This window comes from uncultured Streptococcus sp. (assembly GCF_963456385.1).
GTDB lineage: Bacteria > Bacillota > Bacilli > Lactobacillales > Streptococcaceae > Streptococcus.
Genome location: NZ_CAUOLF010000024.1, coordinates 1 through 40,915, shown reverse-complemented (window position 1 = coordinate 40,915; position 40,915 = coordinate 1). Strand labels below are relative to the sequence as shown.

The following is a 40,915-nucleotide window of genomic DNA, read 5'->3' as shown; positions in this document are numbered from 1 at the left end:
TCTTTTAAGAGCAAAGCAGTTACTGATGAATCAACACCTCCGCTCATACCAACAACGACACGAATCTTAGAGTTATCACTCATTGTGTTCTCCCATCTTTTCGTTATTTCACGATTGAAGGTCGTGCTATGCTTTCAACGATTGAAGGTCGCTTGAGCAAGCCCTATTATAGCACGAAAGGACTAGGAAAACAAATCAGAAATTTAACTAAATTTATTAACTGTAAATTATGTTTACAACTTTGTAAACTTATTGATTTTCTCACTTACTTTCCTATCTAAGGAAATTTTATAATATCCACTTTTAATTCATTTAAAAAATCAGCAGAAAGCCCTTAACTTTGTTATAATGAAAATAATAAATTAGCTGCAAGGAGAAATCATGACTTCACTAAGATTTCAATCTGTTTTTGATATTATCGGACCCGTGATGATAGGCCCATCAAGCAGTCATACAGCAGGCGCCGTCCGTATCGGAAAAATTGTCTCCTCTATTTTTAACGATGATCCTACTGAAGTAGAATTCCAGCTCTTTAACTCTTTTGCCAAAACTTACCGAGGTCACGGAACGGACTTGGCTCTTGTAGCAGGGATTTTAGGTATGGAGACAGATGACCCTGAGATTCCTAACAGCCTTGAAATTGCCCATAAACGAGGCATCAAGATTGTCTGGACGATTCAAAAGGATAGCAATGCTCCCCACCCCAATACGACAAAGATTACAGTCAAAAATGACCATAAAACAATCAGTGTGATTGGAGTCTCTATTGGTGGCGGCAACATTCAAGTAACGGAGTTGAATGGCTTTTCAGTATCTCTGAGCATGAATACTCCGACCATCATTATTGTCCACCAGGATGTCCCAGGTATGATTGCCCATGTCACCGAAGCTCTGTCACGCTACAATATTAATATAGCTCAGATGAATGTTACCCGTGAGAAGGCTGGAGAAAAAGCGATTATGATTATTGAAGTTGACAGCCGCAGCTGTGAGGAAGCCATTGATGAAATTCGCAATATTCCTCATCTGCATAATGTGAATTTCTTTAAATAGGAGAAAATATGTTTTATTCCATCAAAGAATTGGTAGAGCAAGCTGACTTGGATTACCAAGGAAATGTTGCTGAATTGATGATTGCTACCGAGTATGAATTAACTGGTCGTGAAAGAGATGAAGTCCTGCGACTGATGGGTCGCAATCTGGAAGTCATGAAAGCCTCTGTCCTTCTTGGACTGGATGAGAGCAAGTCTCGCAGCGGATTGACTGGCGGAGACGCAGCAAAACTTGACCACTATATCCAGTCAGGAAAGACTTTATCAGATTACACTGTACTGACTGCTGCACAAAATGCTATTGCTGTCAATGAACACAATGCTAAAATGGGCTTGGTTTGTGCTACACCAACCGCTGGCAGCGCTGGCTGTCTGCCTGCTGTCCTTACATCAGCCATTGAAAAATTAGGCCTCTCAGAAGAAGAACAGCTAAACTTTCTATTAGCTGCAGGTGCTTTCGGCCTCGTCATTGCCAATAACGCCTCAATTTCGGGTGCTGAAGGTGGCTGTCAAGCTGAGGTCGGCTCCGCTTCTGCTATGAGTGCAGCTGCTTTAGTTCTAGCTGCTGGAGGTTCACCTTTTCAAGCCAGTCAAGCTATTTGTTTTGTCATTAAAAACATGCTGGGCTTGATTTGTGATCCAGTAGCTGGTCTAGTGGAGGTGCCTTGTGTCAAGCGAAATGCCATGGGAGCCAGCTACGCCTTTATTGCAGCTGATATGGCTCTTGCAGGAATCGAGTCTAGAATTCCTGTTGACGAAGTCATTGACGCCATGTATCAAGTTGGGTCAAGTCTGCCTACTGCTTTCAGAGAAACAGCTGAAGGCGGTCTAGCTACAACACCTACAGGACGCAGACTTTCAAAAGAAATCTTTGGAGAATAACCTTGACAAATTTGTCAAGTAGATTTACTAGATAGTAAAAAAGGAGACAAGATGAATCATTTGAAATATATCTTCTTTGATTTGGATGGAACTTTAGTTGACAGTTCAAAGGGCATCCAAGAATCCTTTGAATACAGCTTCAAACAACTTGGAAAAGAGTGCCCTGAAGAAAGTATTATCAAAAGTTTTATGGGGCCGCCTCTTGAAGTAAGCTTCGCCTCTGTTCTTGAAGAAAGCCAAGTTCCAGAAGCAATTAACTATTATCGCAGCTTCTATAAGGAAAAAGGCATCTGGGGCGTCCGCCTCTATGAGGGGATACCAGAATTGCTGAAACAGCTAAAAGAAGCCGGCTATCAGATTTATGTAACAACAAGTAAAAATCAACCCACAGCACAAGATTTATTAGCAAATCTAGCTATCTCTGAGCAATTTGATGATATTTTTGGCTCACTGCCAGATTCATTTCACAAAGCAGATGTTCTGCGCCGAGCTCTGCGAACACTGGATGCAAATCCGGAAGAAACCATAATTATAGGCGATACAAAGTTTGATATAATTGGCGGTAAAGAAGTAGGAATCTCAACTCTAGGAGTCCTTTGGGGCTTTGGCAGCCAAAAAGAGTTACTAGAAAACGGAGCAGATTTGCTGGCTAATTCTCCCAAGCACATTTTAAAAATATTGAAAGAACACTTTTTATAACTTTACACAGCTGTCAATTTAGATAAGATTGTTACCTTTAAATCTTTATTTACACTATCATTTTCTGCTTATAAATTGTCAATTTTATGTAAACTAAAAAACCACAGAAATCTGTGGTTTTTTTAGTTCTATATTAGTAACCCCAAGCTGAAAGTCCTTGAGCGCTATAGGCACTATATGCTGATTGGATTTGATCATCAACAGTAGCCGTTGATCCCCAACCTGGCATCGTTTGGAAAAGACCACTAGCACCAGATGCGTTGTAAGCATCTACTTGACCATTTGATTCACGAGCAATGATAGCTTCCCAAGTTGATGCAGGAACACCTGTCATCTCTGCCATACGTGATGCTGCATAAGAACCAGTTGCACCAGCGGTATTACCATTGCTAAGTACAAGGCCTCCTGAAGTTGCTGCTGAATTAGCTGTTGCTGCAGGTGCTGCATAATTATTTACGGGAGTTGCAGTTGCTGCTACGCTTGTTTCAGACGTTTTGGCACTATTTCCAAGTTCCAAGATTTGACCAACACGGATGTGATTTGGATCTGCAATCTTGTTTAACTCTACTAATTTCTCAAGAGTTGTATTTTTTTCGTTAGCAATAGCTGATAAAGTATCACCGGCTTCAACTGTATAGGTCTCGGCATTTGCAATACCTGAAACCAAGAAAGCCGCTGCAGCGACTGCACCTGTTAAAGTCCATTTTGCTGTTTTTTTGTTCATTAAAAAGTAATTCTCCTTTCGGTGATAATACTATCTTACACATAAAATATTACCAAAAAGTTACATTACCAAGTCAAACGTTACAAGAACATTTAGTTTAGACTTTAAAAACAGACTTTTAGAGCTTTTTTGCCAAATATTTTCTTTGATCAAGTAAAAAATAGACAAGTTTAACTTATACTATTCTCTAAAAACACTTTAAACAGCAGGTCAGTTTTTCAATATATAAAGCAGAATACCTAATATAAGTAAGCTAATAATAGCCAAGCTGTCATTTCTTTTCCATGCCAAACGGCGAAAACGTGTCCGCCCTTCACCTCCATTATAGCCGCGCGCTTCCATGGCAATTGCTAGAGCATCTGCCCTTTTAAAACTGGAAGCAAACAAAGGGATTAGAATAGGAATAATAGATTTAACCTTTTGAATAAGCTTTCCCTCGCCAAAGTCAACACCACGCGCCCTCTGGGCGTTCATAATCCGAGTAGTATCATCCATTAAAGTTGGAACGAAGCGCAGGCTCATAGAGAGCATCAGGCCAATCTCATGTGCTGGCACCTTGAAAACCTTCAGAGGTTTCAGCAAAGACTCAACCGCATCGGACAAGCTTAAAGGTGTCGTTGTCAGAGTCAGAAGAGTAGAAAAGAAAATAATCAGAATAAAGCGGCTAAAAATAATACCAGCCTGTGACAGTCCTGCTTCTGTAATTCTGATAAAAGCGAACTGAAAAATTGTAGCGCCTCCCGAGGTCAAAAACAGCTGGAACAAGGTGGTAAAAGCTATAATAAAAACCATGGACTGTATACCATTTAAAAAGAACTTCAAAGGAACCTTGGACAGCAAGACCAAACTAAAAACAAAAACAAACAACAGCAGATTGGTCACAAGATTATTGGCCCAGAAAATTAATAGAATAAAAAGAAACATCGCTAGCAACTTGCTCCGCGGATCCAAACGATGAATAATTGAATTTCCGGGAATATAGCGGCCTAAAATCAACTTATCCATGCAAGATCTCCTTGAATTCTTCAATTGTAATAGGATAGTGCGAGAAGGTCATCCCTTTCTCCGCCAATTCGTGTGCAAATTTTGTAATCTTAGGAACACCCAATTGAATACTCTCCATAAAATCCAAATCCTGAAAGACCTGAGCAGGCTGACCGCTCTTGACAACTCTGCCCTTATCTAAAACATAGACTGTATCAGCAAAGTTGGCTACATCATCCATTAGGTGAGTTACCAAAACAATGGTCATACCGGCTTGATGCAGCTCTTCAAAGAGCCTCATCAGTTCTTTTCGACCGGATGGATCAAGTCCTGCTGTCGGCTCATCCAAAACCAAGATATCAGGCTCCATGGCCAGTATACCAGCGATGGCCACCCTGCGCATCTGGCCGCCAGAAAGTTCGAAAGGACTGCGATTGAACAAATCCTCAGAAATTCCGACTAAGTGCAGCTTTTCACGTGCCAAAGCTTCCGCTTCTTCTTTAGAAACACCAAAATTCTGAGGACCAAAAGCCACATCTTTCAAAACTGTTTCATCAAAAACCTGACTTTCCGGAAATTGAAAGACCAGACCGACTTTCTTGCGCACCTGTTTAATGTCTTTATTGACAGAATCAGCCGTGATGACTGTACTGCCTACTTCAACACTACCTTGATTAGGAACCAGCAAGCCATTTAAAAGCTGGAGAATGGTTGACTTACCGCTGCCTGTATGACCGATAAGAGCGGTATAGCTGCCGGATTTTATCTCCAAATCCACTCCAAAAAGCGCTGGTCCCTCAAAAGGAGTGCCAGCTTGATAAGTATAACTTACATTTTTGAGAGTAATGCCCATAGTTGATCCTGCAATTCTTTTTCTGTTAAGTAAGAGCCTGGCAGAGAAAAGCCTGACTGACGCAAAGCCGCCTTTACCTGATTAACAAACGGCTGATCCAATCCTAGCTCTTCCAAATCTTCTCGAGAAAAAAGTTCTCTCGGGGTAGCGGTAGACTCAACCTGACCCTCTTTCATGACCAAAACACGGTCGCTTAAGGCTATTTCATCCAAATCATGGGTGATAGAAATGACGGTCAGCTGATTACTATCTTTAATTTTTTTCACGGTCTGGATAAGATCCAAACGCCCCTCCGGATCCAGCATGCTAGTTGCTTCATCCAAAATAATAATATCCGGTCTCAGAGCTACTACACCTGCAACAGCTACCCGCTGTTTCTGACCTCCGGAAAGACGAGCTGGTTCACGTTCCTTAAAATCCTGCATGCCAACAAGCTCTAATGCCTGCTGGACTCGCTCTACCATCAGATCATAGTCCAGCCCTTGATTTTCCAAACCAAAGGCTACATCGTCTTCTACAGTTGCCCCGACAAACTGATTATCTGGATTTTGGAATACCATGCCAATCTGTCTGCGTTTTTCCCAGACGTTTTCAGCTGTCAGTTTATCACCTGAGATAATAATATCTCCGCTTTCCGCTTCTAAAAGACCGTCAATCAAACGAACTGTAGTTGATTTTCCACTGCCATTATGACCGACAATGGATAGCCATTCCCCTTTTTTTACTTGAAAGGAGACATCATTTAAAGTGTAATTCTCAGACTCACTATCGTATTTGTACTTAAGATTTCTTACTTCGATGATATTTTCCATATTATTTAAAGGTATCTTTAAAGAGATAGGCACTTCCCTTGAAGTAGTCATATCCAGAATAAATCGTAAAGATTAAAGCGATATACAGAAGGATTTGTCCTAAGAGAGTCCAATGAATCAGTAGAAAAATAATAGCAAACATCTGCGTGAAGGTCTTGATTTTACCTGGCATAGCAGCCGCTAAGACTGTACCGCCCGTTTCCACTAAAAGCAAGCGCAGACCTGTTACTGCCAATTCCCGGCAAATAATAATAGCCACAACCCAGGCAGGAGCCATTTTCATCTCGATCAACATGATAAAAGCAGACATCACTAAAAGCTTATCAGCCATGGGATCAGCAAATTTACCAAAGTTTGTTACCACTTCCCACTTTCGAGCCAAATAACCATCTAGATAATCAGTTATACTAGCAAAAGCAAAGATAAAAGCTGCCAAAATATGCATGATGGAAGAATGACCGAATGTTAAAATCACAACAAATACAGGGATTAAAGCAATTCTAACAAGAGTTAAGGCGTTTGGAATATTTTCTTTTTTCATGGGATTCCCTTCGTTTTTATCCTTTCGTAATGTTCAAACTAATGGTTCCACTATCACTAGTCAAAGCCGAAGTATCCAGTTTTTGTCCCTCTATCGTCACAGTTGCTCCTTTAACAGGTGCTAACGTAATAAGATACTTATTGCCTGGCTCAAGAGAAACCGTCTGGCTTGATTTTTCAGGAGATAAGGTGATGCCTTCGGCTAGTTCTGAATCGCTTATGCTTACCAAATTGGTCGTTTGCTCCACAGAAACGGTCACTTTAACAGGCTGACTTGCTCCACTATACTCAGCAATCAAATTCTCTCCGCTTCCACTAACTGTCAATTTGCTAGCTGAGGAAGAAACTGACTTAGAATCAGCCGAAGAAAAGGAAGCCTTCTGATTATTAGTGCTTGTAGAGGAAACCAGACTATAATTGCTGTTAGATGCTTTAAAACTTACCGAATTAGTCTGAGCATAGCTCCAAATATAATAAGCTACGAAAGCAGCAATAGCCGAAGCCAACAAGAGAAAATAGAACAAGGGCAGAAAAGAGCTTTTATTTTTATTTTTTCTACTCCTGAATTCCTCATCTGCTGCCAGTGCCACTTCATCAAAGACAATCATCTCACCAGCTTCGTAAGCCTCCAAAATAATGGATTCATCCAAATCTACAGCCCAGGCGTACTTCCGCAAGAAACTACGGGCATAGAAAGGACTAGGAAGCAAATCATAGTCATTTCGTTCCAGCGCTTCCAGCAAATCCTGCTGGATATCTGTCTTTTTTGACAATTCCTCTAAACTCAGACCTTGATTAGTCCGGGCAAGCTTCAACACTTCTCCTATCGTTTTTTTTCTCATACGTACTTTTCCCTTATTTCTATTCTTCACTATTTTAACAAAATTTTAAAAACGATTCTGGAATTATTTTGGAAAAATAGTAAAATCTGTCATATCACACTGATCGATAAATCGATGACCTAGTTTTATCACATCATTCAGACTGATGTCCTGTAAAATTTTCGGCAAATCAAACAGATTCTCACCCATCAACTGAGGTTCATATTGGGTTGCAATATACTCAAGCGAGTTTAAACCATGCAGAAAATCACCAAACATCTCACTTTTAATCGTATCCAAATGCTCTTCTGTCACATCCGGATCCTTGTCAAAATTCTTGATGGCTGAGCGAAATTGATGAGAAAGTCCCACCGGTTCCTGAGTATCCATCGTCAGCATGACAAAGTGAAAATCTTTTTCTACTTCCACTTCCAGCGTTAAAGAATTATCCATTTTCCCACTTTCATAGAGGGACTGGAAACGCTTGGAAGTCCAGCCAAACATCATGGCAAATAAGAGTTTCAAAGTGATTTTATAGCGATACAACTCCGATTCATCAACAAAGTCTGTCCCTCGAATCCCAACTGCCAGTTTTGGACTAGCCACCTCCATTCGGTAGGTATCCGTTGATACCACTGGGTGAAGGCTAACAGGAATTTTTTCAATAGGTTCCGAACTCCCAGCAAAAACTAGTTTTTCCTGCTGTTCTGCAATCTCTGCAGCTATCTGTTCCAAATCAAAATTTCCAATCACAAACAAAGTCATATTAGAAGGATGATAAAAGTTACTGAAATTTTCCTTCAAATTTTCGACGGTAATCTCAGAGATGGACTCTTTCGTTCCTGCAATGTCTTCTGCCAGAGGTGTTTGAGGATAGAGATTGGCCAAGGCTCCAAAAAAGAGACGATAATCTGGATTATCCTGATACATTTCAATTTCTTGGCCGATAATATCCTGTTCACGCAAAATGGATTCTTTTGTAAAATCAGCCCGATGCACTAGTTTTTGCAAAAGCTGTAGGTTTTCTGAGATATTATCCGTTGCAGAAAATAAATAGCTAGTCCGAGTAAAGCTTGTAAAGGCATTGCTCTCAGCCCCTAGCTTAGTAAATTCCAACAGCAAATCCTTTCCCTGCGGGCCTTCAAAAAGCTTATGTTCCAAAAAATGAGCTATTCCAGCCGGATATTGAGTGACCTGATTGGTTTCACGTGAAACAATCCCAGTATCCACTGAACCAAAATTAGTTGAGATAATCCCATAAGTTTCATTAAAATCATTTTTAGGCAGAAGAAAAACACGCAAACCATTTGCTAAAACTGTCTGATAGACAGTTTCTCCCACTGCTGAATAATTGATTTTTTCTAGCACTTCTCCCTGCATTATTTTCCTTCCATAAAGTAAATAGCTTGTAATTTCAACTGACCAGCTGCCTTGATAATATCATCTTTATGAACCTGTTCCAAAGCTTCCAACCAAGCTTCAAGAGATAAGAATTTTTTCCCTAAAACAGAAGCCATATAAGCTCTCTCTAAGATTGTATTCTGTCGATCCTGAGCTAACAATACCGAATTTCTCAGCATTTTCTTGGTTTGATTCAGTTCTTCCAGACTAAAATTCCCACGCTTCAAATCACCAATTTGCCGGTTGATTAAAGCAACTGTTCTGGTCCGATTGCTGCGGTCAATACCAGCGTAAATTCGCATCATTCCTGAAAAAATATCAAAATTGCTAGAAATTGTATAAGCCAGCCCTTCCTTTTCACGAAGATTGACAAATAATTTTGAATGGGCAAAGCCACCTAGCAAAGCATTTAAAACGACTAAAGGCAGGTGCTCACTCTCTCCGTACTGAATAGGGAAGTGATAGCCCAACTCAATAATTGACTGATGCACATCCTTCTGCTCCAGTCCTTCTCGCAAAACATTGGAATATTCTTGCTGATAAACTAACTGAAGTTCTTGCTGACGAGGTGCAAAATTGAAAGATTGAATTTTCTCCCGAACAGCCACTTCATTAAAGTCCCCAATAAAGAAAAAGTCAATCTGATTTTCCTGAAGCATCTGCTGAAAAGCAGCAAAACTACTTGCAGCAGTCTCTTTCTGGATTAATTCAATCGTCCCAACACGAGGCATCTGCATTTCCTCTTCTTCATAAAAGAGTTTATCTAATTCTCGATGAGCATGATAAAAATGATTCTCAATTTCAGCTTCCAAATCATTCAAGATATTTTTCTTCTCAATTTCAAAAGCAGATTCATCAAAAGTGTCCTGACTTACCAATGGAGAAAACAAGCTGGCTTTCAAAAAATCAAGCATGGCATCTGTCAGGACATTCTTACGACTCAAAAATTTATCCCGTACAAAAGAAAGATTGATATCTAAATAATGCACCAATCCTCTCCTTGAAAGACTCGTAGAATAATCAGCACCATACAAGTTGGCCAGACGCTCTCTAAAAGCCTGCGAAGTAGGATAAACAGCATTGACAGTCTCTAGCATGCTGGCTGTTAAAACCCGACCAGCTACTGTTTCTTTGGACATAGGCGCTGAAAAACGAACCCTTATTTTGTTTGTTTTAAATTTTTCTGATTGAATAAAATGGAGACGAACTCCTTTAGTGATTTCCATGACGCCCCTCATACTGAATAATATAGACTACTATTATATCATGAAATGCATCTGATTTGTTTGTTCTACCAAGCTTTTTGCTGATTAAAACGTTTTCTGATAATAGGAGAAAAATTACGCTTTTATCCAAAGCACCTCAGCACTTTTTACTAACAAATATGATATAATGACAGGGTTGAGGTGAAATATGGAATATAAATTATTTGATGACTACATCACGCTACAAGCACTTTTAAAAGAAACAGGAATTATCCAAAGTGGCGGAGCAATTAAAACATTTCTAAGTGAATATACAGTTCTTTTTAACGGTGAGCCAGAAAACCGCCGGGGGAAAAAACTCCGTGTCAATGATAAGATTTCCCTTCCTGAGCAAGGAATTGAAATTAATCTGACAGCTCCTAGTCAAGAAGAAATTCTGCAACACCAGAAAGAAATCGCAGAAAAAAAACGAGTTGCTGAACTTGTCAAAGCCATGAATAAGGATTTTAAAAAAACTCAGACTTCTAAAAAAGAAAAGTGTAAGAATACAGGGCTACCTAAAAAGCAGAAAACTACTAAAAGGCCTGTTCGCTTCCCTGGTATCTAATCATGTGGCTGCAATCATTAAAAATCAAGCATTTCCGAAATTATCAGGAAGCTGATATTGACTTCCATCCTGGCTTAAATGTCTTTCTAGGCCAGAACGCACAGGGTAAAACCAATATTTTAGAAGCTGTTTATTTCCTAGCCTTGACCAGAAGCCACCGCACGCGCTCAGATAAGGATTTAATTCATTTTACAGATAATGACCTCCTTGTCTCTGGCATCTTAGAAAAAAAGACTGGTAAAGTTCCCCTTGACATTAACTTGACACCAAAAGGTCGCATCACAAAAGTCAACCACTTGAAACAAAGTAAATTATCAGACTACATTGGAACTATGAATGTTGTTCTTTTTGCTCCTGAAGATTTACAGTTGATTAAAGGTTCCCCCAGTCTACGCCGTAAATTTATAGACATTGAGCTTGGACAAATCAAGCCAGTCTATCTATCAGATTTATCCAATTATAACCATGTACTCAAACAACGCAATGCCTATCTGAAAGCTAATGACAAAGTTGATGAAACCTTCTTGACTGTCCTTGATGAGCAGCTGGTTGACTATGGCTGTCGTGTCATAAGGCATCGGTTGGATTTTTTGCAAAAATTAGAAAGCTTTGCTCAAGACAAGCACTGGGACATCTCTCAAAATTTGGAAGAATTGACTGTCAAGTATCTGTCATCTATTCCTTTACACCAAATTGACAATATACAAGAAACTTACCGTTCTTCCTTATTAGGTAGTCGTAAACGCGACCTATTCAAAAAAAATACAGGTGTTGGTCCCCATCGTGATGATATTGCTTTTTTTATCAACCAGATGGATGCCAACTTTGGTAGTCAAGGTCAGCATCGCAGTCTTGTTTTATCTCTGAAACTAGCCGAAATCAAGTTAATAGAAAGCATTACAAAGGAAACGCCTATTTTGTTGCTTGACGATGTAATGAGCGAACTCGACAATAACCGTCAACTAAAATTATTAGAAACTATCTCTCAGGATATTCAAACTTTCATCACTACAACAACTTTAGAACATTTAAAAAATCTTCCACAAGATATTAAAATTTTCACCATTCAGCAAGGACAAATTATATCTCAATCCTAGCATTACATGAGGTTTACGTTTTTGTAAATTTTATTTACAAAATATTGCTTATAGTGTAAACGAATTATATCGAATTGTTGTTAGAACAGCTTTTATAACCTTTTGAATTGTAAAAGTATGTCAATTTAAATCGTAAATTTAAAATGAGGTTAGGAAAAATTCCTGACCTCGTTTTATTTTTTATTGAACTGAATAGTTAGGGGCTTCATTCGTAATTTGCACATCATGAGGGTGGCTTTCCTTCAATCCAGCACCACTCATCTCAATAAACTGAGCACTATCATGAAGTTCTTGCAGATTTGCAGCTCCAACATAACCCATACCAGATCGGATACCACCAAGCATCTGGAAGACAATATCTGCAGCAGCTCCCTTGTATGCCACACGACCTTCAATTCCTTCTGGAACTAGCTTATTAGCTTCATTGACAGAACCTTGGAAGTAACGATCACTAGAGCCCTTCTTCATAGCGGCGATAGATCCCATACCACGATAAGTCTTAAATTTCCGACCTTGGAAGATTTCTGTCTCACCTGGCGCTTCGTCTGTTCCTGCAAACATTGAACCCAGCATAACAGCATTGCCACCTGCAGCCAAGGCCTTAACAATATCTCCGGAGTACTTGATTCCACCATCAGCAATGATGGTTTTTCCATATTCACGCGCCACAGCAGCCGCATCATAAATAGCAGTTACTTGAGGAACACCAACACCAGCAATGACACGGGTTGTGCAGATAGAACCTGGGCCAATTCCGACCTTAGCAACATCCACACCTGCTTCATAAAGAGCGCGTGCACCTTCAGCAGTTGCAATATTTCCAGCAATCAAGGTGCGATCAGGGAAATGAGCACGAATCTCTGCAATCTTACGCAAAACTCCAGCTGAGTGGCCATGAGCAGTATCAATAACAATCGCATCTGCACCCGCTTCAAAGAGAGCTTCTGCACGTTCGAAAGTATCTGAAGTAACACCGACAGCACCAGCTACCAAGAGACGGCCAAACTCATCTTTAGCAGCATTTGGAAACTCAATAACCTTTTCAATATCTTTAATGGTAATCAAACCTGAAAGACAGCCCTTATCATCAACCAAAGGCAACTTTTCAATCCGGTGTTCTTGCAAAATACGCTCTGCAGTTCCCAAATCTGTTCCAACAGGCGCCGTTACAAGATTCTCACTGGTCATATGGCGAGAAATAGGTTGGTCATAGTCAGAAATAAAACGCAAATCACGATTAGTTAGAATCCCTACTAACTTACGATTTTCAAGAGTTTCTACAACAGGAACACCACTGATACGGTAACGTCCCATCAACTCATCTGCTTCAGCAATCGTATGCTCTGGCGTTAGGAAAAAAGGATCAATAATAACGCCATTCTCAGAACGTTTAACCTTTCGAACTTCATCAGCCTGTTGCTCAATAGACATATTTTTGTGGATAACTCCAAGACCGCCAGCACGGGCAATAGCGATAGCCATCTGACTCTCTGTAACAGTGTCCATAGCGGCAGTAATGATTGGGATATTCAAGGTCAAATTCTCAGCAAGCTTGGTACTCAAATCAGCATCATTGGGCAGTACATGGCTTTCAGCTGGAATCAGAAGCACATCATCAAAGGTAAAACCTTTTTTCAAAAATTTAGTGTCCCAGTTAGACATCCACAGTTTCCTCTTTTCCTTTTTATTAAACTAATACCCAAAGAAAATTGAAGTTCAATTTTCTTTGGATAAAAGCTGGTTTTTTTGTTGTTAATATCATACCATTCTATAGGAAATTGTCAATCATTATTACACAAAAAATAAAAACCATCATTTTTGAAACTAAAAACGATAGTTTTTGTAATTTATAATCAATAATGTTCGTTATTTAAAATAATTAATCCCCATCGCAGACTTCACTTCTGAAAGAGTCTGAGCGGCAGTCTGACGGGCCTTATCGCATCCTTCTTGCAGCATCTGATAGACCTGTCCCATGTCTTTAGCAAACTCCACACGACGCTCACGAATCGGACCTAACTCTCGCTCTAAAATTTCTAACAGATAGCGTTTGGTTTTGACATCTCCCAGACCACCTCTTTGATAATGCTCTTTCATTGCAGCAATATCAGCAGCATCTTCAGGGCGGCCAAAAACATCCAGATAATGAAAGACCATATTTCCCTCAATTTTTCCAGGATCTTCCACTCTGATATGATTAGGATCTGTATACATGCTCATAACTTTCTTTTGCAGAATATCCATGTCATCTGCCAAATAAATGCCATTATTGAGAGACTTAGACATCTTAGCATTGCCATCCAATCCAGGCAAACGTCCAGCTGCTTCATTTTCAGGATAAATCCCTTCCGGTTCTACCAAAACATCTGTCTGATAAGCATTGTTAAAGGAGCGAACAATTTCCCGAGTCTGCTCAATCATAGGCTTTTGATCATGTCCGACTGGTACAAAATTAGCCTTGAAAGCAGTAATATCAGCTGCCTGAGAAATTGGATAAACTAAAAACCCAGTCGGCAAACTTTCACCAAATCCTTTTTGAGCTATTTCTGTCTTGACAGTAGGATTACGTTCAAGACGAGCCAATGACACCAAATTCATGTAATACATTGACAACTCTGCCAACTCAGGAATCTGACTTTGAATAAAAATAGTCACCTTTTCAGGATCCAATCCAGCCGCTAGATAATCTAAAGCTACATTCCCAATAGACTCAACAATTGTCTGAGGGTCCTTTGCATGATCTGTCAAAGCTTGCTGATCAGCCAAAAATACGAACATCTCATATTTACCCTGATCCTGCAAAAGCACGCGATTCCGTAAACTTCCTACATAATGACCAATATGCAATTTTCCTGTCGGACGATCTCCTGTTAAAATAATTGGTTTAGTCATTTATTACTCCTCAATTTATAATGAGTTCATTATATCATTTTCAATGAAAATGAGAAAGAAGTTTCTAGAAAAAAGCAAAAATTCCAGTTTTTACAGCTTAATTGACATACCTTTACAGTATTTGTAAACTTAATTGACGAACTATTCTGGCTGGAAAACCTAAAAGTCTTAGTTCATTCTATTCTCCTTTTTTCTTTTGGCTTCGTTTTTTACTTTTTATCTCAGAATTATTTGAAAAAAGTTCTGTTTTCTAGTAAAATGAAGAAGATTATATATATAGGAGAAAGACATTGCTTACAGTATCAGACGTATCACTGCGTTTCAGTGACCGAAAATTGTTTGATGAGGTCAACATCAAATTTACAGAAGGAAATACTTATGGATTGATTGGAGCTAACGGCGCTGGAAAATCAACCTTTTTAAAAATTTTAGCTGGTGATATCGAGCCAACAACAGGCCACATCTCTCTAGGACCAAATGAACGTCTTTCAGTCCTTCGCCAGAACCACTTTGACTATGAAGAAGAACGGGCTATTGATGTTGTAATCATGGGAAATGAGCATCTCTACAACATCATGAAAGAAAAAGATGCTATTTATATGAAGCCTGATTTTTCTGATGAAGATGGTGTACGCGCGGCCGAGCTTGAGGGAGAGTTTGCTGAACTAGGTGGCTGGGAAGCTGAAAGTGAAGCCTCTCAATTATTGCAAAATCTCAATATTCCGGAAGATCTTCACTACCAAAATATGAGCGAGCTCTCTAACGGAGACAAGGTTAAAGTACTCTTAGCCAAAGCCCTTTTTGGTAAACCTGATGTCTTACTACTGGACGAGCCAACTAACGGTTTGGATATTCAGTCTATTACTTGGTTGGAAGACTTTCTTATCGATTTTGACAATACAGTTATTGTTGTATCCCACGACCGTCACTTTCTGAATAAAGTCTGCACTCATATGGCCGACCTTGACTTTGGAAAAATCAAACTCTATGTCGGAAACTATGATTTCTGGAAAGAATCAAGTGAACTTGCGGCTAAGCTGCTCGCTGACCGAAATGCCAAAGCAGAAGAAAAAATCAAGCAACTTCAAGAATTTGTTGCTCGCTTTTCTGCCAATGCTTCAAAATCAAAACAAGCAACTTCTCGTAAAAAGATGCTTGACAAGATTGAGTTAGAAGAAATTGTTCCATCTAGCCGTAAATACCCATTTATCAGCTTTAAAGCAGAACGTGAAATCGGTAATGATCTCTTGACAGTGGAAAACCTTTCTGTCAAGATAGACGGAGAAACTATTCTTGATAATATTAACTTCATTTTACGTCCTGGTGATAAAACAGCTTTGATTGGCCAAAACGATATCCAAACAACAGCTTTGATTCGTGCCTTGATGGGTGATATTGAGTATGAAGGAACTGTCAAGTGGGGTGTCACAACCAGTCAATCTTACTTGCCAAAAGATAATTCTCGTGACTTTGCTAGTGGTGAATCAATCCTTGACTGGTTGCGTCAATTTGCTAGTAAAGAAGAGGATGACAACACCTTCCTTCGAGGATTCCTTGGACGCATGCTTTTCTCTGGGGATGAGGTTAACAAGTCTGTCAATGTCTTGTCAGGAGGAGAAAAAGTTCGGGTTATGTTATCTAAGTTGATGTTGCTTAAATCCAACGTTTTAGTCTTGGACGATCCAACCAATCACTTAGATTTGGAATCAATCTCCAGCTTAAATGATGGATTGAAAAACTTCAGAGGATCCATTATTTTTGCCAGTCATGACCATGAATTTATTCAAACCTTAGCCAACCATATCATTGTCCTGTCTAAAAATGGTGTCATTGACCGCATTGACGAAACCTATGATGAATTCTTGGAAAATCAGGAAGTTCAGGCAAAAGTCAAAGAACTTTGGAAAGATTAATCCCTTGTCAATTTACGTTTACAAAGCTTTACAGAGGCATGAAACAACGTTTCTGCCTCTTTCTATATAAGAAATATGAATCACATTAAAGAATATTTTAAAAAAAATTGGCCTTATTTTTGCGCCTTCTTTCTTCCATTTTTCATCATGTTCTTTGTCTACTTGATGTACGGAATTTACTGGAATAGCGAAACGTCTCCCTTGCTTGGTGACGGCTTTCATCAGTATGTCATTTTTGACACTAACCTAAGAAATATCCTTCATGGCACAGATAGTATTTTCTATACTTTCTCCAGTGGACTTGGGCAGAATTTCTATGCTTTATCCAGTTATTATTTAGGTAGCTTCTTATCTCCCTTAGTTTATTTCTTTGATTTGAAATCAATGCCAGATGCCGTCTATCTATTTACCTTAATTAAGTTTGGATTAATTGGACTCTCTACCTTTATCAGTATCAAAGGAATATTTAAAAAGATTCCAGATTTACTCATCATCACTCTTTCAACCTCATTTTCTTTAATGAGTTTTTCAGTCAGTCAATTGGAAATTAAAACCTGGTTGGATGTGTTTATCCTTACACCTTTAATTATTCTAGGTTTACATAGGTTGATAACTGGAAAAGGAAGAGTACTATACTTTACAACACTGTCAATTCTCTTCATCCAAAATTATTATTTTGGATATATGATGGCAATCTTTTTGGTCTTTTGGTACCTTCTTCAATTATCTTGGGATTTCAAAAATAGAATTAAAAGTTTACTTGACTTTACAGTCGTATCTGCTTTAGCAGGTCTGACTAGCCTAATCATGATTCTGCCAACTTACTTAGACATAAGCACTCATGGTGAAACATTAACAAAAGTTTCTTCTTTGCTAACAGAAAAAAGTTGGTTCTTAGATGTGTTTGCTAAAAATTTTATTGGCAGTTTTGATACAACCAAGTATGGTTCTATCCCTATGATTTATGTCGGCACCTTCCCCTTGATTTTGGCTATCTTATTTTTCACCTTAAAATCTGTTAAGTTTCACGTGAAACTTTGCTACTTTTTACTCCTTGCAATTTTCATAGCTAGTTTCTATCTTCAATATTTAGACTTACTTTGGCAGGGAATGCATGCTCCGAACATGTTTCTTCACCGTTATTCTTGGCTATTTTCTCTGGTAGTTATCTATATGGCTGCTGAGACTTTAAATCGTTGGAAAGACGTGAAATTAATGAATGTTGCCATTAGTTTCACTTTGCTCAGCCTTGGATTTATTATTACTTTTATTCAAAGAAAACATTATGACTTTTTGGGTCCTGAGAATTATATTCTAACATTAGAATTTCTTCTGGCCTATCTCTTGATTAGTTTTATCTTAGCAAAATCTTCTATTCAACCAAAAATCATTCTCCCTGTCTTGCTCTTCTTTGTTACTTTTGAACTGTCGCTTAATTCCTATTATCAAGTTGGAGGAATTGCTAAAGAATGGGTATTTGCCACTCGTTTATCTTATGCTAGTCACCTTGACGAGATTGACAAGCTTGTCAATTATTCCAAAAAGGAAAATATTGACTTTTTTAGAACTGAAAGATTGAATCCACAAACAGGAAATGACAGTATGAAATTCAACTACAATGGAATTTCCCAGTTCTCATCTGTTCGAAATACTCAGGCAAGTTCTACTTTAGATAAACTTGGTTTTAAATCAGCAGGAACAAATCTGAATCTACGTTATCAAAACAACAGTATTTTAATGGACAGTATTTTTGGTGTTCGCTACAATCTATCTGAAACAGATCCTCAAAAATTTGGTTTTCTTCCTGAGAAAACTGAAAAAGAAATGTCTCTCTACCAAAATGATGCTGCTCTTGGTTTAGCTTTTCTGACCAATGATGTTTACCATGATGTCAAGTTTACAAATTTGACCCTAGATAATCAAACAGAATTTTTAAATCAGTTGACTGGCTTTGATTTTAAATATTATGATAAAGTAGATGCTATAACTACTAATGAAAATGTCAAACAAATTGGTAACAGAGTGACAGTGGATGTTGACAGAGAACATAATACAAGCTTTGCTAGTGTAATCTATACTGTCAATGTACCTGCTAACAGTCAACTATATGTTAATGTTGCTGGGATTGATTTTAGTAATGATGATCAGACAGATGTTGACATTACTGTCAATAACTTTACAGAACGTTATACAACTAATAATGTTTTTCCTTTCTTTAATGCTGGCCATTTCAGTCAAAGTCAAACAGTATCTATTCGCTTTACATTCCCAGACAATTCAACAGTTTCATTTGATACACCAGAATTTTTTGCCGTTAATACTGAGCAATATCAAAATGTCATTCAAAAATTAAAAGAACAGCCCGTTTCCACAACTACTGATTTAAACACAGTAAAAACAAACTATAGAGCGGAAAAGGATACTTCATTATTCTTTACCATTCCTTATGATAAGGGATGGTCAGCCACTCTTAACGGGAAGCCTGTCACACTAAAACGAGCTCAAAACGGCTTTATGAAATTGGATGTGAAAAAAGGAGAAGGAAATGTTGTTCTCACTTTCATTCCTAATGGACTGAAAGAAGGTAGCATTGCCTTCATATCTGGCATAATCTTATTTGTTTGCTATAATTTTCTACGTAGGAAGCAACAGAGAATGTAAATATATCAAAAAAAACAGCTACTTACCAATATAAAAAATAAGGCTCTTCATTAAAATGCTAGTGAAGGCCTTTTTTTTGAACAATAAAAAAACACTCACTAGGAGTGTCTCTAGCTCCGGCAGTAGGACTCGAACCTACGACATCATGATTAACAGTCATGCGCTACTACCAACTGAGCTATGGCGGATTATATAGTCCGTACGGGATTCGAACCCGTGTTACCGCCGTGAAAAGGCGGTGTCTTAACCCCTTGACCAACGGACCATATGGTATGCTCTCTTTCAGAACATATTCCATTATATCAGGTTTTTAAGCTTTGTCAACTCTTTTCCCTTTATTTTCGAAAATATCTTTCAGATACTTCACTCTTAAACGAGTGACCGGACAGCGATGATTTTCGTAAAAAATAATTTCTCTATTTTTCTTGTCATAATCAACAATGTTGCCAATATTAACCAGATAAGATTTATGTGGTGAAAAAAATCGTTTAGATTGCTGATCTTTTTCTTGAATATCTGTTATCGTTCCATAAAACTCCTTGAGAAAATTTTTACCGACAATCCGAAGTTTATGAGAGCTCCCTGTCGTTTCGATATACAAAATATCGTTATAAGGCATTCGAACATCATTGCCACGATAACTATATTCAAAATAATCTACCATATTAGTATTTTCAATTAGTGTACTCTTAGTGTAAAGAATACTGTCTTTGATTCTATTTTTAAAAGCATCATTGTTGATATCTTTATCAATAAAATCAAGTGCTGATACTTTATATTTAAAAGTCATAATAGCAAATTCAGATTTTGAGGTTACAAAAACTATAATGGCATAAGGATTATGATGACGGATAAATTGAGCTACTTCCAGCCCCTTTGTTTCCTCCCCCTTAATGTCAATATCCAAAAAATAAAGCTGGTTAACGTCTCCATTTTCAATATATTTTTTGAATTCTTTGATTTTTCCTGTAACCTGAACCTGGATGTCAATTCCAAGTTCCTCAGCAATTTCTGCTAATGTCGTTTCCATCCTGACTTGATGAGATACGGTATCCTCTAAAACTAACACTTTCATAAATTCTATCTCCTAATTGTTAAAATCTGTGTAAAATTGCTTGGCTCAATTTGTGTATCAAGGGTGATAAATTCATACCTATCTAAAATTTCCTTGATGTTATTCAATCCGTAGCCTCTATTTTCTCCTTTAGTTGAAAATTCCGGCTGATAGAGTTCTTCCAAATCCAATTTTCCTTCTTTACGAGAATTTTGAACAACAAAAATGGTTCTATCATTCAGTTGAACCAGAGAAACATGGACAATTTTTTCCAGGCTGTCAATGGCACTCTCAATAGCATTATTTAATAAAATACTAGCAATTCTCACAAGATCTAACAACTTGATTGGAAGGCGTTCCACTTTATCCTTAACTTCAAAAGTCAGCTGAATCTGATGTTCACGCGCTTGAAAGATTGTCTCAGTCATGACACTTCTTAAAGCTGAATCTCCTACATTATTCAAATCAAAAACTGTATATTTATCTGAACGCAGGTTCAAATTTGCATCAGCCAAGACCTCTTGATAAATGTGCTCAATTTCCTTGATATCTCCAGTTTGAATAGCCACTTGCATACTCGTCAACATGCTAGCATAATCATGACGAAATCCTTTGATTTCATAGTACAATCTCACAATTTCATCAGTATATTCCTGAAGTCGAAGCTGTTCAGATTCTTTTTGACGCAAACGCTCTTCTTTCTCGTATTTCTCACGGCTGTCCTTGAATGTCACCAAGGTAGAAAGAAAGGCCAAGAAACAAATAGTAGCAATCATACTGCTAAAACTGTTGAAATGCTTTATATTACTAATCCAGTGAGAGAGATTTAAAATCAGCCAATTCATTGCATATAAACTACTAATCATCAGAATCTGAGATTTAAAGAAACTTCTTTTAAGATAATCTATTCTGAAATCAAAAATATCAATAACCTTTACCATAAAGAACAAGGATATTAAGTTGATACATGTCAGAAACAAGCCCATGTACTGAGCTACAAAATCATCTCCTAAAACAGATGAAATAATAACTGAAAAGAAAGTAGTAGAACTATCAATTGACAGACATAAAAAGAAGGAAAGTAAGAAAGATTGATATTTTTTAATTTTTTCAACTCTACAAAAATACCAAACTATAAATAGAGGGAGAAAAAATGACAGCGTATAAGATGGAAATGTGATTTCAAATGAAAACACATGCCCTAAAAAAGCAATTATAAACGGAATTATAATCTCAAGACCAAAGCAAACAGCTACAAAAAAGCGAGTATGCTTAATTTTAGTGATTTTTGATAAAATCACTAAAAATGCAGTTACATTAATAAAAGGATGAATAATTAATCCGATTATTTCAAGTGACATAAATTTCTCCCCTAAACTTTTAAAATTCTTATCTTCCAAAAATCCAATCCCATGGATTTGGAACACCTCTTAAATCCCAAAAGGTTTGAACAAGTGAATTGCTATTTGCAGCAATTTGAAAAGAATAGATTTTCATAACTATCTCCTATCTTTTTATCTTGTAAGTCACCTTACATTTATCATTATAGAAAAATAGAAAGAGTTAGTGACAATTTTCCCTGAAATGTCATTTTTTATCCCCAAAATGACATTATACCAAAAAAATAGAAGAAAAAAACACGAAATATTGTAAAATACTTCGCATTTTTTACCTTTCTGATCTCAGCAGGATTCGAACCTGCGACCGTTCGCTTAGAAGGCGAATGCTCTATCCAGCTGAGCTATGAGACCAATACCATCTCATTCTATCAGAAAATAGGGTTGCCGTCAAGATTACTTATGATAAGGACTCCCCTGCTGAATCATAAAAGCTCGATAGATCTGCTCTATTAAAACAAGGCGCATCAGTTGATGAGGTAGCGTTAATTTGCCAAAACTCATCAGAAGATTTGCCCGTTTTTTTACTGTAGGAGATAAACCTAAACTTCCTCCGATAACAAAAGTGATATCAGAAAAACCACGCACTGTAGTATCCATCATGAGCTTACTAAACTTTTCTGACGGAAATTGCTTTCCTTCAATTGCCAAAGCGATAACAAATTCACGCTCATTGATTTTAGCCAGAATTTTATTTCCTTCTTTTTCAAGAATCTGCTGATTTTCTAAATCACTAGCTTTATCAGGTGTTTTTTCATCCGCTAACTCAACAATTTCCACCTTGCAGAATCGATTGAGACGCTTCATGTATTCAGCAATTCCATCCTTTAAATATTTTTCTTTCAGTTTTCCAACTGTTACAAGTTTTATTTTCATAAGTTTATTCTATCATATTCATCTATACTTCACACTTTATTAACAAGTAAAATTTATCTGGGAATTGGCTAATCTGTGTATTTTCTAATGCCTATCAACAGTTTTTCTAAGTTTTCCACAAGGTGTGGAAAACTTAGAGGATTTAAGTTATAATTAAGTTTGTCTAAATATAATTTCATCAATTGTAATTCAAGGAGGAAAACATGAAAAACTCTTCAAATGCCATTAAAAAGGCTTTATTGCTTTTTGCAGTATTAATTGTAGGTTTTATCGGCGGAAGTTTAGGAAATTATGTTACTACATTATTAACTTCACGTGTAAAAATGAATGGAAATTCAACAACCAGTGTAACTACTTCATATAAAAACTCTACTGACATTTCAGAAGCTGTGAAAAAGGTTCAAAATGCCGTTGTTTCAGTAATTACTTATGCTGAAGCTTCCAGCAGCGTTATCAACGATGAATCTTCCAACGATGAATCACAAATCTCCAGTGAAGGTTCTGGCGTAATTTATAAAAAAGACGGAAAATCAGCCTATCTGGTAACCAACACCCACGTTCTTAACGGATCAACCAATGTAGATATCTTGTTAGCTGATGGAAACAAGGTTCCAGGTGAAGTAGTTGGATCAGATGTTTATTCAGATATCTCTGTTGTTAAAATTAGCTCTGAAAAAGTAACTGATGTCGCAGAATTTGGAGATTCTGGTTCTCTGACAGTTGGTGAGACAGCTATCGCTATCGGAAGTCCTCTTGGAACAGAATACGCTAACTCTGTCACACAAGGAATTATTTCTAGTTTAGGCAGAAACGTTACGTTACAATCTGAAAATGGAGAAAATATTTCAACAACTGCACTACAAACAGATGCTGCAATTAATCCTGGTAACTCTGGCGGCCCATTGATTAACATCCAAGGACAAGTTATTGGGATTACTTCAAGTAAAATTTCAACAAATGGTCAAACCTCTGTTGAAGGGATGGGATTTGCGATTCCATCTAATGATGTCGTAAATATTATCAATCAACTTGAGAAAAATGGAACAGTCACACGTCCTGCTTTAGGAATTCAAATGATGGATTTATCTAATCTGACAACTTCTGATTTTTCTAAATTAAATCTTCCTGCTTCAGTGAAATCAGGTATTCTTGTTCGCTCTGTTCAGCAAGGAATGCCTGCTGATGGCAAGCTTCAAAAAAATGATATCATTACAAAAGTAGATAATACAGATGTGGAATCCACTAGTGACCTTCAGTCTGCTCTCTACAAGCACAGCATTGGAGATGAGGTAGAGATTACTTATTATCGAGATGGTAAATCTCAAACAGTCAAAATCAAACTCACTAAATCAACAAAAGAGCTAAGCTCAAATTAACTTATTTACAAGATTGTCAACACACCTTTACACAATCGTAAAGGTGTGTTATTCTATATACAAATGGAAAACTTTCAATATATTGCACTTAAAGACATTCGAACCAATCCTTATCAGCCTCGTAAACAATTTTCACAAAAAAAGATTGAAGAATTAGCAGCATCAATCAAAGAAAATGGTCTCATTCAGCCAATCATTCTTCGGAAATCTTCACTTTTTGGTTATGAAATTTTAGCAGGAGAACGGAGATTTAGAGCTGCCTCTTTTCTTGGCCTAGAAACGATCCCAGCTGTCGTCAAAGAATTATCTGATGATGACATGCTGAAACAAGCCATTATCGAAAATCTTCAAAGAGAAGACTTGAATCCTATAGAAGAGGCTGAGTCTTATCAAAATTTGATTGACAAAGGCTTGACACATGATGAAATTGCTAAAATCATGGGAAAATCTAGACCCTATATCAGCAATATTGTCAGACTTTTACAGCTGGCTAAAGAAGTTCGTCAAGCTATCAAGGAAGAAGAGATTTCTCAAGGACATGCTCGCCTACTGGTCCCCTTAAAAGAAGAAGAACAGTTACTATGGCTGGAAAAGATCTGTCAAGAAGATTTATCGGTTCGAGCAGTTGAAAAGCTTCTCCAGCAAAAAAAGAGTCTCAAAAAGAAACCTAACAAGGAACTGTTCGCTAAATCTGAAGAGGAAAAAATTAAAAAAATTCTCGGTCTGGAAGTTTCTATTCAGTTAAAAAGCCAAAGTAAAGGAAAGCTGATTATTCCTTTTGAAAGCGAAGAAGAATATCAAAGAATTATAAACAGTTTTAAATAAAACTGTTATTTTCTTTTTTAAAAATAACAAGATTATCCACTGTTAAATCAATTAGGAAGCCTATTAGAATAAGAAATTATAGCTTTATTCACATTCTGTGGATAACTTCAGCTAACAATGTGAATTCTTTTCTAGTTCTTGTGGAAAACTTTGAACCTTTATGATAAAATAAGATGCGTATGAATCAGAAAATTATAGAAAAGGAGGGAAGTTATGACCAAAGAACAGGACTTTTGGAATCGTATTTTAGAATTGGCTCATGCTCAGCTAAAACAGACAACTTATGATTTCTTTGTTGCTGAAGCCAAGCTTGTCAAAGTTGAAGAAAAACAAGCTGTTATTTTCCTGGATAGTCCGGTGAAACAACTATTTTGGGAGCAAAACTTAGTAGGAGTTATTCTTACTGCAGGATTTGAAATTTTCAATGATCAGATTGCTGGAAAATATATTTTTGAAGAAGAAACTAACACTGAAACTCCGAAATCTGCAGTAACCAGTCCTCAAATCAGCACTGTTCAGCCAAGCTTGCCACCTATTGATACTGGCTTAAAGTCAAAATATACCTTTGATAATTTTGTTCAGGGAGACGGAAATATCTGGGCTAAAGCCGCTGCCTTGGCGGTATCTGAGAATCTAGCCACAACCTATAATCCTCTTTTTATCTATGGAGGCCCTGGCTTGGGCAAAACTCATTTATTAAATGCTATTGGCAATCAAATTTTAGAAAATATTCCAGATGCGCGTGTCAAGTATATACCAGCTGAAACCTTTATTAACGACTTCCTCGAACATTTAAGATTGGGAGAGATGGATAGCTTTAAAAAAATCTATCGTAGTCTAGATCTTCTGCTGATTGATGACATTCAATCTTTGGGAGGAAAAAAAGTTTCAACTCAGGAAGAATTTTTCAACACTTTCAATGCTCTTCACGGAGAAAATAAACAGATTGTTTTAACCAGCGACCGCAGTCCTGATCATCTGGACAATTTGGAAGAACGCTTAGTGACACGTTTTAAATGGGGATTAACTCAGAATATTACACCGCCAGATTTTGAAACACGAATTGCAATTCTGCGAAACAAAATAGAAGATTTGGATTATATTTTCCCGAATGATACCTTAGAATACCTTGCAGGACAGTTCGACTCCAATGTCCGCGACTTAGAAGGTGCTTTGAATGACATCAGTCTCATCGCTAGAGTTCGTCATCTGAAAGAAATTACTATTGATATCGCCGCGGAAGCTATTCGAGCACGCAAGCAGGATTCAAGCCAGGTAACAGTTATCCCGATTGATAAGATTCAGTCTGAAGTTGGGAAATTCTATGGTGTTAGTGTCAAAGAGATGAAAGGCAGCCGTCGAGTACAAAATATCGTTTTAGCTAGACAGGTAGCTATGTATCTGACTCGTGAGCTGACTGACAACAGTCTGCCTAAAATTGGTCGTGAATTTGGCGGAAAAGATCATACGACCGTTATCCATGCACATGGAAAAATCAAAACTATGATTGAATCAGACGACAATTTGCGTTTAGAAATTGAAAGCATCAAGAATAAAATTAAATAGCGTGTGGAAAACTACAGAATTTTTTCAAAACTTATCCACACTTTGTGAACAAGTCTCAAAACTTGTTAGAATAAGGACGAAGCTATTTTTCCACATAATTCACATAAACTACTATTACTATTAATCTTATAATCATAAATAAATAAAAAGGAGATCCCATGATTCATTTTTCTATTAATAAAAATCTCTTCTTACAAGCGTTAAATACCACTAAAAGGGCTATCAGTCATAAAAATGCAATTCCTATTCTTTCTACTGTAAAAATCGATGTTACCCAAGAAGGAATCACCTTAATCGGCTCCAATGGCCAAGTGTCGATTGAAAACTTTATTTCTACTCAAAATGAAAATGCAGGCTTGCTTGTCAACTCAACCGGTTCAATTTTATTAGAAGCGACTTTCTTTATCAATGTTGTTTCCAGTCTGCCAGATATTATTTTGGATTTTAAAGAAATTGAACAAAAACAAATCGTCTTGACTAGCGGCAAATCAGAGATTACCCTGAAAGGAAAAGACGCTGACCAGTATCCACGAATCCAGGAAATTTCTGCCAGCAATCCCTTGGTTCTTGAAACAAAAATTCTTAAAGATGTCATTAACGAAACAGCCTTTGCAGCCAGTGTTCAGGAAAGCCGTCCAATTTTAACTGGTGTTCACTTTGTTTTGACAGATAACCGTTCTTTGAAAACAGTTGCAACAGACTCCCACAGAATGAGTCAAAAGAAAATCACTCTGGAAAAAAATGGAGATAATTTCGACGTAGTTATTCCAAGTCGTTCTTTACGGGAATTTACGGCTGTTTTTACCGATGAAATTGAAACGGTAGAGGTTTTCTTTGCTAATAATCAAATTCTTTTCAGAAGCGAAAATATCAGCTTCTACACCCGTCTCTTGGAAGGAAATTATCCAGATACAGATCGTCTGATTCCAACTGAATTTACGAGTGTCCTTACTTTTAATACTTCTGATTTGCGTGCAGCTATGGAACGCGCTCGTCTCTTGTCTAATGCCACACAGAATGGAACAGTTAAATTGGAGATTGCAGACGGCATTGTCAGTGCCCATGTAAATTCACCAGAGGTCGGCCGTGTTAACGAAGAAATTGATACAGAAAGTGTAACTGGCGAAGATTTGACCATTAGCTTTAATCCAACTTATTTGATTGATGCTTTGAAGGCTATTGACAGTGAAAAAGTAACGATTAGTTTTATCTCATCCGTTCGTCCTTTCACCTTGGTACCGAGTGAAGACACAGAAAACTTTATTCAGCTGATTACACCTGTTAGAACTAATTAAGATGAAAAGCAGTGGGCAAAGTTACAGATTTTTAATTCTTGGTCCTAAGCTCTTTTCATTTACAAAGTATGATAGATGCTTAATATTTCTTCCTGGACAATGATAGTTCTTTGAAAGGAGAAAGAAAATGTATGAAATTGGTCATTTTGTAGAAATGAAAAAGCCACATGCCTGCACCATTAAAGCGACTGGGAAAAAGGCGAATCGCTGGGAAATCACAAGGGTTGGTGCAGATATCAAAATCCGTTGCACCAATTGTGAACATCTTGTGATGATGAGTCGTCACGATTTTGAAAGAAAAATGAAGAAAATAATTGATTAGACGAAAACTCATCGTAAATGCTATTGTGGAAAACTAAGTTGCATTGCTGAAGATCAGATTTAGATTTAATTTTTCAATCAAAAATGGATAAGACTTTTTAAGTCCTATCCATTTTGCTTTTATTTAAGTTCTTCAAATTTACCGTCTTTAACTTCTTTATAGCCTTTTTTCTCAAGTATTTTAGCGCTTTCTTTATAACTTATGTAACTTAATTTTTGATTACTTGATATTTGAAGAAGATGTTTTCTTTGTAGCTCTTCAATGTCAGCTTTTCTAAAATCAATTGTAATTTTTTCGGTCAAATATTCATCTTTGTAATCAATTTCATGAGTCAACCCTTTGACATCTTTGATAGATTTAGCGTAGGCTTCTGTCTGCTCTTTAGCCGTGTCTTTTGTCAAGCCAATTGGTTCATAGTAGAAAGTATTGTTTATTTGTTGTATAAGAAGTTCATCATTTTTGTATTCATAGGTGATGCGACTATTTTTCTTAGTATTTTGGTCAATCAGTTGGAAATAAGCTTTTTTAGGACTGTTACAGGCAGTTAAAATAAACAAAGTAGTAAACGCAAGGAAGGAAAGAAAAAGTGTTTTAGAAGTATTCTTTTTCATGTGGAACTCCTTTAGTAAGAATAATAGCTATATTATATCATTTTTATCTTCAGTTTATTTTACACTTCTGTAAAGAAAGCTAGAAAAAATAACTAAAATCCGCTGTTTAGGATAAGGATTTATGGTATAATGGTTTGGATTGAAAAGATGAATGGAGAAGATAAGAATGGCTTTGACAGCAGGAATCGTTGGTTTACCCAATGTTGGTAAGTCAACTTTATTTAATGCAATTACAAAAGCAGGTGCAGAAGCAGCTAATTACCCTTTTGCGACAATTGATCCAAATGTCGGGCGGGTAGAAGTTCCGGATGCTCGTTTGGATAAATTAACAGAACTCATCAAACCACAGAAGAAAGTTCCAACAACCTTCGAATTTACTGATATTGCTGGAATTGTGAAAGGTGCTTCAAAAGGAGAAGGACTAGGAAATAAATTCTTGGCCAATATCCGTGAAGTAGATGCTATCGTCCACGTAGTACGTGCCTTTGATGATGAAAATGTCATGCGGGAACAGGGCCGTGAGTCTGAATTTGTAGATCCAATGGCTGATATTGAGACCATTAATCTAGAATTGATTTTAGCAGACTTAGAAAGTATTAACAAACGCTATACACGTGTAGAGAAGATGGCTCGTACTCAAAAAGATAAGGATTCAGTAGCAGAATTTAATGTTTTACAGAAAATTAAGCCTGTCCTAGAAGATGGTCTATCAGCTCGTACAATTGAATTCACAGAAGAAGAGCAAAAAATTGTCAAAGGGCTCTTTCTCTTAACGACTAAGCCAGTTCTATATGTAGCCAATGTCAGTGAAGATGAGGTGGCTGATCCAGATAATATTGACTATGTGAAACAGATTCGTGAATTTGCAACTACAGAAAATGCTGAAGTTGTTGTCATTTCAGCGCGTGCAGAGGAAGAAATTTCTGAATTGGACGATGAGGATAAGTCAGAATTTCTGGAAGCTATCGGCTTGACAGAATCAGGTGTGGATAAACTGACCAGAGCAGCTTATCATCTGTTGGGACTTGGAACCTACTTTACAGCTGGTGAAAAAGAAGTGCGTGCCTGGACCTTTAAGCGTGGAATGAAAGCTCCTCAAGCAGCTGGCATTATTCACTCAGACTTTGAAAAAGGCTTTATTCGAGCAGTGACTATGTCTTATGATGACTTAGTGTACTATGGCAGCGAAAAAGCAGTTAAAGAAGCTGGACGTTTGCGCGAAGAAGGAAAAGAATATATCGTTCAGGATGGCGATATTATGGAATTTAGATTTAATGTGTAAAGTATTTGTAAAGTCTAAAAATTCTAGGTTGGAAATTTTTTTCCAGCCCTTTTGGCTTTTATAAAGGAGAAAAATGGTAAAGTTAATAGTCGGTCTGGGAAATCCAGGAGAAAAATATATTGAAACCAAACATAATGTTGGTTTTATGCTAGTTGACAAGATCTGTAAAGATCTTGATTTAAAATTTACAGCTGATAAAATCTTTCAAGCAGATATTGCTTCTACTTTTCTGAATGGTGAAAAAGTCTATTTTGTCAAACCAACTACATTTATGAATGAGAGCGGAAAGGCCGTTCAAGCTTTACTGGCATACTATGGTTTAGATATAGAGGATTTATTGGTCATCTATGATGATTTGGATATGGAAGTTGGTAAAATTCGTTTGCGCAGCAAGGGTTCAGCTGGCGGCCATAACGGCATTAAATCTATTATCAAACATATTGGAAGTCAAGAATTTAAACGGATAAAGATAGGTATTGGACGTCCTAAAGAAGGTGTGACAGTGGTTCACCATGTTATAGGAAAATTCGATAAAGATGATTATATAACGATTCTGAATACTCTTGATAAGGTTGACAATGCTGTAAATTATTATTTACAGTCAGGCAATTTTGAACAAACAATGCAGAAATACAATGGATAATAAAATGAACCTGATTGACTTATTTTGTCAAAACCAGCAAATTTCAGATTGGAAGAAAAATCTCCATAAAAGCAGCAGACAGTTGATAATGGGATTGTCTGCATCAACAAAAGCGATTACTATAGTGGCTGGATTAGAAGAAGCGGATAAAATCCTTGCGCTGACTTCTAGTCAAAATGAAGCAGATCGTTTGGCTAGTGATTTGATTTCTTTGTTGGGAGAAGAGAAGGTCTATACTTTCTTAGCAGATGATACTCCTATAGCAGAATTTGTTTTTGCCTCACAGGAAAAAATATTTTCCAGATTAGATGCTCTGAACTTTTTAATAGATTATCAAAAGTCTGGAATTCTAGTTACTAATGTCGCAGCTAGCAAATTACTCTTGCCTAATCCAATTGATTTTAAAACAATCAACATAAATTTGACAGTTGGACAAGAATATGACCTAAATAATCTTGTAAAAATGTTGTTAAGATCAGGATACAAGAAGGTGTCTCAAGTTTTGAGTCAGGGAGAATATAGTCTAAGAGGAGATATCTTAGACATTTTTGAGCGCTCAGCAGAGTCTCCCTATCGACTGGAGTTTTTTGGCGATGAAATTGATGGTATTCGGATTTTCAATCCAGAAAATCAAACTTCAATTGAGAACATAGAAAGTATTTTAATTAAACCTGCTTCTGATATCCTGCTTTCTGAGAAAGATTATGCTCGAGGACGAGAAAATCTGGAAGCTATTTTAGAAAAAGCTGTTGATCCTGCTTTGAAATCTTACTTAGAAGAGTTACTAATCAGTGCCAAACAGGAGTTTCATCATGCGGATATTCGTAAATTCCTTTCTTATTTTTATCAGAAAGAATGGACTATTTTAGACTATTTGCCTGTTCATAGCCCTGTGTTTTTTGATGATTTTCAAAAAATTGTGGATCGACACGCTCAATTTGAACTGGAAACAGCTAGCTTATTGACAGATAATTTACAAAGTTGTAAAGCTTCATCAAGTCAGAAATATTTTGCAGATAAGTACCAAGATTATCGTCAATATAAACCAGCAACCTTCTTTTCAAGCTTTCAAAAAGGTTTGGGAAATCTGAAATTTGATACTTTGTATCAATTCAATCAGTACCCAATGCAAGAATTTTTCAGTCAGTTTCCCTTGCTCAAGGAAGAAATTAATCGTTATAAAAAATCTGGCTATACAATAATCTTACAAGCAAATTCTTCTGTAGGTTTACAAAGTTTACATAAAAATTTACAGGAATATGATATTCATTTAGACTATATAAAAGAGGCTGAGATTCACAAAAATGCAGTTCAGCTTATAGAAGGAAATCTTGTTCAGGGCTTTAATTTCGTAGATGAGAAAATTGTTCTTATTACAGAGTACGAAATTATTCATAAGAAAATAAAACGAAAAATCCGACGTCAGAATATCTCAAATGCTGAACGACTGAAAGATTATAATGAGCTAGAAAAAGGAGATTACGTTGTCCATAATATCCATGGAATAGGACGTTATCTGGGAATAGAAACGATTGAAATATCTGGTGTTCACCGTGATTATCTGACGATTCAATATCAAAATTCTGATCGTATTTCGATTCCAGTTGACCAGATTGATCTCCTATCAAAGTATGTTGCCAGCGATGGAAAAACACCTAAGGTAAATAAGCTAAATGACGGTCGTTTCCAGAAGAATAAGCAAAAAGTTCAGCATCAGGTTCAGGATATTGCGGATGATTTGATTAAATTATATGCTGAACGCAGCCAGCTAAAAGGCTTTGCTTTCTCAGTGGATGATTCCAATCAAGAGGAATTTGATAATGATTTTCCTTATGTTGAAACAGAGGATCAGCTAAGAAGTATTCAGGAAGTGAAGAAGGATATGGAAAGCAGTCGTCCGATGGATCGCCTCTTAGTTGGTGATGTAGGCTTTGGGAAAACAGAAGTAGCTATGCGGGCTGCTTTTAAGGCTGTCAATAATCATAAACAAGTAGCTGTATTAGTGCCAACAACGGTTTTAGCCCAGCAGCACTATACTAACTTTAAAGAACGCTTTAATGATTTTGCGGTCAATGTTGAGGTACTCAGCCGTTTCAGGAGTAAGGCAGAACAAAAACAGACTCTGGAGAAGCTGCAGAAGGGACAAGTTGACATTATCATTGGAACCCACCGACTCTTATCCAAAGATGTAGAATTTGCAGATTTAGGTTTAATAATCATTGATGAAGAGCAGCGTTTTGGAGTTAAGCACAAGGAAACATTAAAGGAATTGAAAAAGAAAGTTGATGTCCTAACCTTGACAGCAACTCCTATTCCTCGAACTCTGCATATGTCTATGCTGGGTATCCGCGATTTGTCAGTCATTGAGACCCCGCCAACCAATCGCTATCCTGTTCAGACTTATGTTTTAGAAAGCAATCCTACAGTGATTCGAGAAGCTGTCTTACGCGAAATAGACCGAGGTGGACAGGTTTACTACCTTTACAATAAGGTTGACACAATTGAACGGAAAGTTTCAGAGTTAAGAGAGTTAATCCCAGAAGCTTCTATAGGCTATGTTCATGGCCAAATGAGTGAGATTCGTTTAGAAAATACTTTACTGGATTTCATCAATGGAGAATATGATATTTTGGTGACCACTACCATTATTGAAACTGGAGTTGATATACCAAATGCCAATACTTTGTTTGTAGAAAATGCTGACCATATGGGGCTGTCAACCTTGTATCAACTTCGTGGACGGGTTGGCCGCAGCAATCGGATTGCTTATGCTTATCTAATGTACAGACCAGATAAAATTCTGACAGAAGTTTCTGAAAAGCGTCTAGAGGCCATTAAAGGATTTACAGAGTTAGGTTCTGGATTTAAGATTGCTATGCGAGATTTGTCTATTCGAGGGGCTGGCAATATTCTAGGAAGTATGCAATCTGGTTTTATTGATTCTGTTGGTTTTGAGATGTACTCACAGCTTCTAGAAGAAGCCATTGCTAAAAAGCAGGGCAGAGAAAACAAGCGTCAAAAAAGCAATGCAGAACTTAATCTGCAGATTGATGCCTATCTGCCTAGTGACTATATTTCTGATGAAAGACAGAAGATTGAAATTTACAAGAGAATTCGTGAGATTGACAGTCGTGTAAACTATGAAAATCTGCAAGATGAATTGATTGATCGCTTTGGGGAATACCCTGATGTTGTAGCATACTTACTGGAGATTGGACTTGCTAAGTCTTATTTAGATCAGGCTTTTGTAAAGTCAGTGGAACGCCAGCAGAATACAGTAATGATTCATTTTGAGAAAATTTCGCAGCAGCTTTATCTGACGCAGGACTATTTTGAAGCACTTTCGATGACGAATTTAAAGGCTCGAATTGGTGAAAAAAATGGCTTGATTGAAGTGATTTTTGATGTGAGGAACAAAAAAGATTATGAGATTTTAGAAGGTCTAGTTAATTTTGGAGAAAAGATGCTGGAAATTAAACAGCGCAAGGCAGAATAAAGGTTACAATTCAGTGAAGTTTGGTTTTTTAAGCTCTATTTTTCTCAAAAAATGGTAGAATAATAAATTAAGAGAAATTGAGGTAATAGGATGAGATTAGATAAATATTTGAAAGTGTCACGGATTATCAAGCGACGTCCAGTGGCTAAAGAAGTAGCTGACAAGGGCCGGATAAAAGTGAACGGTATCTTGGCTAAGAGCTCAACAGATTTAAAAGTGGATGACTTGGTTGAAGTACGCTTTGGTAATAAACTCTTGACTGTAAAGGTTCTGGAGATGAAAGATAGTACCAAAAAAGAAGATGCAGCTAAAATGTACGAAATCGTCAGTGAAACAAGGATAGAAGAAGATGCCTAAAAATATCGTCCAACTCAATAATCGTTTTATTCAAGATGAAAATCAACGCCGCAGATATGTGGATCAGGAACGGCGGAAACGCAACCGTTTTATGGGCTGGGTTCTGATTTTGGTGATCCTCTTATTTATTTTACCTACCTATAATTTGTACCAGAGTTATCAAACCTTGCTGCAGCGTCGTGAACAGTATTCTAAACTGCAGGAGAAATATCAGACGCTCAGCGAAGAAAAGGTCTATCAATCAGATATAGCAACAAAGTTAAAAGATGATAGCTATGCTGCTAAGTATGCACGCGCTAAATACTCTTTTTCAAAAGAGGGTGAGTACATTTATACTATCCCAGATTTATTGCCGCAGTAGTTATGGAAGATTTACTAAAAACAATTGAGCAGTTCTTGGCCTTTTCAGATGAGAAATTAGAAGAACTGTCTGAAAAAAATCAAGCTTTGAAACTTCAAGAAAATCAAAAGGAAAGGGGAAAACATGCGTAAGCTTTTGTTACTGATATTTTTGCTGCCAGCTTTATTTAGCAGTATCACAGTTATTAGTACCGAAAAAGATTTCGTATTAGACGAGGAAGAAAAATATCATTTTACAAGCACTACGTATGGACGCTATTATGATAGCATCCCGACAAATCCTAATGTTTATGAAGAAACTCCTACATTTACAGATTCTACTCTGGGGAAGACTGCTGGAAAGCTAGTTCCAGACCAGCCTATCCAGATAGCAGGATTTTATGTAAATGAAGAAGGAGTCCCGATTTTCAAGCTGAAAAATGGGCAGTTTGTGATAGCGGACAAAAACACAATTTACGAAGATACTGTCCAGTCAATCGAAGATATCCATCAAGAAATGTGGCTGAAACCCGGCTTTACTCTTTATGATAAAGCCAATATCAACGGAGCTAAAAAAATCAATACAACAGTAGCTCCATATACAAAAGTAAACATTATTCAAATTGTCCAGACAGTCAAAGGAATTTATGCCCAGATTGAAGGACAAGGCTGGGTTTCTATGGAATTTCTGGATGAAACTGATAATCGAATGGACAAGGTTCAAGAAATTCTGAGCAGTAAGTACAACAAGGCGGACTACTCTATCTATGTCAAACAGCTGGACACAGGCAAAGAAGCAGGTATCAATCAAGATCAAGAGATGTATTCGGCCAGTGTGACAAAACTGCCTTATCTTTACTATGTGCAGGAACAGCTGAATCAGAAAAAACTTTCGTTAGATCAGAAGTTCAAGTATATTGGAGCAGTTAATGATTTTGCTGGTGCTTACGAACCAGAAGGAAGTGGCAGTATTGCTAAGTCAGCTGATGACAAGGAATATTCAGTTCAGGATTTGATAAATCGAGTGGCCAAAGAATCAGATAATGTCGCCCACAATATTTTAGGCTATTATGCGACCAATCAATCTGATAAAAATTTTCAGCAGACGATCAACAAAATAGCTGGAAAGAAATGGGATGTGGAAGAAAGACAAGCATCTTCACGTATGGCTGGAAATGTTTTGGAAGCTATCTATGAGCAAAATGGCATGATTATCGATGCCTTGTCTCAGACAAATTATGATAATCAGCGGATTTCTAAAAATATTGATGCTAAAGTGGCTCATAAAATTGGCGACGCCTATGATTTTAAGCACGATGCAGCGATTGTCTATGCAGATTCCCCTTTTATCATTGTCATTTTTACTAATAATTCAAACTACGATAACATTTCTCAGATAGCAGACGATGTCTATGGAGTCCTGAAATGATTAAGCAAGAATTTCTTAAAAAAATGCAGGAGAAAAAGTATTTCCAAGACCATCGAAAAGTTTTAGTTGCTGTATCAGGTGGACTGGATTCTATGACACTGCTGCAGCTGTTGATTGATTCTCAAAAAGAACTGGCTATCGAGCTTGCGATTGCTCATGTCAATCACAAACAGCGGCCAGAATCAGATCAAGAAGAAAAGGCATTAGTAAAGATTGCGGAACAGCTTGGTGTAAAGATTTTTACATCAAGTTTTTCTGGTAATTTTTCAGAAAATGCTGCTCGGCAGTTTCGTTATGATTTTTTCGGGAAAGTGATGCAAGAGGAGCACTATACTGCTCTGGTAACTGCCCACCACGCAGATGATCAAGCTGAGACTGTTTTTATGCGGCTGCTTCGTGGAGCTAGACTTCGTCATCTGTCCGGCATGAAAGCTGTCCAGTCTTTTGCTTGCGGGGAACTGATTCGTCCTTTGCTTACTTTTCATAAGTCAGACTTTCCAGATATTCAGCATTTTGAAGATAGCAGTAATTTTCAAAATGACTATCTCAGAAATCGAATTCGTAATCTTTATCTGCCGAATCTAGAAAAAGAAAACCCACAATTTAAGGATTCTTTGCGGTATCTAGGAAAGGAAATTGAAGATTGGCATACCGCTTTGTCTCACTTGACCAAAGATTTAGATATAGAAAATGTCCAAGTCTTTCATCAGCAAATCCCTCAGGTTCAACGATTTCTATTGCAGAACTATCTTGAAAGCTTTCCTGGTCTGAATCTGAGCAAGCAGCAGTTTGAGGAAGTTTTAAACATCCTGCGGACTAAGGCTAATTATCAGCATACTTTGAAAAAAGACTATGAGCTTGTTAAAGATTACCAGCGTTTTGAAATTAGAAAAATCAGTCGTAAGCCCGATTTAAAAATGGATTCAATTTTGTTAGAATTTGAGAATCTGATTGAGTTTGGGCATTATCGATTTTCATTCGGGATTCCTTTGAGTGGTGAAAATATACAGAAAATTTTTGTTTCGCGTGAAACTTCTCTGACACTTCGCTTCCGAAAAGAGGGAGACAGTATTTTGCTGAATGGTCATCACAAGAAGCTTCGTCGTCTTTTTATTGATAAGAAAGTTTCCTTTGAAGAACGGAATTCATCTGTAATAGTTGAACAAAATCATCAAATTTTAGCGATCTTAAATATTGCTATCAGTGATTTGAGTAAGGCATTAAAAAGTGATATAATGAGTACTGTACTTTATATTCAGAAAATAGATGGGTAAAATTATGCTAGAACAAGATATCAAAAAAATATTGATTTCCCATGATGAAATCGTGGATGCTGCAAAAAAGCTTGGTCAGCAATTAACCAAAGACTACCAAGGTAAAAATCCAATTTTTGTTGGAATTTTAAAAGGTTCCGTGCCTTTTATGGCTGAGCTAATCAAGCATATTGACACACATATTGAGCTTGATTTTATGTTGGTCTCCAGCTACCATGGTGGTACTGCTAGCTCAGGTGTCATTAATGTTATTAAGGACATTGATCAAGACATCACAGGACGTGATATCCTATTTGTTGAGGATATTATTGATACTGGTCAGACTTTGAAAAATCTATGCAATTTGTTTAAGGAAAGAAATGCTGCATCAGTAAAAATTGCTACACTTTTGGATAAGCCAGAAGGCCGTGTTGTTGAAATTGATGCAGATTATACATGTTTCACAATTCCAAATGAATTTGTTGTTGGATATGGATTAGATTACAATGAAAACTATCGTAATATTCCATATATTGGTATTTTGAAAGAAGAAGTTTATACAAAATAAAGGTTTACTATTAATAGATGAAAAATAAGCAAAACAATGGTTTTATAAAAAATCCATTTCTCTATATTCTGATTATTGTTGTCCTAGTGACAGGGTTTCAGTATTTCTTCTCAGGAGATACTGGCGGTCGCAGTCAGCAAATCAATTACACAGAATTAGTGAAGGAAATTAAGGAAAATAATGTCACAGAGATGAGCTACCAGCCAAATGGCAGCGTCGTTGAGATTTCAGGTACTTACAAAACACCTCAGGAATCAAAAGAAGATACAGGGATTTTATTTTTCACTCCAAACATTTCTAAAGTAGAGAAATTCACAAGTATTATTTTACCGTCAGATATTACAATTTCTGATTTACAAAAATTAGCCTCTGAGCATAATACTGAAATCAGCATAAAGCGTGAAAGTTCAAGCGGAATGTGGATTACAATCCTTACTTCCATCGTTCCTTTTGTGATTGTCATCTTCTTCTTTATGTCCATGATGAATCAAGGTGGAGGCGGTGGTGCCCGCGGTGCCATGAATTTCGGCCGCAATAAGGCGCGTGCTGCTAACAAAGAAGATATTAAGGTTCGTTTTTCAGATGTAGCTGGTGCCGAAGAAGAAAAACAAGAGCTAGTAGAAGTTGTTGAGTTTTTGAAAGATCGGAAACGTTACACCAAACTAGGTGCTCGTATTCCTGCTGGTGTTCTTCTAGAAGGCCCTCCAGGAACTGGTAAAACCTTGCTTGCTAAGGCAGTTGCTGGAGAAGCAGGTGTTCCTTTCTTCAGTATCTCAGGTTCCGACTTTGTAGAAATGTTTGTTGGGGTCGGAGCAAGCCGGGTTCGTTCTTTGTTCGAAGATGCGAAAAAAGCAGCTCCTGCCATTATCTTCATCGATGAAATCGATGCAGTCGGTCGTCAGCGTGGTGTTGGCCTTGGCGGTGGTAACGATGAGCGGGAGCAAACCCTTAATCAGCTCTTGATTGAAATGGATGGTTTTGAAGGCAATGAAGGAATCATTATCATTGCGGCTACTAACCGTTCGGATGTATTGGATCCAGCCTTGCTGCGTGCTGGCCGTTTTGACAGAAAAGTGTTGGTCGGTCGTCCTGATGTTAAAGGTCGGGAAGCCATTCTTCGTGTTCATGCTAAGAATAAGCCGCTGGCTAAAAATGTTGATTTGAAACTAGTTGCTCAGCAGACACCAGGTTTTGTTGGTGCTGATTTGGAAAATGTTTTGAATGAAGCTGCTTTGGTTGCTGCTCGTCGTAACAAGAAAGTCATTGATGCAGATGATATTGATGAAGCAGAAGACCGGGTAATCGCAGGACCTTCTAAGAAAGATAAGATGGTGTCTGAACGCGATCGTCAAATGGTTGCTTATCATGAAGCTGGACATACTATTGTTGGTTTGGTATTGTCAAATGCGCGTGTCGTACATAAGGTAACTATCGTCCCTCGTGGACGTGCTGGTGGCTATATGATTGCCCTGCCTAAGGAAGACCAAATGCTTCTATCTAAAGAAGATATGAAAGAGCAATTAGCTGGTCTTATGGGTGGTCGTGTGGCTGAAGAAATTATATTTAATGTGCAGACAACGGGTGCTTCTAATGACTTTGAACAGGCAACTCAGATGGCCCGCAGTATGGTAACGGAATATGGAATGAGCGAAAAACTTGGTCCGGTTCAATACGAAGGAAACCATGCTATGTTTGGTGCAGCCAGTCCTCAAAAATCAATTTCAGAACAGACTGCATATGAGATTGACGAAGAAGTAAGAGAACTTCTTAATGAAGCACGTAACAAAGCTGCAGAGATTATTCAGTCCCATCGTGAAACTCATAAATTGATTGCTGAAGCGCTTCTTAAATATGAAACTTTGGATAGCAATCAGATTAAATCATTGTATGAAACTGGCAAAATGCCAGAAGAGTCTGAACTTGAATTAGACAAAGAAGCTCATGCACTTTCTTATGATGAAATTAAAACGAAAATGGAAGAAAAAAATTCCGAGTAGAAGAAGTTGGAGAAATTCCAACTTTTTTCTATTTTTCTGAAATAATTATTGACAAAGGAAGAAAAGCTGATATAATGGAATATGTTCTGCAGAAGGACAAGAAATGGTCCGTTGGTCAAGGGGTTAAGACACCGCCTTTTCACGGCGGTAACACGGGTTCGAATCCCGTACGGACTATATAATCCGCCATAGCTCAGTTGGTAGTAGCGCATGACTGTTAATCATGATGTCGTAGGTTCGAGTCCTACTGGCGGAGCTAGGTTTAAAAAATCAAATGTGTAAGCATTTGATTTTTTTCTTGCTTTTATACTTCGCACAATCCTCCCAAATGACTAAATATGTACCTGAAATGACTTAAAAACAGTTATTCGAGTCAGAAGAGCTCCTAAAAGATGCTTTTTAGAAGAAAAAGCCCACCTCGCTTTCTATTTACAGTAGAATTAAGCTAAGTAAAATTTAAGGAGGAACTATGGATTTTAGAACTACTTATGAGAAGGTGAAATGGATAGTTTGGAAGTGTAAGAAAGACTATTATATTCATTTGTGGGAACATAGTGATTGGGAGCAAGAAGGAATGTTGGTTTTATACGAACTTCTGCTTAAAGAAAAAGGAATTGAAAACGATGAGGAAAAACTCTATCGTTATTTCAAAACAAAATTCAGAAATCATATACATGATAAAATTCGTAAACAAGAAAGCCAAAAGCGAAAATTGGACCGCCAGCCTTATGAAGAAGTGAGTGAGATTGGACATCGTTTGAAATCAAAAGAATTGTTTCTGGATGAGTTAGTTGCCTTCAGAGAAGCGATTGACAATTATAAAAGAACTCTTGATGATGTTGGATTGGATAATTATCAGAGGTTGATGAGCAACGAGCGCTTTAAAGGAAGAAGAGCCATGCTTAAAGATTTAAAAAATCACTTAAAAGATTTTCAAGATAATACGATTTTGTAATGAACAAACTTGATGACTTTATTTCTGTTTTACTAGAACAGGTTAGAGCATCAAGTTTTTTATTAAATAAAAATCGAAAAAAATTAGAAAAAGGTATTGACAGGAGGTGTGGTTGGGTGATATACTAATAT

General features: G+C 37.3%; 38 protein-coding genes, 5 tRNA genes and 1 pseudogene. 25 read left to right on the top strand and 19 right to left on the bottom strand.

Going from position 1 to position 40,915, the window contains the following annotated elements:
- Nucleotides 1–107: pseudogene (locus RP262_RS09695) on the bottom strand (hypothetical protein); the annotation flags it as partial.
- A gap of 274 nt (nucleotides 108–381) precedes the next feature.
- Here RP262_RS09695 and sdaAB point away from each other — a divergent pair.
- Genes sdaAB through RP262_RS09680 form a run of 3 tightly spaced genes read left to right on the top strand, consistent with a single transcriptional unit; the run spans nucleotide 382 to nucleotide 2,633 of the window.
- Nucleotides 382–1,053, top strand: coding sequence for an L-serine ammonia-lyase, iron-sulfur-dependent subunit beta (gene sdaAB, locus RP262_RS09690; protein WP_311155012.1), 672 nt, complete (start codon nucleotides 382–384; stop codon nucleotides 1,051–1,053).
- An 8-nt stretch (nucleotides 1,054–1,061) separates the two neighbouring features.
- The gene (gene sdaAA, locus RP262_RS09685; RefSeq protein ID WP_311155011.1) at nucleotides 1,062–1,934 is read left to right on the top strand and encodes an L-serine ammonia-lyase, iron-sulfur-dependent, subunit alpha; all 873 of its coding nucleotides are present in this window, start codon (nucleotides 1,062–1,064) and stop codon (nucleotides 1,932–1,934) included.
- Between the two features lie 51 nt (nucleotides 1,935–1,985).
- Nucleotides 1,986–2,633 (top strand): HAD family hydrolase, encoded by a 648-nt coding sequence (locus tag RP262_RS09680; protein ID WP_311155010.1) that lies wholly within the window; start codon nucleotides 1,986–1,988, stop codon nucleotides 2,631–2,633.
- Between the two features lie 133 nt (nucleotides 2,634–2,766).
- Here the strand turns inward: RP262_RS09680 and RP262_RS09675 are convergent, their stop codons facing one another.
- From RP262_RS09675 to yfmF, 8 genes are all read right to left on the bottom strand, one after another.
- Nucleotides 2,767–3,357, bottom strand: a complete 591-nt coding sequence (locus RP262_RS09675) for a LysM peptidoglycan-binding domain-containing protein (RefSeq protein ID WP_009659542.1) — start codon at nucleotides 3,355–3,357, stop codon at nucleotides 2,767–2,769.
- A gap of 210 nt (nucleotides 3,358–3,567) precedes the next feature.
- The gene (locus RP262_RS09670; protein WP_311155009.1) at nucleotides 3,568–4,362 is read right to left on the bottom strand and encodes an energy-coupling factor transporter transmembrane protein EcfT; all 795 of its coding nucleotides are present in this window, start codon (nucleotides 4,360–4,362) and stop codon (nucleotides 3,568–3,570) included.
- Nucleotides 4,355–5,194, bottom strand: coding sequence for an energy-coupling factor ABC transporter ATP-binding protein (locus RP262_RS09665; protein WP_161543676.1), 840 nt, complete (start codon nucleotides 5,192–5,194; stop codon nucleotides 4,355–4,357). The genes RP262_RS09670 and RP262_RS09665 overlap by 8 nt, the downstream gene beginning before the upstream one ends.
- Nucleotides 5,170–6,006 carry an energy-coupling factor ABC transporter ATP-binding protein gene (locus tag RP262_RS09660; protein WP_311155008.1) on the bottom strand — a complete coding sequence of 279 codons (837 nt, stop codon included), beginning with the start codon at nucleotides 6,004–6,006 and terminating at the stop codon, nucleotides 5,170–5,172. Before RP262_RS09660 ends, RP262_RS09665 begins: the two co-directional genes overlap by 25 nt.
- 1 nt (nucleotide 6,007) lies before the next feature.
- Complete coding sequence (pgsA, locus tag RP262_RS09655; RefSeq protein WP_125382957.1) at nucleotides 6,008–6,547, bottom strand: CDP-diacylglycerol--glycerol-3-phosphate 3-phosphatidyltransferase; 540 nt, start codon at nucleotides 6,545–6,547, stop codon at nucleotides 6,008–6,010.
- Nucleotides 6,548–6,563: 16 nt separating this feature from the next.
- On the bottom strand, nucleotides 6,564–7,418 hold the full coding sequence (gene rodZ / locus RP262_RS09650; protein ID WP_311155007.1) for a cytoskeleton protein RodZ: 855 nt from the start codon (nucleotides 7,416–7,418) through the stop codon (nucleotides 6,564–6,566).
- Between the two features lie 33 nt (nucleotides 7,419–7,451).
- Nucleotides 7,452–8,747 (bottom strand): EF-P 5-aminopentanol modification-associated protein YfmH, encoded by a 1,296-nt coding sequence (gene yfmH / locus RP262_RS09645; RefSeq protein ID WP_311155006.1) that lies wholly within the window; start codon nucleotides 8,745–8,747, stop codon nucleotides 7,452–7,454.
- A complete protein-coding gene (gene yfmF / locus RP262_RS09640) occupies nucleotides 8,747–9,994 on the bottom strand; it encodes an EF-P 5-aminopentanol modification-associated protein YfmF (protein WP_311155005.1) in 1,248 nt (415 codons plus the stop codon). The genes yfmH and yfmF overlap by 1 nt, the downstream gene beginning before the upstream one ends.
- Nucleotides 9,995–10,181: 187 nt before the next feature.
- Here yfmF and yaaA point away from each other — a divergent pair, with 187 nt between their 5' ends.
- Nucleotides 10,182–10,580: a S4 domain-containing protein YaaA gene (gene yaaA / locus RP262_RS09635; RefSeq protein WP_311155004.1), complete on the top strand. Its 399-nt coding sequence runs from the start codon at nucleotides 10,182–10,184 to the stop codon at nucleotides 10,578–10,580.
- 2 nt (nucleotides 10,581–10,582) lie between these two features.
- Nucleotides 10,583–11,677: a DNA replication/repair protein RecF gene (gene recF / locus RP262_RS09630; protein ID WP_311155003.1), complete on the top strand. Its 1,095-nt coding sequence runs from the start codon at nucleotides 10,583–10,585 to the stop codon at nucleotides 11,675–11,677.
- A gap of 180 nt (nucleotides 11,678–11,857) precedes the next feature.
- Here recF and guaB read toward each other — a convergent pair whose 3' ends face one another.
- Nucleotides 11,858–13,339, bottom strand: coding sequence for an IMP dehydrogenase (gene guaB / locus RP262_RS09625; RefSeq protein ID WP_311155002.1), 1,482 nt, complete (start codon nucleotides 13,337–13,339; stop codon nucleotides 11,858–11,860).
- A gap of 204 nt (nucleotides 13,340–13,543) precedes the next feature.
- Nucleotides 13,544–14,569 (bottom strand): tryptophan--tRNA ligase, encoded by a 1,026-nt coding sequence (gene trpS, locus RP262_RS09620; RefSeq protein ID WP_268689643.1) that lies wholly within the window; start codon nucleotides 14,567–14,569, stop codon nucleotides 13,544–13,546.
- A 290-nt stretch (nucleotides 14,570–14,859) separates the two neighbouring features.
- Between trpS and RP262_RS09615 the strand changes: the two genes are divergently transcribed.
- Together RP262_RS09615 and RP262_RS09610 are read left to right on the top strand one after the other, a co-directional pair.
- Nucleotides 14,860–16,482 (top strand): ATP-binding cassette domain-containing protein, encoded by a 1,623-nt coding sequence (locus RP262_RS09615; protein ID WP_311155001.1) that lies wholly within the window; start codon nucleotides 14,860–14,862, stop codon nucleotides 16,480–16,482.
- A gap of 75 nt (nucleotides 16,483–16,557) precedes the next feature.
- Nucleotides 16,558–19,143: a YfhO family protein gene (locus RP262_RS09610; protein ID WP_311155000.1), complete on the top strand. Its 2,586-nt coding sequence runs from the start codon at nucleotides 16,558–16,560 to the stop codon at nucleotides 19,141–19,143.
- A 114-nt stretch (nucleotides 19,144–19,257) separates the two neighbouring features.
- Here the strand turns inward: RP262_RS09610 and RP262_RS09605 are convergent.
- The 7 genes from RP262_RS09605 to rlmH all read right to left on the bottom strand — a co-directional run bounded on the left by RP262_RS09605 (nucleotide 19,258) and on the right by rlmH (nucleotide 22,470).
- Nucleotides 19,258–19,331, bottom strand: a tRNA-Asn gene (locus RP262_RS09605).
- 5 nt (nucleotides 19,332–19,336) lie between these two features.
- A tRNA-Glu gene (locus RP262_RS09600) sits at nucleotides 19,337–19,408 on the bottom strand.
- Nucleotides 19,409–19,453: 45 nt separating this feature from the next.
- Entirely contained in the window at nucleotides 19,454–20,218 is a 765-nt protein-coding gene (gene comE, locus RP262_RS09595; RefSeq protein WP_311154999.1) for a competence system response regulator transcription factor ComE, read from the bottom strand.
- A 5-nt stretch (nucleotides 20,219–20,223) separates the two neighbouring features.
- Nucleotides 20,224–21,558 carry a competence system sensor histidine kinase ComD gene (gene comD / locus RP262_RS09590; RefSeq protein ID WP_311154998.1) on the bottom strand — a complete coding sequence of 445 codons (1,335 nt, stop codon included), beginning with the start codon at nucleotides 21,556–21,558 and terminating at the stop codon, nucleotides 20,224–20,226.
- Between the two features lie 28 nt (nucleotides 21,559–21,586).
- Nucleotides 21,587–21,694 (bottom strand): competence protein, encoded by a 108-nt coding sequence (locus RP262_RS09585; protein WP_311154997.1) that lies wholly within the window; start codon nucleotides 21,692–21,694, stop codon nucleotides 21,587–21,589.
- 180 nt (nucleotides 21,695–21,874) lie between these two features.
- Nucleotides 21,875–21,948, bottom strand: a tRNA-Arg gene (locus RP262_RS09580).
- Nucleotides 21,949–21,990: 42 nt separating this feature from the next.
- Nucleotides 21,991–22,470: a 23S rRNA (pseudouridine(1915)-N(3))-methyltransferase RlmH gene (gene rlmH / locus RP262_RS09575; protein ID WP_311154996.1), complete on the bottom strand. Its 480-nt coding sequence runs from the start codon at nucleotides 22,468–22,470 to the stop codon at nucleotides 21,991–21,993.
- 203 nt (nucleotides 22,471–22,673) lie between these two features.
- Here rlmH and RP262_RS09570 point away from each other — a divergent pair, with 203 nt between their 5' ends.
- The 5 genes from RP262_RS09570 (at nucleotide 22,674) to RP262_RS09550 (ending at nucleotide 27,854) form a co-directional block, all read left to right on the top strand.
- Nucleotides 22,674–23,846 carry a trypsin-like peptidase domain-containing protein gene (locus RP262_RS09570; RefSeq protein ID WP_311154995.1) on the top strand — a complete coding sequence of 391 codons (1,173 nt, stop codon included), beginning with the start codon at nucleotides 22,674–22,676 and terminating at the stop codon, nucleotides 23,844–23,846.
- A 63-nt stretch (nucleotides 23,847–23,909) separates the two neighbouring features.
- Nucleotides 23,910–24,671, top strand: coding sequence for a ParB/RepB/Spo0J family partition protein (locus RP262_RS09565; RefSeq protein ID WP_311154994.1), 762 nt, complete (start codon nucleotides 23,910–23,912; stop codon nucleotides 24,669–24,671).
- Between the two features lie 213 nt (nucleotides 24,672–24,884).
- Nucleotides 24,885–26,237: a chromosomal replication initiator protein DnaA gene (gene dnaA, locus RP262_RS09560; RefSeq protein WP_009659520.1), complete on the top strand. Its 1,353-nt coding sequence runs from the start codon at nucleotides 24,885–24,887 to the stop codon at nucleotides 26,235–26,237.
- A 158-nt stretch (nucleotides 26,238–26,395) separates the two neighbouring features.
- The gene (dnaN, locus tag RP262_RS09555) at nucleotides 26,396–27,532 is read left to right on the top strand and encodes a DNA polymerase III subunit beta (RefSeq protein WP_268682479.1); all 1,137 of its coding nucleotides are present in this window, start codon (nucleotides 26,396–26,398) and stop codon (nucleotides 27,530–27,532) included.
- Nucleotides 27,533–27,659: 127 nt separating this feature from the next.
- The gene (locus tag RP262_RS09550; RefSeq protein ID WP_002894296.1) at nucleotides 27,660–27,854 is read left to right on the top strand and encodes a DUF951 domain-containing protein; all 195 of its coding nucleotides are present in this window, start codon (nucleotides 27,660–27,662) and stop codon (nucleotides 27,852–27,854) included.
- 119 nt (nucleotides 27,855–27,973) lie between these two features.
- Here RP262_RS09550 and RP262_RS09545 read toward each other — a convergent pair whose 3' ends face one another.
- Nucleotides 27,974–28,465: a DUF1307 domain-containing protein gene (locus RP262_RS09545; protein ID WP_009659537.1), complete on the bottom strand. Its 492-nt coding sequence runs from the start codon at nucleotides 28,463–28,465 to the stop codon at nucleotides 27,974–27,976.
- Between the two features lie 166 nt (nucleotides 28,466–28,631).
- Here RP262_RS09545 and ychF point away from each other — a divergent pair, with 166 nt between their 5' ends.
- From ychF to RP262_RS09480, 13 genes are all read left to right on the top strand, one after another.
- Nucleotides 28,632–29,747, top strand: coding sequence for a redox-regulated ATPase YchF (gene ychF, locus RP262_RS09540; protein WP_268682489.1), 1,116 nt, complete (start codon nucleotides 28,632–28,634; stop codon nucleotides 29,745–29,747).
- A 73-nt stretch (nucleotides 29,748–29,820) separates the two neighbouring features.
- Nucleotides 29,821–30,390, top strand: coding sequence for an aminoacyl-tRNA hydrolase (gene pth, locus RP262_RS09535; protein WP_268682480.1), 570 nt, complete (start codon nucleotides 29,821–29,823; stop codon nucleotides 30,388–30,390).
- The gene (gene mfd, locus RP262_RS09530) at nucleotides 30,383–33,886 is read left to right on the top strand and encodes a transcription-repair coupling factor (protein WP_311154993.1); all 3,504 of its coding nucleotides are present in this window, start codon (nucleotides 30,383–30,385) and stop codon (nucleotides 33,884–33,886) included. The genes pth and mfd overlap by 8 nt, the downstream gene beginning before the upstream one ends.
- A gap of 90 nt (nucleotides 33,887–33,976) precedes the next feature.
- Nucleotides 33,977–34,243, top strand: coding sequence for an RNA-binding S4 domain-containing protein (locus RP262_RS09525; RefSeq protein ID WP_002894302.1), 267 nt, complete (start codon nucleotides 33,977–33,979; stop codon nucleotides 34,241–34,243).
- Nucleotides 34,236–34,604 (top strand): septum formation initiator family protein, encoded by a 369-nt coding sequence (locus tag RP262_RS09520; protein ID WP_002899511.1) that lies wholly within the window; start codon nucleotides 34,236–34,238, stop codon nucleotides 34,602–34,604. The genes RP262_RS09525 and RP262_RS09520 overlap by 8 nt, the downstream gene beginning before the upstream one ends.
- A 2-nt stretch (nucleotides 34,605–34,606) precedes the next feature.
- On the top strand, nucleotides 34,607–34,735 hold the full coding sequence (locus RP262_RS09515; protein ID WP_002916259.1) for an SP_0009 family protein: 129 nt from the start codon (nucleotides 34,607–34,609) through the stop codon (nucleotides 34,733–34,735).
- Nucleotides 34,728–36,011, top strand: coding sequence for a serine hydrolase (locus RP262_RS09510; RefSeq protein ID WP_311154992.1), 1,284 nt, complete (start codon nucleotides 34,728–34,730; stop codon nucleotides 36,009–36,011). Before RP262_RS09515 ends, RP262_RS09510 begins: the two co-directional genes overlap by 8 nt.
- A complete protein-coding gene (gene tilS, locus RP262_RS09505) occupies nucleotides 36,008–37,285 on the top strand; it encodes a tRNA lysidine(34) synthetase TilS (RefSeq protein ID WP_311154991.1) in 1,278 nt (425 codons plus the stop codon). The genes RP262_RS09510 and tilS overlap by 4 nt, the downstream gene beginning before the upstream one ends.
- A 4-nt stretch (nucleotides 37,286–37,289) precedes the next feature.
- The gene (gene hpt / locus RP262_RS09500; protein ID WP_032908267.1) at nucleotides 37,290–37,832 is read left to right on the top strand and encodes a hypoxanthine phosphoribosyltransferase; all 543 of its coding nucleotides are present in this window, start codon (nucleotides 37,290–37,292) and stop codon (nucleotides 37,830–37,832) included.
- A gap of 17 nt (nucleotides 37,833–37,849) precedes the next feature.
- Nucleotides 37,850–39,829: an ATP-dependent zinc metalloprotease FtsH gene (ftsH, locus tag RP262_RS09495; RefSeq protein ID WP_293835302.1), complete on the top strand. Its 1,980-nt coding sequence runs from the start codon at nucleotides 37,850–37,852 to the stop codon at nucleotides 39,827–39,829.
- Nucleotides 39,830–39,934: 105 nt separating this feature from the next.
- Nucleotides 39,935–40,006, top strand: a tRNA-Glu gene (locus RP262_RS09490).
- A gap of 5 nt (nucleotides 40,007–40,011) precedes the next feature.
- Nucleotides 40,012–40,085: transfer RNA gene (locus RP262_RS09485), tRNA-Asn, on the top strand.
- 213 nt (nucleotides 40,086–40,298) lie between these two features.
- A complete protein-coding gene (locus RP262_RS09480) occupies nucleotides 40,299–40,784 on the top strand; it encodes a sigma-70 family RNA polymerase sigma factor (RefSeq protein ID WP_002894314.1) in 486 nt (161 codons plus the stop codon).
- Nucleotides 40,785–40,915: the final 131 nt, after the last annotated feature.

Excerpts from the sequence above, each read along its gene's own strand:
- yfmH (WP_311155006.1), bottom strand. The coding sequence starts at position 8,747 with ATGCAGGGAGAAGTGCTAGAAAAAATCAATTATTCAGCAGTGGGAGAA.
- hpt (WP_032908267.1), top strand. The coding sequence starts at position 37,290 with ATGCTAGAACAAGATATCAAAAAAATATTGATTTCCCATGATGAAATC.
- RP262_RS09610 (WP_311155000.1), top strand. The coding sequence starts at position 16,558 with ATGAATCACATTAAAGAATATTTTAAAAAAAATTGGCCTTATTTTTGC.
- RP262_RS09570 (WP_311154995.1), top strand. The coding sequence starts at position 22,674 with ATGAAAAACTCTTCAAATGCCATTAAAAAGGCTTTATTGCTTTTTGCA.
- yfmF (WP_311155005.1), bottom strand. The coding sequence starts at position 9,994 with ATGGAAATCACTAAAGGAGTTCGTCTCCATTTTATTCAATCAGAAAAA.
- RP262_RS09510 (WP_311154992.1), top strand. The coding sequence starts at position 34,728 with ATGCGTAAGCTTTTGTTACTGATATTTTTGCTGCCAGCTTTATTTAGC.
- RP262_RS09515 (WP_002916259.1), top strand. The coding sequence starts at position 34,607 with ATGGAAGATTTACTAAAAACAATTGAGCAGTTCTTGGCCTTTTCAGAT.
- rlmH (WP_311154996.1), bottom strand. The coding sequence starts at position 22,470 with ATGAAAATAAAACTTGTAACAGTTGGAAAACTGAAAGAAAAATATTTA.
- recF (WP_311155003.1), top strand. The coding sequence starts at position 10,583 with ATGTGGCTGCAATCATTAAAAATCAAGCATTTCCGAAATTATCAGGAA.
- yaaA (WP_311155004.1), top strand. The coding sequence starts at position 10,182 with ATGGAATATAAATTATTTGATGACTACATCACGCTACAAGCACTTTTA.
- sdaAA (WP_311155011.1), top strand. The coding sequence starts at position 1,062 with ATGTTTTATTCCATCAAAGAATTGGTAGAGCAAGCTGACTTGGATTAC.
- RP262_RS09525 (WP_002894302.1), top strand. The coding sequence starts at position 33,977 with ATGAGATTAGATAAATATTTGAAAGTGTCACGGATTATCAAGCGACGT.
- RP262_RS09670 (WP_311155009.1), bottom strand. The coding sequence starts at position 4,362 with ATGGATAAGTTGATTTTAGGCCGCTATATTCCCGGAAATTCAATTATT.
- sdaAB (WP_311155012.1), top strand. The coding sequence starts at position 382 with ATGACTTCACTAAGATTTCAATCTGTTTTTGATATTATCGGACCCGTG.
- RP262_RS09550 (WP_002894296.1), top strand. The coding sequence starts at position 27,660 with ATGTATGAAATTGGTCATTTTGTAGAAATGAAAAAGCCACATGCCTGC.
- RP262_RS09480 (WP_002894314.1), top strand. The coding sequence starts at position 40,299 with ATGGATTTTAGAACTACTTATGAGAAGGTGAAATGGATAGTTTGGAAG.
- guaB (WP_311155002.1), bottom strand. The coding sequence starts at position 13,339 with ATGTCTAACTGGGACACTAAATTTTTGAAAAAAGGTTTTACCTTTGAT.
- trpS (WP_268689643.1), bottom strand. The coding sequence starts at position 14,569 with ATGACTAAACCAATTATTTTAACAGGAGATCGTCCGACAGGAAAATTG.
- comE (WP_311154999.1), bottom strand. The coding sequence starts at position 20,218 with ATGAAAGTGTTAGTTTTAGAGGATACCGTATCTCATCAAGTCAGGATG.
- RP262_RS09565 (WP_311154994.1), top strand. The coding sequence starts at position 23,910 with ATGGAAAACTTTCAATATATTGCACTTAAAGACATTCGAACCAATCCT.
- mfd (WP_311154993.1), top strand. The coding sequence starts at position 30,383 with ATGGATAATAAAATGAACCTGATTGACTTATTTTGTCAAAACCAGCAA.
- comD (WP_311154998.1), bottom strand. The coding sequence starts at position 21,558 with ATGTCACTTGAAATAATCGGATTAATTATTCATCCTTTTATTAATGTA.
- pth (WP_268682480.1), top strand. The coding sequence starts at position 29,821 with ATGGTAAAGTTAATAGTCGGTCTGGGAAATCCAGGAGAAAAATATATT.
- RP262_RS09585 (WP_311154997.1), bottom strand. The coding sequence starts at position 21,694 with ATGAAAATCTATTCTTTTCAAATTGCTGCAAATAGCAATTCACTTGTT.
- RP262_RS09675 (WP_009659542.1), bottom strand. The coding sequence starts at position 3,357 with ATGAACAAAAAAACAGCAAAATGGACTTTAACAGGTGCAGTCGCTGCA.
- dnaA (WP_009659520.1), top strand. The coding sequence starts at position 24,885 with ATGACCAAAGAACAGGACTTTTGGAATCGTATTTTAGAATTGGCTCAT.
- pgsA (WP_125382957.1), bottom strand. The coding sequence starts at position 6,547 with ATGAAAAAAGAAAATATTCCAAACGCCTTAACTCTTGTTAGAATTGCT.
- RP262_RS09545 (WP_009659537.1), bottom strand. The coding sequence starts at position 28,465 with ATGAAAAAGAATACTTCTAAAACACTTTTTCTTTCCTTCCTTGCGTTT.
- dnaN (WP_268682479.1), top strand. The coding sequence starts at position 26,396 with ATGATTCATTTTTCTATTAATAAAAATCTCTTCTTACAAGCGTTAAAT.
- RP262_RS09665 (WP_161543676.1), bottom strand. The coding sequence starts at position 5,194 with ATGGGCATTACTCTCAAAAATGTAAGTTATACTTATCAAGCTGGCACT.
- tilS (WP_311154991.1), top strand. The coding sequence starts at position 36,008 with ATGATTAAGCAAGAATTTCTTAAAAAAATGCAGGAGAAAAAGTATTTC.
- RP262_RS09680 (WP_311155010.1), top strand. The coding sequence starts at position 1,986 with ATGAATCATTTGAAATATATCTTCTTTGATTTGGATGGAACTTTAGTT.
- ychF (WP_268682489.1), top strand. The coding sequence starts at position 28,632 with ATGGCTTTGACAGCAGGAATCGTTGGTTTACCCAATGTTGGTAAGTCA.
- RP262_RS09660 (WP_311155008.1), bottom strand. The coding sequence starts at position 6,006 with ATGGAAAATATCATCGAAGTAAGAAATCTTAAGTACAAATACGATAGT.
- RP262_RS09520 (WP_002899511.1), top strand. The coding sequence starts at position 34,236 with ATGCCTAAAAATATCGTCCAACTCAATAATCGTTTTATTCAAGATGAA.
- ftsH (WP_293835302.1), top strand. The coding sequence starts at position 37,850 with ATGAAAAATAAGCAAAACAATGGTTTTATAAAAAATCCATTTCTCTAT.